Below are 57,671 nucleotides of genomic sequence, written 5' to 3' on the forward strand. Positions count from 1 at the left end.
ACCCTAGTGGTGGCTTTTCATCTTGCGAACACGTTATTGGGTAGACTTGGTGGCAGTACTGAGCATTTGGTGTATTGATTTTTGAAACTAACTCTTACCCCTCTTCGTGCGTCGTAAGGGCGAGCGTACAGATGTGAGTAAAGTTCATATTGTTCGGTTTCAGATTAAACTTTAAAGTGTTGTCATATCTTGTCATAAATCTCTTTGCTCACAGGCTTCCTTAGATACTTATCGAGACAAAAGGTGAGTACAGAACTTATTCCATTGAGATGCGTGGCTTAAAATTCATCCTCACTCAAATATTATGTTTTGCTGTTCCATTACTTGGTTGTGTGGGTCTAGGCTTCAAGAGCTCCTATTTTCTTAGACATATTAAAACCAGTAATAGAGAAGCCCACTGCTTGGTAGAGCTTCAGTGCTCTTTCATTATGGTACGCGACTCTCAACTTTATTTGTTCAATACCATGCTCCTTAAGCTGCTGCTCTAATAGGCTCAGAGCTTGCTTTCCATAGCCAGCACCTCGGTACAAGTTAGATACGTAGAAGTCGTAGATGAAGGTAGAATTGTCTTCTGTATTAATGGAGTGCCAAAGGTAGCCAACGAGGCAGAGTTGCCCATTTAACTGAGCTTCAATACAAAGAAGCGAATGCTCGTTTCCTTCAAGACCATTCGGAAAGCAACGATGTAGATCTTTTTTAGCTAGCTCAACGGAACGCTCCATAGAGTGGCCATAGTTTTTCGCTATTTCACGGCTGTAATCGTCAATAAAATAGTCGCAGTAAGCGGGGTATTCTTCATGGCGCATTTCTCTAAGTTTAATCATGTATATCCTTACTATGTACTTAAATAAAATCGAGATTAAAGGTTCAGATGCGATGTCTTAACTATAGGTAAGCTCGAAAGGTAAACATGGTGTGCCTTGGTGGTATTTAAGCTGCCAACCAGCCTCAGTCAAAACCCATATAGAGCAACGTTTGGCATAGCTACTCACATCACCAAGTTCACTCACCAAAGCGGTCTGATATTTGAGTAAGTGTACCGTAGGGCTTAGTAAAAGGCATTCGTAATTTTGCGAGTGAATTTTTGAGGTGGAAGGATCCTCTGCTCTCATCATTTTGACGATAGACATAAAGTCAAAACTATCGCCACTGCGACCGACTTCAGAAAAATCAGGATGGATTAAACGCTTAATATCATTGTTGTTTTGTCGAACTTCATATTGATGAAGCTCAATTTCTTGCTGAATCAGAATGTCCAATTGAGCGCCCTTGCGTAGATTTCAAATTCACAGTGATCATATTATGTATACCCCCTAGAAGCATTGTATAGAGTGCTTAGGGGGGGCGAGGTTTAGTTATAAGCGTTTTGTTATAGAGTGGTACCATTTACTAACGACCAGTGGTGTGGCATTAATTCGCGGACAGTTTTGAACACCAGCTTATTCTCTTTTGTTGAGATAGCAGCTTTAACGTCACCTCCCCAATGAACCAGTCTTTCTTGGCAGATTCCACAAGGAGATAGCACCAAAAACTCAGTACTCTCGTCTTCTCGACAGATACACAGAGAGTGCGTGACTTTTTCGTTCAATTTATGCGCTTCCAGAAAGGCGCCGACCTCTATACAAAGAGAAAGTGCATCATTTTTCGTATCGGGAGCAATACTCGTTAAAATTTTGCCTGTTTCCGTTCTTACAGCCGCAGCACCGCCCCAGCCTCGCGGATACCGTTTTTTAATCAGCTCAACGGCAGCGTGATATAGCTCCTGTTCTTCTTGTTTCATGCTATTCCTTTTAATTTGTCGTCATTTGCCGTAGTGAGAGAGTATTACCAGCGTCAAATAGGTGATTGAAGTATTCAGGGGTAAGTATCTCGATGGCATTCAATCAAGCGCTTTCGAGAACGGCGATGCCTATTAGTAATTTATATTGTGTAAGCACGATTAAACCTTAGTTTTTGCTCTTGGTAATATATCTAAAGCTTTTACTTGTTGGTATTTATTAAACGGATATCAATGTTTGATCGCTTCACAAAACGGTATCTCACTATTGAGTGGTTGCGTTGTTAGATGAGAATTTAAATTATTGACTTGGTTTTACTTAATTTTTTGATGTTGTAGTGAACATGACTTTACGCTGTGACAAGATCGTTCGATTTGAACAGGTGGCTGGTTAATTCATGTCTTTTTATTGTATTGCTGATGGTTGCTCAGACATACCTAATACCCGGTCAGCTCCATATACCCTGTACCTGAGTGTGTTCCTTTAATTGAGATTGGACCCTCCCAATAGGGAACCGATAGTGGCATTTTTGCTTTGGGGTTGAGTGCCGAGACTGTCAGTTCTATTTGCTGGCTTGGAATTGAAACCTGCCACTCTGTTGGATAATCGCGCCCATCAATTACCGTTTGTTTGGTTGCAGTGAGAGTAATGTCTTGCTGCGAAATGGCAGTACCAGAACCATTTTGCTGCATCAGCCTTGCGTGAACATAACTGGCTTCGCCTGTTGCTGAGTTTCGCAGTTGGAATACGACTAGGCTGATTTCATCACTGAGCCTAAGTGCAAACCAATCCCAGCCTTGTTGAGAGTCGAGTAAGAACTGCGAGCTCCATTCTCTGTCTATCCAACCTTTGCCTGAAACCTGATGTGTCACACCATCAATCGTCACGTCGCCAGATACATTGATGAATGGCTGGCTGTAGTAGTAGGAGGCGACCTTGCCGTCGCTGCTTTTGGTGCTGTATCCTTGCTCTCCTTGTTTTTGGTAAGGAGCGTCGCTAGTCAGTGTTAACGAGTAGCCAAACTGCTCTGAGTTAGCATTCAATGTGGCAGGGAATAAGTCATCAGTAGAAGATGTCCATTGCCAATTATCAAGATAGACGCGAAATGGTGATGTGCTTACTCCTGCCAGTTCTGCTTGATCGCGTGACCATTTTTCATCGGCGTAGTGTTTGTCTTCGGTGGTGACGGCACTGTGAGCCATGTAGATCTGTTGGCTTTGCCATGCGGTTTGTTTAGTTTGTTCGGCGATGTTTTCTGGAGCTGCGGCAAAACGAAACTGTGTCCATTGTACGCCTAGCGCATTACCGTCTTCATCGATGAGATTAGCGGTTAGATACCACCACTCATGACGTAAGTTCGGGTGTGCTTGATGGTCTTCGGGGAAGGTGAGTTCAACGCCTCTAATGACTGGACTGAATTGATTACTCTGCTGCTCACTGTTCCCGCCGAGTATCGAACCCATGTTTTGAGCGGAATTCGGATCGGCCTTGTCACAACCCCATAGAGATAGCAGACCCAGTGAGAGAGCAGACAGTCTGATTAACTTACTCTTCAAGCCAATGTTCATCACAACACCTCACTTTGCAAACTGGATACCACAGGCTTACTGACCAAGCGCCATAGAGGACTGAGTGTTGCAATCACAGCCACAATAATTGTTATAAGGGAAATGCTAAGCGCATCGCTCCAATTCCACTGGTAATTTAAGCTCCAACCGAAGGCGCGTAGGGTGACAATGTCTGTTAGTACATAGCCAACTATAGCACCGAGTGGGATGGCGATAACCAGAGTAAAGCTCACAAGCACAACGATTTGCCCGCTCACCATCGCCATCAACTTTTTACGGCTTACGCCAAGCGCATACAACCTTGCGATAGCGGCCTTACGAGCATCGAGCAACATAAAACACGCACAGAACAAGCCAATCACAGCGACCATCAAGGTGACGCCATTTAACGCACGAGTGATGGCGAAGGTTTGCGAAAAGATATCCAAAGCAAGGGATTTGATCTGAGCTTGGTCATAGAGCTGACTTGGGTGCAGGTTCAATTGCTGGCGCAGCTGTTCGTAGACTTGTTGTTGGTCACCAGAGACTTTAATACCTAGGCTAGTTGGTAAGTTAGTAAAACCGCTTTCACGCCATAAATAAGGGGCAAGCAATACCTCGCCATTGGGTGAGCCGTAGTCGTGGAAAATCGCTCCAACGACTAGTAATTTGCTTGGAATAGAGTCGAACCTAAGTTCGCTGTTCAAAGACAAACCGAGCTTCACTGCCGTAGGTTCGCTTATCGCAACCAGTTCACCTTGGTAGAAGCGCTGCCAAAAGTTATCTAGCTGCGATTGGAATACCATGGTTTGCATTAACGTACCTTTGTCCTTGGTGCCGAGTAACGTGGGTAAGCCTTGCAAGTTATCGTCAACATAGTATTGCTTGTAAACGGTTTCAACGTTCTCAAACTGTTCTAACGCACGTTCTACATTAGCGATTTCACCTTGAGCTGGGCTTACGTAAATGTCGGCATGCAGCCGCTGTTCTAACCATTGCTTTAGAGTGGATTCAAAGCTACCTACTAAGGTATTCATTCCCATATTAGCCGTTACAGCAAGAAGCAGCGCCATCATGGCAAGTGAGAGCGGAGAGATGAGTTCTCGCAATTCAGCGAACAGGTACTGCATCACCCCCGATTGAGTGCGCTGTTCAGTCCAACTTGCTAATACGCTGAGCGTTTTAGGCAGATACAAAGGAATAGATACCACCAACACGCCAAGCCACGCCATGGTGAAGCGGTGGTGTTCGCTAAGCCATAAGCCTGCTAATGCGATACCCGTGAGTGTTATTCCGATGATAAACAGTTGGTTTTCGTTTGAAGCCTCTGGCGCTTGATAAAAGCCACCATGAGAAGATAGCGGTTGTTGAATGCGTTGTTTAAAGTGCTGCCAGCAGGCAACAAGTGTGGCGGCTAAGGTGAGCACTAAGGCCTGAACTAACCATGACCACTGCCATGTACCAGGCAGAAGTGTTGCTCCGTATAGTTGTTCCAGCGTTATCGCCACGGTGGGATGGAGCCAGTGGCTTAATTGAATACCCAAAATGAAACCGAGTGAAGCTCCTAGGGTGACTAGAACGGTCAGTTCAATGAGCAAAGCAGAAAAGACGATGCTTTGTGCTATACCGGCTTGCTGAATTTGAACCAATAGTCGATTACGTTTCAGTAAACTGTATTTCACTCCGTTATAAGCGATGAACAAACCAACCAAGAACGCGAGCAAGCTCATGGCCGTCAAGTTGAGGTGAAAGCTGTCGGTAATGGAGCCAAGGTCGGTACTTTGATTATTGGTGATCCATTGTCCTTTTGCTGCGATGAGATTCTGCCAGTTATCTTGTGGTTGGTTCTCGACATTAAAAACGGCGATGTAGCTCAGTTGACCTAGTTTGTTGAGCAGTTGTTGAGCGAATCCTATATCCATCAGCATTCGACTCCCCAGTTGCCACTCATCAGGCAGCACAACCACTTGGGTAACGATGTCATCGAGGATCAGCGTGTCCACTTCGTCTAAGTTTTGATGCTGCGACTGGCTCATCATCACTATGGGCTTGCCTGCTAAGAGCTGAGGTAGGGGAAGTGCACCATCAAAAAGCGATATGTTTTGTTCGTTCTCTTCGGAATAGCGAGATCTTGAGGTGAGTGCGGCGATGAGCTCACTGCCTTGGATTGACCAACGACGTCCTTGCTCGTCTCTCACACGCCCTTCAATTACAGGTAGTGCTGCGCTGAGTCCGTTTTGTCTCAGTTTGAAGTAGAGCGACTCAGGTAAGTAGTTTTGTCCTGCTGGTGGGATGATTAGGTTCTGAGCCTGAGCGCTCAGTTGCTCGGTCGATTCTGCATAGCTGCGTTTGGCATTCAAGTTGATGGCTTGTACCGCGACAAATAAGGTGACGGCCAACACTATGCCAATCAAGATCGCCGCAGCTTGCAAAGGAGAATGGCGATAATGCGCTGCGAATAGGTTTAGCGTCAGTTTGGTGTGCGTGATCGCTAAGCGAGCAGGCGTACTAGTAGAATTAACCTTTGGCATGAGTCATCTCACTGGCTTGCTTTTGGTCTACATGCTTGAGTTTTCCGTTGTCCAAGATCAGCTGTCTGTGCATAAAATCGGCGCATTCAGGGCTGTGTGTCACCAATAATACAGCGGTGTTGCCTTGTGTTGTGATCTCACTTAGTAATCTCATCACCTCCAACCCTGCTTTATGATCTAGATTTCCTGTGGGTTCATCTGCAAGCAAAAGTTTGGGTTTGTGAGCCAATGCTCGAGCGATAGCGACTCGCTGTTGTTGACCGCCTGAGAGGGCAGATACGTGTCTATTAAGTAATCCACTGATACCTAATGCTTCCACTAAGTAATCACACCAAGCTCCCCATTTCAGTTGGTTTAAATGCAATGGAAAGGCGATGTTTTGTTTTACATTGAGTGGGGTGAGCAGGTTGAACTGCTGAAAGATAACGCTGAGCTTTTGATGGCGGAAATGGCTCCAATGTTGGTCTTTCCAAGCTGATGTATTTTCACCATCGAGCCATAACTCGCCTTCTGATAGTGGTTCAAAGCCCGCAATTAAATTGAGTAGAGTACTCTTCCCACTGCCACTTGATCCAGTCAAAGCAACGCTGACACCAGTCCCTAGATTGAAGTCGATATTGTCCAGTACTTGATGGCTCTCTTTGCCATCAATAAAGCTTTTACTGGCCTGTTGCAGTGTGACAACTGGGCTATCCATTTCCTCTCCTTGTAATCAAAAAGCGCTCACCAAAGGTGTTATGTGTTGGCGATTACTTTCACGATAGGCTCTCTCAAACTGTAGACGACAATTTGAGGATTTAGATCGATTTATATCGAATTATTAGTAACTTGTACTTTAAGAGAGGAGTAATAGATCAGTGGCAGGCGGAAGTTGTTGATAGAGAGGAACAACTTCCGAGTGCATCTTGTGTGTTAAGAGGGCAGCAGGATGATCTTGCCATCCAATCGTGTGGTTTTAGATTCGATATGGTCAATCGCTGTCTGAACTTGTTCTAAAGGAAAGCAACGGTCGACATCGAGTTGAATCTCATTCTTGATGAAGTGAGCGAGCATAGACTCGAATTGGTGACGGCGTGCTTTTTTCCTTCAGCTTCTTCCCAATTCTTCAAGAAGAAGGTGCTGAGCTCGATAGCTTGGCTTTTGGCATACTCGAAGAAACGCGGCTCATAAAAAATTCATAGAAAGCGTACAGACATTACGCTTCCGTGTGTGAGGTAATTTAATGATTATGTTAACAAAAAATTACCCATTTAGAAGTGGAAGCGGTCTTTTTATGAGCAGAGCTTCACCTTTGCCCCAATTTGGCATGGCACTGAAATTTAAAAGATGGGTGTCTTTTTGTTTTTGAAGTAGAACCATCCGCTGATTAATACGAACAGAAAGGCGAAGTAATAGTAGAACGAAGATAGCGACGCCAAGAACGCGAGGTTTTGCTCTATCTCTTGCTCGGTGTAATTATTAGAAACCAATTTGTAGTAGTAAGCATACAAAACACCGATGAGCCCATATCCGAGGTTAAACATCAAACCTTTGAAGCTAAGAACCGTGGCTCGGTTATGCGACTCGGTCTTTTTGTTCAGGTGGTAGCTGATAAAAATGTTCATCGTCATGATGATAAAGATCAGTACCAATGCAGGAATTACCCCATAGATTGACCAGCCCAAACTGATCCAATAATAGGTGACGATACTTGCTAAGCCCATGACGAAGATAAAGGTTTTCGGCTCGATACTTTCTGCCAGTCTACGGCTTTGGCCGGCCAAAATGATCTTTAATAGACTGATTCCCGCGCCAATAAAACCGAAGTAAATAATTGGAATATCGATGGCAAGATAGTATTGGCTGTTCATGGTCAGGAACATACGTGATGTGTGTTCGAACAGGCTGTAGTAGAGCAGTACGAAAAGCACGTAGGGTGTAGCGAGTACCCACTTACCTGTGTCAGCCGTAAGCTTAAGGCTAGTCATGGTTGTGGCTAACTTCGTTTGACCATTTGGCATTACTTTCTTTTCTTCACGCATGTTTACCGCAGCATAAATCGCGAGTAGCGCAACCAATAAAGTGGCGAATACCGGGATACGCATCAGGTCTTTGGTGCTTTCCGGCGCGTTTAACCCTAGAACATGGAAAATGTTCGTCATGAAGGTTACATCGTACATTGCAGCACCAATTAAGGTGGCAAAGATGCCGACGCTTGAGGCTATACGAAGCTGGATTTGCAACACACGAGGCCACAGCTCCTCATTATCTTGCTCTTTTAAAGTGTCATACGCCAGTGCTTCATCAGCACCGCTTGCCAATGCCATGGCTAACCCGCTGAGTATCCGGTTGACCAAAAAGACCATGAACACCAAGTTCGGGTTTCCGCTCGGCACTAGGGCGATCATGGCGATTTCAACAAACATCACAAGGGAAGAAAGTACTACCAACCTTTTACGACCCAAGGTGTCGGCAAATGCTCCAGATGGGACTTCAGCAAGTACTATGGTCGCCGCCCACACAACGTTAAGCATGGCAAATTGTGAAAGGGTTAGGCCGTAATCTAAGTAGAGTAGAGTGAATACTGGGTAATAAAAACGCGCAAAGTAGCTGCTTCGAAACATTAGGAAGTAGCGAACATTAGGAATTTTTAGGATTTCTTTGAGCGTCATGATTAATTAGTCGATTAAATAACACTTTATTATGTATAACTCTTTTCTCCTTTTAAATCATGAGATTGTTCAAAAATGATCGATGTCTGACCTAGTTAGAGAGCATTGAAATAGCGTGGGCTCTTATATTTTCCTTTTTGAAGTATAGCGACTAGGGGACCTGCATTGTTCCGACTTGTTGTCGTGTCATCGATGAGATTTGTCGTAAGATATAAATTATTCCGCGTTTATCTGAGGTAGTGTCAGAGAAGTAGACTCGATTCATCGATGACTTGAGAATATGAAGGGAATGCCGATTCAAAATAGGAGTGATACTTGGATGCATCTTAATGAAAGGCTGTGGGAGATAATTAATTTGGATGATCATCAGGTGATGGTTAAACATTATGAATCTCATTATTCGAGTGAGATTCACAGCCATGATTACTCGCACTTAGTTTTTATACATCAAGGTTGTCAAATTATCTCTACTGACAAGGATAGTTTGCTCTCTATGCCCGGCTCTTTAATTTACATTCCAGCTGGCGTACCACATCGTGCCGATGCCTTAAAGCAGTCACAGGTCTCCTTACTTCGCCTACCACTAGGTTCAATCCCTGAACTCACCGAAACATGTATCTTGGATATTTCTCCCATCGTTACTCAACTTTTCAGCTTATGGGAAAGTGGCGGGCCGGAGCCAAAGCTTGAGCCTAATTACATTCAGGTGCTCATGGATCAATGCACCCTCTGTAAGGCAGTCGACAATCCACTAATTGCAAAGGAAGGTATGGACAGAAGGCTGCTACCAGTCATTGATGCATTATCAAATAATCCCAGCATTAAGTTATCTATCTCAGACTTGTCTAAACAAACAGGGGCTTCTGTACGAACTTTAAACCGATTTTTTTTGGCTAGTTTCAAAGCATCTTTCAGGGAGATTCGCCAAAAAGTAGTGATGGAGCGTGCTGAGAAAATGATGGCAAAGGGGGTTAGTGCTACTGAAATTGCATTCGAACTTGAGTACTCAAGCCTATCTGCTTTCTCTACTGCATTTAAAGAACATCAGAAAAAAGCACCCCAGAATTAAACCTGGCGTAAATTGTAAACATCCTGGCGCTTTACCCAAAAACTTATTTTGAGGATCTTTTTAACATGATGCTCTGTTCTTAACGTTTATGGGAAATCGAGTGTCTAAAATAACTATTATATTTATCAGTATCTTAATGGCATCGAGCTATTTTTTTGCGTCGAGTATGTATACGCCAAGCTTTCCAGATATACAAAGTGAACTGGACACATCAGAGGCGTTAGTACAGCAGACTTTGAGCCTGTTTTTTATCGCTTTAGCATGCAGCCAGCTAATTTGCGGACCGTTATCCGAGCGGTATGGACGAAAGCCCGTCGCTGTTCTTTCATCTGTGATTTTTGTTATTGGTTCGATGACATCTCTGATGGCTGACAGCATAAATATTCTATTGCTGGGCAGGGTAATCCAAGGCTTAGGTGTTGGTGGCCTTTATCTACTTTGCCGCACCATACTTCAAGACGCATTTAGCAAGTCTGAACTCATGGGGATACTTGCTTGGTATGGGATTCTATTTATGAGCCTACCTGATCTAACGCTCGTTTTGGGAGGGTATCTGACTCAGCACTTTGGTTGGCAAGGTAATTTTGTCTTCATGGCATGTTTATCGACTGCAACGCTATTGATTATTGAAGTCATGAAACGTGAAACGATCAATCACAAGAACCGAGATGCCATTAAGCCTAAACAGATACTAAAAGACTATGCTTTCATCACATCGAACGTCACGTTTCTGTGTTACTTGGCAATGATGTTTAGCGGGACAAGTTGTCTATTACTTTTCCAAGTCACGGGTTCTTTTGTTGCTCAGAATCAGTTTGATTTGACGGCCGCGGATTATGGCGTTGGGTCAATGGTTTTGATAGTGAGTAGTGCGGTATCTAGATTGATTTGGAACCAGTTTCTGAAGCATCGTATCAGCGAAAATATGACTCTAGTCTATGGCGGTCTGATTCAGGTTATGGGTTGCGTTGTCATAACATTAAGCCTTTTCCTACAAAGCTACTCAATAATGTTATTCGGGTTTGCGGTGATGGCTTTTGGTTCTGCATTCTTACTTACAATAGCAGGTGTTTCGGCATTGTATTTGTTTCCTAATCATAAGGGGCAGGTTGGTGCTATCTATGGTGCTCTTCAGATGATTGGAGCATTTGGTTTTACGTCTTGTTTATCCCTCGTTCCAGCAACTCACGAGGTGATGGTTTTGAGCTGCTGGTTATTGTCTCTGATTAGCTGCGTTGCAATTATTATTATGTACATGTGCCAGCGAAAAACGTATGGAGTGTCGGTCGCTAAAGCAAGTTCGAGTTAGATAACTGATTGAAGTGACTATTTGACTACCTAATTTGTGTCTACAGAAAATCCCCTCAAAATAAACTCTTGAGGGGATTTTGGATTAACTATTGATGCGCTTATCAGCCATCAACAATGGGTAACCAACTATTCGCTCTCCACTTCTTTGGAAGCCTCTGTTACAGTATTTTTGTACAGCCATTTGTCGAGCACAACCTGAAGTGCGTCTAGTGATGTTGGTTTCTCTAACCGACCATCCATCAATTGGTTAATCATGTCTAACTCACGTTGCCCCGACTCACCAGAAAGCGCAATGATTGGTGTGTTAGGTGAACGAGCCTTGATGATCTGGCTGGCGTCAAAACCGTTCATGACTGGCATTTGTACGTCCATGAGAATCAAATCGACTTGGTTTGTTCTGAACAGCTCGACGGCATTTTCCCCATTTTTAGCTTGCAGGATGTTTACGCCCAGTCTGCTTAGATACATTTGAACAAGGGTACGTTGTACTTCTTTATCATCAACGATGAGCACGGTTGGAGCTATCCCGTTGGTTGTTACTTGTGTTGCCACTGAGTCCGTACTGTACTCTTCTGTTTGAGTGCTCTGAGCTTTCGGTCTGGCTTCGCTGTTCTCTTTGCTAGCCTCTTCGACATCGACTTGGCCTTGTTTCCAGTCGTTGAAATAGGGCGTGCGTAGGGCATCTGCTTTTGGCGCATTAGGTACCACAGGGAAATACAGGTGGAAGTCAGTAAATTCCCCAAGCTTCGATTTGCACTCAACTCTGCCACCAAATGAACGCATCACCCGTTGGCAATAGCCCAACCCTAAGCCACTACCGCCGCTTTTCTGATAAGAGAAGAAGTCGTCGAAGATCTTTTGTGCAATGGTTTCGTCAATACCTGGTCCTGTATCTCGGAAGGTTAGAACATTTTCGTAAGAACCGATTTGGGTGCTGATTTCAATTTGGCTATCCGGGTACGAATCAAAGTAATAAATCGCATTGCGGATCAGATTGAAAATCACGAAATTGAATAAGGTTTCGTTTAGCTTCGCAACAAAGTCATCATGTTGCGGCAAGCGAATTCGCTCGATGATCTTCTCGTTTTCAAACCCGTAATGGCTGACGGCTTGGTCCACTGCTTTGTGAATAGAAGTCATCAGGGTAGGACCTTGCTCAGACGAGCTGTCGCTAACCTCCCTTAGGATTATATCAATCAACTGTCGTCCACGCTGAATAGCAGCTTGCCCATTCTCAATATCTAGATGGATCTGTTTTGTTGGTGCTTGGTTTTCGATGTGCTGCTTTAATACTTCAAAATGAAGCTGAACTTGGGCAAGCGGGTTACGCATTTCATGAGCGATGGAGTTGGCGAGCGCTCGACTTTGACGTATGCGTCTATCAGCTTCGATAGTACTTTGAACGCGGGTAAGCAGGGTTTGTAGCGCCGAGATCTCTTCGTTAGAGAACATTTGATCGTTGCTCTTATGTGACGATACCAGTAAATGAGTGACCGATTTCCCTTGCCCGAACAGCGGCATAACCAATGCGGTATTATTCGAGCTCATCTTGTCATACAGCGCTTTGAGCGAAAGTTTGGAGGGCGCTGTGTAATCAAGTTCTTGCGATAACTCGTCGAACACTAGAACTGACTTATTTGTTGATAGATAGTCTTCGTAGAAGGTTTCGTTGTAATTGCTGTTAACAAGGCGAAGTTTGTCTTCAGGGATTTGCAACAGCTGACCTAAACGGCGCATCGCATCATCAATCGATAGCTTAAAGTCTTCTTCTAAGGCCAGTATTTGCTGTACTGGAGTTTTCTTGTTTCCGTAAACAAAGAAAGAGGCATAGCGGCTGACACGCTTGTAGAGTAAGTGCCATGCGATGCCAATCATCGCGCAGATCGGGACTGCGATTAACCACTGATTATCGTCGGTTAGAGGGATGAATATCGCGCCGAACGGTATTACCAGTATCGCGCAGACTAACAATGCATTAAGGCTCATGTAAGCAAGATATTTCACACTGTAGAAGCGAGAGGTTAAAAGCGCATAGCCTACAAACAGCATTTCACTGATTGATAGTGCTGGTGGTAACCAAGTCAGTGAGAAGTCTCTCAAGAAGTACGTCATGCCGAGGTGGATGGTTGCAGTAGACAGCATGAATACCAAGATACCTGCGATCATATAGCTGGTTTTGGCGAGTACCAGTTTGCTGCTGTTGGCGCGCATCGCTACCAGATTGCAAAGGGTTAAAACCACTAAGCTGATCATTCCTGTGAAGAAGTAAGGCGTATGCGGGCCAAACTCGATGACAAACAGACTTGGACCAAAAGTGGTGACGCCTTCAACTGTTAAGCTAGGGCTAAGGTTGATAAAAAAGGAATAGACGCTAAAGCTGACGAAGATGGCTTGTTGCCATAGGTATACTTTGCCATTACGTTGTTCAGCTGCAAGCTGGCACGAGAAGTAGTATGCAAAAGCAAAGGCAAAGCATGAGGCTAGGTTGGCAAACTTAGCAGCGAATACCGCTACTGAAGAACCAAGCTCTGGTAGCAAGTCGGTATGGAAGTAGGCATTGCTGCTAATCCAAGCAACAATGCAGACTGAATAAGCGATGTAGGGAGAGTGGTGTGTCCCTACAATATTTTTCCCTTTTTGCTTGAGGCAGTAGCAATAGTAGAGTAACCACATCACTACGACCGCAACGGTCGCGAGAAGCGTTATCGCTTTGGCATAAACAATCGCCTCTAAACCGAAATCAAACATGTTCATCCTTTTTTACAGAACTTGGTGCCTTTGTTGATCTCAGCTTTCGGCTGCTACGCACTGCCTCTTTGTAGCGACGAAAATCGGTGTCATTGAATACGTTGACCATCCTTTCGAAATTCCAAAAACCACGATAGATGGTAGTGCCGTCTGCATTCAACTCGCAAAACCCAGAGTGGAAATAGGCTCTTGGGTCGATAGATTGATAAAACTGAAGCATGAAAGGTTGCTCGATAATGGTGAAGCCAACTTTATAGCCTACTTGATGTAGAACGCTCATCAGCTCTTTTTGAGCAAGGTAGAGGAAATAGAGTTTTTGTTGAGTATTACCACTGACGGTAAGTCGCAACACTTCACATATAGCCTGTGCATCGGACAATTGTAACTGGAATGTACTATCAAATTCTGGCAGAGAGTAACACTTTAACAGTGTCGATGGAGTGAAAAGCTGCAATTCTGATAGTTGCTGGTAACCATGTTCTGGTAAGCAGTATTGCCAGTGTTCATTACTGAACGGTGGCGCGTAGCTTAACCAGGTTTCATTCTTCGACCAATCTTGAATGAGGGCGGAAGAGACCAGTGTAGGGAAGGGCTCATCGACAGGGTGTTTGAGTAAGACAAAGTGTTTACCTGATTGCGAAAGGTGCAATAAAGGCAGCATCTCATACCATTTTTCACCCTTTATGAAGATCTCTAGGTTACTTAAAGCAATCGCATCATTGATGGGCATAGCTTGTGGATGGCACGGTGTTCGTACCATAAGTGAATCGGACTCGATGTGCTCAATGAGCGCGCCATAATATGCGCAATCTTGGGTGGGTAGATCTATCGGTGAAGTCGGGCTATCGCCAAGCGGAGATCTGGTTTTTATTGCGGCAATCTCAGATTCACACCAAAAGTCTAACCATGACATATAACATTGGCTTGCGGCCTTCTCTAACAAAACCAATTCAGGGGGCAAGGTGCTTGGGTATCGCTGAATGAGATCACGATAGTCCATCAACTCAAACAACACTGACAAGCTTTTGTTTTGATGCTCCGGGAACAAAGATTCAAGGAGGTTTCGTCGATAGTCAGTAACGGTTTGGAAAAGAGTTGTGCGTTGTTGTGGCTGATAAGTATTGATTACAAGATCTATCAATATATGTTGCTTTATTTCGATAGACTTATCGCTAGCCAACAGCGAGTCTAAAGACGAAAGTAATTTCATGTTGTGAACCTAGCCTTATATAATTATTTTTATTCGATCTGCACTTATTTCCTGACACTTATATTATGTAAGCCTTGAACTAACGTTATTTTTGCTGTGTATGAATAACGTTTCTTGTGCTTATGAAATGAATACAAGTGGCATGATCGAGCGCGAGTCTACTACTTACGTATTTTCTTAACAACCGAACTTTTTCAAGTTTATAAAGTGCTAAATTAGTTTTTTCTCAAGAACTTAGGTGCTATTCATACGCCTAGCCTAATATGTAGCTAGTGAGCATAAACCTTTGGTTCTATAAACTGATACCAAATATCTATGTTTTTAAGCAATCTCATAACCAATGCGCAACAAAACTTACACCTATAATTGCAGGGAATGTAACGTCGAGCTAAATGTACAATTAACAAATGTAATTATGCTTCATACTCGTTTATTTCCACGCCATCACTGGGCGCTCGTTTGCTTACTTTCTAGTGCATCTACTTTCTCTTTTGCTCAAAGCCAATGTGAGGTGTCTGAACTTCAGTTATCACTTGATCTCGCTCATGCGGTTTCACTGGCCGACAACAGTTGTTATAGCTCTTGGTTCTCTGCATCCAAAAGTTCGTTAACCAATACTACTGAACTTAGAGATAGGCCGTTACCGAGGTGAAGCTGAGTAAGCACGCAAACTTGAAAACTTAGGTGAATTTGTACGTGCAGCTTATTACGTTCGTTATAACGCGCGAGAAGAAGACTTCTCCAAGGCGTTGAGCGAGCGCTTTGCAGACTCAACTTACAAATACCAGTGACTGAGGAAGGGTAATTACATTTCTTGTTAAGTGCAGAACAGCAAGGTGATGATGTCGAGATGTTGGTCTATTTTCATTAAGGCACAAATCTCGAAGATATGGAAAACAAGCTGAGTATGAATGCCCGGCTTTGTTTTTCTGACATTTTTCTGTGTTTATAGAGTAGTTACACCATAATCTCTGATGAAGTGATGACATTGGCGGTTTAAGCTTGTAAGCATATGAAACACCTAGATAGCGGTGTGGTCACTTGTTAAAACTGAATGATTTATTTAGTGAGGATTTATGAAGAAAGCACGATTAACATCACTACTTGGAGTAGCGACTTTAGTTGGCGTGGTTGCTCTGGCTGGATGCAGTCAGAGTAGTGAAGTGATGAGCCAATCACAAGAGAATACGAATCCGATCTGTAGTACTAAAAATCTAACAGGTGGTTGGTCGAAAAGTGAAGTTACACCACAAGCTGAGCAAGCGTTAGACGCCGTGCTTAGTCAAATGAACACGTCTGCAAAGCTTAAACAGATTTTGAGTGTTCGAACTCAAGTTGTGGCTGGTTTGAACTACGCGATTGAGTTTGAAATGGATAATGGTGAAGTGTGGAATACGATCGTATACCGCTCTCTACAAGGCGATATCGAAATGGTTCAGGCCGCGCAGCAAGGCCGTTTGTGCCAATAGCCTCAGTTAGATATCAAACATAGCGTATAACACAAAAATGGCTCCAAATTAGGAGCCATTTTTACTCTGGTAAGTGCTATATCGTAAGTTCGTAATGGTTTATTACGCCTCGGATAATTCAGGTTTTGATAGTTCGCTTTCGGATAACTCCACAACGCAAGCTCGGCTGATGTCTTCATCGATGTACGCCATACCCAGTTTGTTCAGGTAATCCATGCGGTCTGCAGTACGAAGATCGATATCTGGGCCTGCAATGTCGTTCTCTTGGTAAACCTTAGCGAGGTGAGCCATGAACTTTTCGCCCACACTCATCATTAGCAAACTCATTGCGCCAACGTCTGGTCTTACTTTAGCGCGTTGCTTTTCAGATAAATTCACCTCTAAGACAACAGGCAGTTCCTCTCCTTCGAAACGAACGCTGCGCTCTCTCACCGTTTGTTGTGCCCAGTAGTATGCAAGCTCTTTACTTTGGGTTAAGAAGACTGGCTCAACCGATTCTGTGTAGTTATTGCCGATGGTGGCCATGGTTTTTACGGCGGCTTGGTTGAGTGCTTTATCGCCCGAGCGTTTTAGCCCTTGGCCTTTAATGGAAGCGATGAGCGCTGAAGAGGTTCCGTGATACCAAGTATCACCTGTTGCGAAACCATTCTCTGATAGCAGTGTTTTTGCATCTTGTAGGTGTTTAGGTATTGAAGTCATAGCCGTTCTCAATCAAAAGAAATTTCAATAAACAGGAATCTCATAAAACATGAATACATTTAGCTTAAACCGAAGTTGCTTAATTGGCCGTGGGTTGGGGCACAAATCTGAGACTTTGAGATAAAGCCGGCAGTACAAGCTTTATCTAAAAGCCTTCCCCCGGATCTTACCGAAGTAAGAGAGAAGGGCGGGGGAGGCTTTAGCTTTAGTGACTAATCAAAAAGTGCTAGCGATTAATCAAATTGGTTCGATGTATTTAGTTCACCCGCTGCTTTTAGTGCGTTTTCACCCGCAAAGTACTCTTTGTGGTCATCACCCATATCTGAACCAGACATGTTTTGGTGTTTAACACATGCGATACCTTGGCGGATCTCTTTACGTTGAACGTTAGCAACGTAGCCCAGCATGCCTTGGTCACCAAAGTACTCTTTTGCAAGGTTGTCAGTAGACAGCGCTGCAGTGTGGTACGTAGGCAGAGTAATCAAGTGGTGGAAGATACCCGCTTCACGAGAAGCATCTGCTTGGAACGTACGGATTTTGTCGTCAGCACGCTGTGATAGTTCAGATTCATCGTACTCAGCGCTCATTAGGTTAGAACGGTCGTATGCAGAAACGTCTTCACCAGCTTCAACCATCGCATCGTATGCTTGTTGACGGAAGTTTAGCGTCCAGTTGAACGATGGTGAGTTGTTGTATACCAGTTTCGCATTAGGGTGTACTTCACGAACGCCATCCATCATCTCTTTGATTTGGCCGATGTGAGGCTTCTCTGTTTCAATCCAAAGTAGGTCAGCACCAGCGTTGATTGCTTCAATACAGTCAAATACACAGCGGTCTTCACCAGTACCTTGACGGAATTGGTACAAGCCAGATGGTAGACGATTAGGACGTACCAGCTTGCCTTCACGGTTGAAGCAAACGTCGCCTTGTTTCATGTCAGCTACATCGATCTCTTCAACATCTAGGTAAGAGTTGTAGATGTCACCTTGGTCGCCCGGCTCTTTCACTACTGCGATTTCTTTTGTTAGACCTGCACCTTGTGAATCGGTACGAGCCACGATGATGCCGTTGTCGATGCCTAGCTCAAGGAAAGCGTAACGAAGTGCACGAAGTTTCGCGTGGAAATCAGCGTGAGGTACGGTTACTTTGCCGTCTTGGTGACCACATTGCTTCTCATCGGCAACTTGGTTCTCGATTTGTAGACAACAAGCACCAGCTTCAATCATCTGCTTAGCCATTAGGTAAGTCGCTTCTGCGTTACCGAAACCAGCATCGATATCCGCGATGATTGGCACTACGTGTGTTACGTGGTTGTCAATTTGGTCTTGGATGCGATCTTGTAGGTCAACATCACCCGCTTCACGAGCTGCGTCTAGTTCACGGAATAAGCCGCCTAGTTCACGTGCATCTGCTTGACGAAGGAAGGTGTATAGCTCTTCAACTAGTGCTGCAACCGATGTTTTCTCGTGCATTGATTGGTCTGGTAGTGGACCGAACTCTGAACGAAGTGCTGCAACCATCCAACCAGAAAGGTATAGGTAGCGGCGATCTGTTTTGCCATCAAAGTGCTTCTTAATAGAAATCAGCTTTTGTTGGCCGATAAAACCGTGCCAGCAACCTAGAGACTGAGTGTATTGAGAGCTGTCTTTATCGTAAGCCTCCATGTCCGCACGCATGATATCTGCCGTGTATTGTGCGATATCTAGACCTGTTTTGAATTTGTTTTGAGCTCGCATACGAGCAGCAGATTCAGCATCGATTGCATCCCATGGAGCACCTGCAGCGCTTTTTGCAACTTCTATCATTTCGATATCTTGTGTAATTTGCGACATAACTATTCCTTAGTTTCACGTGGGTATGGTTGCCAACTTGGCTTGGATTAAAACTTTGCTATGGACAAAGAATAATCATGCATGTGATAATTTTGTTAATTTATAGTTATTATATTCGGTATTTTTTATATGAATATTGCTCGTATAGACCTTAATTTACTTGTGTATTTAGACATGTTGCTACGTGAAAGAAACGTTACGCGAGCAGCGAATCAGTTGGGGATTACTCAGCCTGCAATGAGTAATGGACTGCGCCGATTACGCGATTTACTTGAGGATCCGTTGTTAGTTAGGACAAGTGAAGGAATGGTGCCAACCGAGCGCGCGCAGAAGTTGCAACCTTTGATTCGCAACATCTTGGCTAATGTAGAAAAGACCTTGCAACCGACGACGGAATTTAACGCAGAAGACAGTGAACGCGTATTTCGTATCATGGCGAGTGACTATGCTGAGTCCACCATTATCCAGCCTTTATTAAAAAGGTTGAGTGAGATAGCGCCGAAAATACGCCTCGATATTATGACGCCAAGTGACGTGAGTTATCAGGATGTAGAACAGGGGACCGTTGATATCATCATTAACCGCTTCGACGATATTCCACAGTCCTTCCACCAGATGAGCCTTTGGCACGACGGCTTCTCTTGCTTATTTAGTTGCGACAATCCGATAGCTGACAATTTCGATATTCTTTCTTACTTAAAAGCGCAACACATTTGGGTGAGCAAAACAGGTATGGGTACAGGGGTTGGGATTAACCCAAGTGAAGCTCAGAAATTAGGTTGGATCGATGAAGCGCTAATGCGTATTGGTAAAACCCGAAACATTACCGTGTTTACTCGACATTACCTGTCAGCGATTCTATTCGCCCAACAGAAAAACTTGATCCTTACCATCCCAACCAAAGCAGCACAGCTGCAACGCAACAACCCTAAGTTATTGATCAAACCCGCTCCTTTTGCCATTGAACCTTTTGAGGTGAAGATGGCGTGGAGCCCGTTGTTACAAACCAATCCAGACCACCAGTGGATGCGCCGTTTGATCAAAAGTGTCGCCAATGAAATAGAAAGTGGTGTGACGGAATAGCCCTAGTTTCAGGGTATTTCTTTTGTGAATGTCCACTATAAGTGGCATAAATTAGCTAAATTTTCGTCATTTTCGTAAATTTAAGTGAGTAGTCAGTGATTAACTTGAGAGAGATTTTATGAGCAGTCGTATTCAACAGGGAAGCTTGAACATAGATAGCACCCTCTACCAACTAGTTAATGAACAGATCATCCCTGGCACGGGTATTCTTGCAGAAGACTTCTGGCAGTCATTTGCAACCATCCTCAAAGATCTGGCACCAAAGAATCGTGCATTGCTTATCAAGCGTGAAGATCTCCAATATCAAATCGATGTATGGCACCAAGAGCGTGCTGGTCAAACTCTGGATGCTGCAGAATATAAACAGTTCTTACAGCAGATCGGCTACCTAGTACCTGAAGGCGATGATTTCCAAGTAACGACTGCCAATGTTGAACCTGAAATCGCAACGCAAGCTGGGCCGCAGCTTGTAGTGCCTATTATGAACGCGCGATTTGCACTTAACGCAGCAAACGCGCGCTGGGGCAGTCTATATGATGCGCTCTACGGCACAGACGTGATCAGCGAGAGTGATGGCGCAGAGAAAGGCGGTAGCTTTAACCCAGTACGTGGTGCCAAAGTGGTGAGCTATGCTCGTGGTTTCCTTGATGATGCCGCACCGCTCAATGGCGTTTCTCATAAAGACGTGACTAAATACAGCATCAGCAATGTGAGCATCGGCAACACGCTTACGGCGACTCTAGATAACGGCGAAGAAGTCACGCTAATCGACCGTAATCAATTTATTGGGTATCAAGGTGACGCTAGTGCACCGTCTTGTATCCTGCTTAAACACAATAACCTTCATATCGAAATTCAAATCGATCCTAGTGCGCCAATCGGTAGCGTTGATGCAGCCGGTATTAAAGATGTGCTGGTGGAAGCTGCACTAACGACCATTATGGATTGCGAAGACTCAGTGGCCGCCGTAGATGGTGAAGATAAGGCACTGGCTTACCGCAACTGGTTAGGCTTGATGAAAGGTGACCTACAAGAGTCACTAGAAAAAAATGGTAAGACCATTGTTCGTAGCCTGAATCCAGATCGCCAATACACCAGCGTAACGGGTGGCGAGATCTCGCTTAAAGGTCGAAGCATGTTGTTTGTTCGCAATGTTGGTCATTTAATGACGAATCCAGCGATCATTGATGATGAAGGGAATGAAGTACCTGAAGGCATCATGGATGGCATGATTACTTCACTGATTGCTATGCACGATTTGAAAGGTAACAGTGCTTACCAAAACTCGACCGCTAACAGCATCAATATCGTAAAACCTAAGATGCATGGCCCTGAAGAAGTGGCATTTACCAATGAGCTGTTTGGTCGCATTGAAGACGCATTAGGTTTAGAACGCTTTACTATCAAAGTTGGCATTATGGACGAAGAGCGCCGTACCTCTGTGAACTTGAAAGAGTGTATCCGCGCCGCTAAAGATCGTGTTGTGTTCATCAACACAGGTTTCTTAGACCGAACGGGGGATGAGATTCATACGAGTATGGAAGCGGGTCCTTTTGCTCCTAAACCGCAACTGAAAACCATGACATGGATTGGCGCTTACGAAGACCAAAACGTTGATCTGGGCTTAGCTTGCGGCCTGCAAGGTAAAGCCCAAATTGGTAAAGGTATGTGGCCAGAACCTGATAACATGGCCAAGATGATGGATGCCAAAATTGGTCACCCACAAGCGGGTGCTAATACCGCTTGGGTTCCTTCGCCAACCGCTGCTACTTTGCACGCATTGCACTACCACAAGGTGAGTGTTCCGAGTCGCCAAAAAGAGCTGCGCGAGCGTGTAAGAGCAAACGTTGACGATATCCTTACTATTCCTCTATTGGGTAATCAAAAGCTGACTGCACAAGATATTCAAAATGAATTGGATAACAACACGCAAGGCATTCTAGGATACGTAGTGCGTTGGATTGACCAAGGTGTAGGTTGTTCGAAAGTTCCTGATATTAATAACGTAGGACTTATGGAAGACCGTGCCACACTACGTATTTCGAGCCAGCACATTGCAAACTGGTTACGCCATGGAGTTTGCGATGAAACCCAAGTTATGAAAACGATGAAGCGTATGGCTGCTGTTGTTGATGAGCAAAACGCTGGGGATCCAAGCTACCAAAATATGGCGCCAAACTTTGAAAGCAGCATTGCGTTTTCTGCAGCGTGTCAGTTGGTGTTTGAAGGCTGTGCTCAGCCAAGCGGTTATACCGAGCCAGTACTCCACACTATGCGCTTGAAACTGAAATCACTTAAATAGCAAAACAACCGGATAATAAGAAAGAAAAGAATAACAACGATAAAAGTAACCCCCCTTAACCGAGCCCAAGGTGCCGCGCAATATAGCGCGGCTTTTTTTGCTTTCGTTTCAGAGGGGTTGAGGAGAAAAGCTTAGTTACCGCTAAAACCTAGTTTTCGCCGAGACCTGAGTTCTCACCGAAGCCTTAATTTCCACCAAAACATAGATACTTAATATCCATGTATTCATCGATGCCTTCTTTTGCCCCTTCACGACCAATGCCCGACTGTTTCACCCCACCAAACGGTGCTACTTCAGTAGAGATCAAGCCGTCATTGATGCCAACCATACCGTATTCAAGCGCTTCTGCTACCTTCCACACACGGTGAATATTCTGGCTGTAGAAGTAAGACGCTAAACCATAAATCGTATCGTTCGCCATCTCGATGAGTTTTTCATCGCTGTCGAACTTCATAACTGAAGCGACAGGACCAAAGATCTCTTGTTGAACGATGTCCATGTCATGTTTCACGTCTTTTAGAATGACGGGTTGAATAAACAGGCCATCGAGTAATTGAGTTGGTGTCACTGGTTGTGCACCTTGTTCAATTGCTCGATCAATTAAGCCTTGGATATTTTGTTTCGCTCTTTCACTGATGACTGGGCCAATGTTGACGCCTTCATCTAAGCCACTTCCGACCTTAAGCTGTTGTACTGCTTGGTCGAACTTAGCCACAAATTCGTCGTGTACTTTACTGTGGATATAGAATCGATTAGCACAAACACAAGTTTGCCCTGCATTGCGGAATTTAGATGCCATTGCACCTTGCACGGCAGCGTCGATGTCTGCGTCGTCAAACACAATAAAGGGTGCGTTGCCGCCAAGCTCCATTGAAGTGCGTTTGATGCCTTTGGCGGCTTGCGCCATTAAGATGCTGCCAACACGGGTAGAGCCGGTAAATGAGATCTTTTTGATTAATGGGTGTGAGGTAAACAGTTCACCGATTTGTTCCGGACTATTACCTAAAACCACTTGAATAAGGTCTTCAGGGATTCCAGCTTGGTAAGCCAGTTTAACGATCGCAAATGCTGAAAGTGGTGTCTCGTCAGAAGGTTTCACAATGAAGCTACAGCCAGCCGCTAATGCAGGCGCTGCTTTACGGGTGATCATCGCAACGGGAAAGTTCCATGGCGTGATGGCACAGGCTACCCCAATCGGTTGTTTGATAGTAACTAAACGCTTATCTGCCGCAGTACTAGGGATCGAATTGCCGTAGGTGCGTTTGGCTTCTTCGGCGAACCATTCAATGAAGCTTGCTCCGTAAACCACTTCGCTGGTGGCTTCAGCCAACGGTTTGCCTTGTTCCATTGTCATCAAGCGAGCAAGATCATCTTTGTTTTCAAGGATCAACTTATACCAATTATTCAACAGCGCGGCGCGAGTTTTAGCTGGAACTTTTGCCCACTCTTTCTGTGCGATATGTGCACGCTTGATGGCGTTATCTAATTCTACTTCGGTAGAGATTGGCGCATAGCCAATAACATCCCCGGTTGCTGGATTGGTGACCGCAACCGCGCTATCTGCTTCTGTCACCATAAAAGAGAGTAATTGCTTGTTGTTGATTTTGAGCATTGTGGTTCCTTATTGATGAATAACTAGAATGTACTTTTTCTGTCAATGGAGCACTAAACTGTTATTCATTATTTTCACGAAGAAGTTAGTACACGGATCAAACAAGACCTGAAATGAGAATATTATGCTCCATAAATCTTTAAAAATTAAATGCTTATTATCCATATTACCCCCCAAAATAAGACAGTGTAAAAAAGCAATTTAGTAAAATTCACAGTGTGTAATTTTTGTTATGAAATCGTTTCAAAAATAGCAGTAGTATGAAAAACATGGAAACCAAGCAGTAAAGAACAAACCTGAAAAGGGTCAATTAGGATGTTTGATCCGAATGAAATTTAAAGCCGTACGAGGGATAGACTATGAATATGCTGACACTAGACAAAACAGAACTTCACAGAAACCATTCAACTTTTATTGCTGAAGCTGTCTTTGCCGTCGAAATGGTGAAAGCAGACAAGCAACTCGAAAAGCAGAAGATGGCAAAACAGTTGCTAGACACTCTATTTCCTCTTGAGTCGGGCACTCATGAAGATGTTGTGAGCTATGAAATTGACTATCGACATGTTCAGGTTTACTTCAAAAATGGCGAACATACAGGGCTGAAATGTGCGAAGTATTTTGTGGCATATACAGGTGATAAATCTAAGCCATCATCAATCCTGTTCCGCGATGAAAGTGGTACACATGTGGAAGTGACGATTGGTGCTCGAAAAGGTACAGGTAATCTTGAGCTTGTAGACATCGAAGACATCCAACTAGAGACATGCACCACGTTTGGTCAAACAGACGCAAGTATTTCTTCTGGAATCCGACATTGGGTTAGCTTAGTGAAGGGTGATGAAAGCGGCCGACCAAATGCATCAAGTGAAGATAAAGAGTTCACTGCGAAAAATGGCGATGACTACAATCTTGGTTTTTGTTTCGCATTCTAATATCAAGCGCTGCAGTGCGCAGTGCTAACATCCATTTCTCTTTTACCTTTGGTAATTTCCCCGCCCCTATAGCGGGGCTTTTTTATTAGAGCTATAAGTAAATATCGTGTTTATTAAAATTATCTGACGAAAGTTTAAAAACTATTTTATGATGCAGCGTTCTTATTTAACTTGTTGTAATTTATTGTTTTTTATTGATGCTTTGCGCTGTCTTTTATTGGGTTGATTATCATTATAAAGGTGGTTGTGAGTAACTGTTGAGCTAAAAATCAGTCAAAATGCTTCGTGTTGTGCTATATTACGCGGCTTGGGATTGAGCTAGTAAGTCCATTCATTATCTCAGATAGTGACTTTCACCATGCTTTGTTTAGGTGATTTGGCGAGCCAATCAAGTAGTAGTTGGATATGGAGCGAGTCCTTATATTCGTTGAATCGGATATACGAACATCATAATTTATGAGTTTTAAATCAAAAAAGTACAGTATTGATTCTACTGACTATCAAGTTGGTCAAGATAACGTCAGTAAATGGGGCATGGATGTCCATAACACAGTTTTCGTAGCCTCTGTTGGCTTATCTCTTCTCTTCATCATCACCCTTCTTGCTCTGCCTCCTGTAGATGCCAAAGCGGCAATTGACTCCATCAAGGGTGCGGTTCTATCAAAGTTTGACTTCCTGTTCATGTGGGGAGCCAACATCATGTTAATTTTTGCCGTTATTCTTGCATTGTCACCGTTAGGTAAAGTTCGCTTAGGTGGTGAAGACGCAACGGCAGACTATTCAATGGCCTCTTGGATTGCGATGTTATTCGCAGCAGGCATGGGTATTGGACTTATTTTCTGGGGTGTTGCTGAGCCAACTGCGTTCTTTACCAACTGGTTTGGTACTCCGTTGAACGCAGACCCTTTTACAGAAGCTGGTCGTGAGTTAGCGCTGGGTGCAACGGTATTCCACTGGGGTTTCCATGCTTGGGCTATCTACGGCATGACAGCACTTTGCTTAGCGTATTTTGTTTATAACAAAGGTCTACCGCTATCTATGCGCTCAGTGTTTTACCCAATCTTGGGTGAGCGAGTGTGGGGTAAAACGGGTGATGTGATCGACGTGCTAACGGTACTCGTTACTTTGTTTGGTTTAGCAACTTCGTTAGGCTTAGGTGGTACACAAGCAGCAAGTGGTATTAGCCACGTGTTTGGCTTGGAAAATAATATCCTACTCCAGCAATCTATTATTGTTTTGATCATGGGCCTAGCGATCATATCTGTACTTCGTGGTATGGATGGTGGTGTTAAGTTCCTAAGTAACCTAAACATGGTTATTGCTTTTGTATTTCTTGGCCTTATTGCAGTGCTTAACTTCACAACTGTACTTGATTCTGTGGCAACAGCGGCAGCGGGCTATGTGAAAAATATCTTGGCATTGAGTCAAAGCACTGGTCGTGAAGACACGACATGGCTGCATGGTTGGACGGTGTTCTACTGGGCATGGTGGGTCGCTTATGCACCATTCTTCGGTATGTTTGTAGCGCGTATTTCTAAAGGTCGTACGGTTCGTGAGTTCTTGTTCTGCGTACTGATTATCCCGACGCTAGTAACTTCGGCTTGGATGTCTGTGTTTGGTGGTGTGGCTATTGAACAGGTCATTAATCATGTTGGTCAACTTGGTCTTGATCAAGGCATCACAGATGTATCACTAAGCCTGTTCCACATGTTAGATGCGTACTCTTTTGGTAGCATTCTATCGGTTATCGCAGTAGCACTAATCATTGTGTTCTTCGTTACGACACTAGACTCAGGTTCGATTGTTATCGATGGTATGACGGCTGGTGGTAAGCTTGAAGTACCAGTGAAACAGAAAGTAGTGTGGGCGGTTATCTCAGGCGCGATTGCGATGGTGATGTTGTGGATTGGTGGTACTCAATCTATCCAAGCACTGCAATCTATCACGATTATTGCAGCGCTGCCGTTCACTGTCATTCTTCTGATTGGCTGCGTGAGCCTGCTGAAAGGTCTATTTACGGAAGTAGATAAAGGCCAAGCAAACGTAAGCGAAACAGCGAAGTAGGGCGATTTTCTTAGAGGTAAATTACTCGCTAATAGCGCCCTGAGTATTACTGAAACTCTCTTGTACTTTTTGCGAGGGAGTTTGTTTATGTGCGCTATCAATAAACAAAAAAGCCACAAATGATTCGTCACTTGTGGCTTTCTCAACTTTATTCTAGTTCTCTAGAGATAAATTACTCGCTTATGCCTTCAGCTCGTGTTTAATCACGTAATCTAGAGCACCAACGACAGCTGCCACTTGCGCGTCGTTACACTCTTCGTCGGTTACTTTATCGCTGTCTGGGTAAACTTCTGTCGTTGTACCGTACTTGCAGTTCGTGACGCCGCCACACAGGCCTAGCTCTTTCATTGGGTAGTTAATCACACCGTGCTGTGTCACCTCTGAGCCAATGATCTTACCGTCTGCATCTGCTGGTGCAATGTGCGTTACTTTTTCAACTGAAGCAATGACAGCCGCTTGGAATTCTGGCTGAGGGTTTTCAGTGTCACCGACTGTGTAGAAACCATCTGGAATCATACCTTCGATGTACTCAATGCCGTCACGAGCTGCAAGTGCTGGACGGAATTCTGTTTCATCAGAATCTGTGGTTTCGTGTAGATCAACGTGAACCAGCACCTCTGGTAGAGATGCCACTAATGCACGTAAGTTTGCTGACTCTTCAGCAGGGGTTCCTTCATAGAAAGAACGGTTTGGATCGACGGCATTTGGGTTCCAGCGGTTGATAACTTCGTAGCCCCAAGGGCTAACACAAGGTGCAACTACTACATTGAAATACGCTGCGTATTTCTCTGCTTGAGTATCTGCGAATTTGATCGCACCGTGCACACCACTTGTCTCATAACCGTGAACACCGCCCGTTACCAGGATGGTTGGTTTTGATGCATCCCAGTTTTTGCTTTTGATTGCAAGCAGAGGGAAACGAGCCTCATCGTAGCTCAGTGCGCCGTATTGCTCGATGTCAAAGCGGCCTGCTAATGCTTGGATTTTAGGAACCACTTCTTGCTGGTATTCGCGCTTAACGGTTCTTTGAGCAAACCATGCTTGACGTTCTGCTTCTTGCCATTTTTTTCCAGGCTCACCGATAGGGTAGCTGTATTCACTTTTCATCTATACTTTTTCTTTTATGTTCGTGAAAGATGCAGACAGACTAGTCCTGTCTCGCTGAGACGGCAATAGAAAATACAGTTTGTGACTTTATTTTTTACAGACTCATAACTTTGATGAGTGAATTGATAGTGTTACATTTTAGCTGTTGTTCAATCCTTTAAAAGAGACAATAAAATGGCTGGAGCAAGTTTACTCACACTGTTAGACGACATAGCCACAGTGCTAGACGATGTCGCTCTGATGTCTAAAGTGGCGGCGAAGAAAACCGCTGGTGTATTGGGCGATGATTTAGCACTTAACGCACAGCAGGTTTCGGGTGTGTCTGCTGAACGAGAAATCCCTGTGGTGTGGGCGGTTGCAAAAGGCTCATTCAAGAACAAGTTGATTCTTGTGCCTGCCGCTTTATTGATTAGTGCATTTATTCCTTGGTTGATCATGCCAATGCTGTTAGTTGGTGGCTTATTTCTTTGTTTCGAAGGGGCTGAGAAGGTCTTAGAAAAGTTCTTCCCGCATGCCCACCAAGATGACGACAAAGGAGATGAAGATAAAACAGGTGAATCCATTGAGGACTATGAGAAGAGAAAGGTTAAAGGCGCAATTCGTACCGACTTCATATTATCCGCAGAAATCATTGTGATTGCTCTGGGTACCGTGACGGGGACCAGCATCTTGACCCAGATTATTGTCGTGAGCTTGATTGCTGTCGTGATGACGATTGGTGTCTATGGGTTGGTTGCAGGGATCGTTAAGTTGGATGACTTAGGTTTTTATCTTCAACGTACATATGACGGTAGCGCAGTAAAAGCAACTCTGGGTAATGGGCTTGTTTCCTTTGCGCCAAAGCTCATGAAGATGCTTGCTGTTGTCGGTACGGCTGCCATGTTCTTGGTTGGTGGTGGTATCGTTGTTCATAACGTTCCCGCAATTCATCACTTGATTGAGCCTATCATCATGGACTTCAGCAGACATACGATTGCGACTGCAGTCGTTCCCACATTGTTGAATGGCGTGATTGGTTTGGTGGCAGGGGTACTTGTAGTCGCGATTTGGAGTGTGATAGAGAAGGTTCGCGACAAGTAGGGCTTAAACAACGTCTTAGAGCGTTTCTTTCATACATATTAAAAAGGGTCACCATAATCTGGTGACCCTTTTTAGTTAAAATGAAGTATTTACTTTGCCTTGCGAGTGCTTATTTTACTGACCAAGCGATCGTCTCGCCGCCACGAATTGGCACAACGATGTCTGAACCAAATGGCATGGTTTCAGCAACGTTCCACTCTTCTTTTACTAGAGTGATGGTGTCTGTGTTACGAGGGATGCCGTAGAAGTCTGGGCCGTTGTGGCTTGCGAACGCTTCTAGGTTCTCAATCTTGCCTTCTAATTCGAACACTTCCGCGTACAGTTCAACTGCTGCGTGCGCAGTGTAAGAACCCGCACAGCCACATGCCGACTCTTTTGCGCCTTTTGCATGTGGTGCTGAGTCTGTACCTAAGAAGAACTTCTTGCTGCCGCTTGTCGCTGCCTCAATTAGCGCTTTTTGGTGAGTGTTGCGCTTAAGGATTGGTAGGCAGTAGAAGTGTGGCTTAATGCCGCCAACCAGCATGTGGTTGCGGTTGTAAAGCAAGTGGTGAGCTGTGATTGTCGCGGCAACGTTGTCGTTCGCGTTCTTTACGAAATTCGCAGCATCTGCAGTCGTGATGTGCTCGAGAACGATTTTTAGGTTAGGGAAATCATTCACGATTGGCGCAAGAACTGTGTCTAGGAACTCTTTCTCACGGTCAAAGATATCAACATCGTGCGTGGTTACTTCACCGTGTACCAAAAGTAGCATGCCAACTTCTTGCATAGCTTCTAGTACGTGGTAGATGTTCTTCGCAGAGGTTACTCCTGAGTCGGAGTTGGTTGTTGCGCCAGCTGGGTACAGCTTCGCAGCTACAACAGCGCCAGATTCTTTCGCTTTGCGGATTTCATCAGGTGTGGTGTTGTCTGTCAGGTAAAGTGCCATTAGAGGCTGGAACTGTTCGCTTGGCTGCTCTGCCATGATGCGTTGACGGTAAGCTAGAGCCATTTCGGTATCTGTTACCGGTGGGATGGTATTTGGCATGATTAACGCTCGACCATTGTAGCGGCTGATATCGCGCACTGTATCTTTTAATACTTCGCCATCGCGTAGATGAACGTGCCAGTCGTCAGGACGAGTAATCGTAAGTTGTGTCATTGAAGGCTCCCACCATTTGAAGTGTAATATAGTTGGAGCCTAAACTCGGCGAAATCTGTGAAAGCAATCGCTTACGTTTAGGCGACAGGATGATAGTGGAAAAGCACTTTCATTTCATCCTATTTTTAACTCTTCAGGGTTAGGAGCTTGTATTTCCGCGTATTTTATTCGGTATTTATTTTTGAAATATGGATTATCGAGTCGCTACCCACAACCCGTGGGTCATTCCCGGAACCCAGAAGAAGAGAGTGAGGACTAGGTTGATTAAAAGGTCTTTGCCTGCGCCTCGTGCGAAAGACATACCCAAAAGGGGAAGCAGTACACATAAGATGATAATATCGAGTTTGCTCATGATAAATCCTTTTATTCAATGAAAGTTCAATGCACTAACAATATTCACTCAGTATAAAGCGTTTAATGGCTGGCAGTTTATCTATTTATAACCATTTGTTAGCATTGGGACAAACTACAAAACATTGGAATCGTTATGTCGCAGTCACCTTTAGATCGAAAGGCTTCAGAGCAAGCTCCTTCCTTATCTCAAATCAATGTGTTTCCGGTTAAATCAGTGGGCGGCATTGCGCTTTCTTCTGCTTGGGTTGAAAAACAAGGTCTCACTTTTGACAGACGTTTCATGCTGGCATTGGCTGATGGCTCAATGGTTACGGCGCGTAAATATCCGAAAATGGTCAAAGTGTCTTCCAGTTTGCTGCCAGATGGTTTGATCTTTACTTATGAAGATAAAGAGCCACTGCGCCTTAAGTATGAGAACTTCAAGATGCAAGAAGCGCCAGCAACAGTGTGGAAAGACAGCTTCATGGCCTACACAACGAGTGACAAAGCTGATGACTGGTTTAGTGATGTATTGGGTGTACGTGTTGAGCTACTTTTCTCTGGTGAACAATCTAATCGTGTTCGTGAAAAGTTGGGCCATAACGTGAGTTTTGCCGACGGTTACCCGATGTTGATCATCAGCCAAGCTTCGCTTGATGAGTTGAATCGTCGCAGCCCTGAAATGCATTCCATGGATCAGTTCCGTACCAATTTTGTCGTCTCAAACACTGAAGCGTTTGCTGAAGATGGTTGGAAGCGGATTCGAATTGGTGAGGTTGAATTCGAGGCGGTGAAACCTTGTGAACGTTGTATTCTAACTACGGTAGATGTTAACAGTGGAGAGTTCAGAGCGACAAAAGAGCCACTGAATACCTTCTCTAAATTCAGAGCCAATGATCGTGGTGGCGTATTCTTTGGTCAAAATCTAGTCGCGAAAAATGAAGGCTTAGTAAGAGCTGGTGATGTGGTTGAAGTACTCGAGACCAAAGAAAAAGAACATTACGAAGACACATGGGTAGAGTCACTGCATTTAACTTGTGTTGAGCGTGAAGAGATCGCAAGAGACTTTACGACATTTTGGTTAGAGCCTGCGAAAGGGAACCACTCTTTACCAAGTTACCACCCAGGTCAGCATCTGCCGATTGAAATTATTATTGATGGTGAAAAAGTGTCTCGTCGTTATACGCTTTCTTCAAGCCCATCTCGCGCGGGTCGTTTAGCGATTTCAGTGAAGCGCGTCAATGGTGGCCAGATCTCCAACTGGTTGAACGACCACTTCCAAGTTGGCGATACCTTAGTGGCGCAAAATCCTGATGGTGCTTTCTACTTAGAAGATAACCCAACGCACCCATTATTATTGCTTTCTGCAGGCAGCGGTATCACGCCTATGCTGTCGATGCTCCGTTATTTGGCAGACCATGATCAGATTAATGATGTGGTTTTCTATCATCAATGCAGCAGCGAAGAAGATATTCCTTATCAAGCTGAGATTGACCAAATCGCCAAAGAACACGAAGGCTTAAGTGTGATTTATTCATTGAGCCAACCAACGAAAGAGTGGGATGGTTTGTCTGGTCGTTTGAGCGTGTCGCATATCGCGAAAATTGACGCGCTTCATAAACGCCAAGCTTTTGTGTGTGGTCCTGATGGCTTTATGGATAATGCAAAGAAACTACTGATTCAAATGGGCTTGAATCCTCAGCACTATCATCAAGAAGCATTTGCTGTCGCACAATCAACGGACGAGACAGTTAAGCAGCTAAAGCTAAGTGTTAATGGTTATCTATTCGAAGGTAACAACCAGTCTACCTTACTAGAGCAAGCTGAGTCGGCGGGTGTATCCATTGCATCAAGCTGCCGTGCGGGCTTTTGTGGTGCTTGTAAAGTGACCCTTGAGTCTGGGCAAGTTCACCAACCGGATGTACCAGCGCTGCAGGAGCACGAACGTAACATGGGCCAGATTTTAGCATGTTGCAGTGTGCCTCAAACCGATATCGAAGTTGTGGATTAATGGCTAATTAAGTCACTCCCTTCATAAAATATAAAAGGCCGGAAGTTGAACTGCCGGCCTTTTTAATTTGAGACTAACTTAAAGTACTAATCGTAGATTGTTGGGATTGGTTGACGCTTGTGTTGTGTTGCTTTGTAGATGCTGATCAAGCGGTCTGATACGTCTTGAGGCACTTCTTTACCTTCAAGGAAATCATCGATTTGATCGTAAGTTAGGTTCAGCGCTGCTTCGTCAGCTTTTTGTGGATCAAGCTCTTCGAGATCGGCAGTTGGCACTTTCTTAACTAGCTGCTCTGGTGCACCTAGTGTTGCCGCTAGTTCACGAACTTGACGCTTGTTTAGGCCAAATAGAGGCGCTAAGTCACAGGCACCGTCGCCGTGTTTAGTGTAAAAGCCAGTGATGTTTTCTGCTGAGTGATCGGTACCAATCACAAGGCCACCAACGTAACCTGCGATTTCGTATTGTGCGATCATTCGAGCTCGAGCTTTTACGTTACCTTTTACAAAGTCGATTTTCGCTGAGTCTGTTGGTAGTAGCCCGGTTCCTTCAAGTGCAGCGTGAGAAGCCGCGTGAAGCCCATCAACACCTTCTTTAATGTTTACAGAAACTGATTGAGAAGGTTGGATAAAAGAGAGAGCCAGTTGTGCTTCATCTTCATCTTTTTGTTCACCATAAGGAAGGCGAACTGCGATGAATTGGTAGTCGTTGCTACCTGTGCTTTCATTCAAGCTGTCAACAGCCAGTTGTGCTAGTCGACCACAGGTAGTCGAGTCTACGCCACCACTGATACCAAGGATCAGGGACTTGCAACCAGACTGCTGAAGTTTCGTTTTGATAAAGTCCACACGACGAGTCACTTCGAAGTGAGGGTCAATTGAAGGTAGTACGCGCATTTCGTCACGAATTAACTGTTCCATTCGTATTCCTTTCCTGCAAGCAAATTAAAAATCTAGTGTTATCATACCTAAATCATTCGATTTAAAAACCTCTTTGCACAAGCTTAGAAACAGAAGGCAGTAATTAATAATGGAAAAAATAGCCATTTTCGGCAGTGCGTTTAATCCGCCGAGCTTAGGGCATAAAAGTGTGATTGATTCACTAGCTCATTTCGACAAGATTCTTCTGGTACCAAGTATTGCCCATGCTTGGGGAAAAGAGATGCTAGACTTTGATACGAGATGTCAGTTAGTTACCGCATTTATTAGTGATCTTTCATTGGATCAAGTTGAACTATCATTGATCGAAAAGAGTTTGTTTACGCCCGGTGAAAGTGTGACAACTTATGCTGTACTCAGTGAATTGCAAAAGTTACATGGTGACGCTGAACTTACGTTTGTGATTGGGCCGGACAACTTCTTTAAGTTCTCATCTTTCTATAAGTCAGATGAGATTACCGAGCGATGGTCTGTAATGGCTTGCCCAGAGAAAGTGAAGATCCGAAGCACAGACATTCGTAATGCATTGATAAGTGCAAGTGATGTATCAAAACTGAGTACAAAGTCAGTTACAAAGATGTTGCAAGGTAGTGGACTGTATACAATAATATAGATTCACCAATTAAAGAGGTCGTATGACTATGCTTAAACGCGCGATACCAGCGACGATGATCATTGCAGCATGCAGTTTACCTGCACAGGCTGAATGTGACTTTTTTAGCTTAGACTCAATCATGCTGGCTTCTGATGATGAAAATAGCTGCCTAGATTTTTCTTCGAGCATCGAGTCTTTCGGTCAGCGCATGCTAGAAATCACTGGTGTGAGTGAAGAAGAAGCCGAGAGCACACCTGACTACTGGTCTGACTGGGTACTTCAAACCAAGGATACGCCACTGTTAACGCAAAGCCTCGAGTCTAACTATGTTGGTTTAGGAATGTGGTTCCCTGAAGACTTAGAAGACGAGCAGTATGATATGTCTACTGAAGAGTGGCTACTGAATCATGGTTTGCAATTAAGCATTGGCTTCGGTGAGAAAGTAGAAGGGCAACCTCGTATGCGTTTTGATTATCGTTGGCACGATTCAAGAGATGCCGATTTGATGATGCAAGTCGAGTTACCGTTTTAGACCAACACGCTCCTTCTATAAGATTGTTAATCTAGCTTCTGTTTATCCTGAATTTGTACTAAGAATTAAAAAATCCGCAGAAACTCAGTTTTTGCGGCTTTTTAATATCTAAATTTTGGCTTTTCTCAGCGACATTAGGCCTTACTAGCGACTATAGGTCGTCACCAAACACCAGCATACACAGTTGTTCAAACTCTTCTTCTTTACCTGAGAATAGGTCATCGATCACAGCTGCACGCTTCTGACCTGATTGCATGCGCTTCTTCGCTTCGCGCATTACCATCACTAAGGTGTACTCTTGTGGTAGGTTTGAGTCATCAATGTTCCATTGATTGAATCGTTGAGACAACGCACTTTCACAAAGCAGTGGTTTGAATGCCAACACTTCTTGCTTAAGTACAGAAAGCATGTTTTGACAGGCTTGGTCGGTATTGTTAGCGCCTGAAGCTCGGCCGTGAGTCAGCTCTAGTTTCTCTAGTAACGCCAAAGAGAGGTTAGTTTGTGTGATGTAACCTGCTTGGCGTGGGAAAGCATCTGTCAGTCGAACAGAGAAATCGACACGGCTAACTTGAGTATTAGGGAAGTAGGTCAACGAAGTTAAGCAGTCAAATGGAATCCAAACGCTTTGGCCAGGTTCAACGGCGTACTCTTGCTTACCCAGCTTGATCAAAACTAAGCCACTTTGAACCGATACAAGGCTATGTTTTAGTACTTTCTTGCGTGGTGTGATCACCAAGTGTGAAAAGTAAGCCGATGTATATTCAATAGCGAAGTTCATAGATAGTACCTTAATTTTGGGGCGACAAGATTACCGTTAATCTTAAAGAATGCCAACAATAACAGGCTATTTTAACTGTTTCTGGTCTGACCTTGTCAAAAGTATGGGCTCTGTAGCTGCGAGAAGTCAAAACAACGCGTAGAATGAGCCAGCTTTTTATTACATGAATGAAAAAATGACCTCTCCAACCGATCCATATGTTGATATTCGTCCTTACGGCGATGATGAAATTCCAGCGGCACTAAACCGTCTTATTAATGATGAAGAATTCATCAGTGCGATTCTGAACTACCGTTTTTCGAATCACGCAGCTTGGTTCCAAGCATTAATGAGCCCAATTCTGCGTGTTTACTTAAAAATGAAGTGGAGCAAGCTGACTAGCGTTGAATCCATACAAATTGAAGTGAAAAAGTACTTACGTGACACGCTTGCGAACACCACAAATGGTGTGACGTACACAGGCTTAGAGTCATTGGATGTGAATCAAGCATACTTGTTTGTATCAAACCATCGTGACATTGCTATGGATCCGGCGTTGGTGAACTACGCATTGCATCAACAAAATCACCAAACTTGTCGCATTGCGATTGGTGATAACCTTTTGAAGAAGCCGTGTGCGACAGAATTGATGCGCTTGAATAAGAGCTTTATCGTTAAGCGCTCTCTTAAAGGGCCACGTGAGATGATGAAAGCGTTAGGCCAGCTCTCTTCTTACATTAAGCACTCTTTAGATACTGGGAACTCTATCTGGATCGCTCAGAAAGAAGGCCGTGCAAAAGACGGTAATGACTTCACTGATCCTGCCATCCTTAAAATGTTTCATGTTGAAGGACGTAAGCAGAAGGTTGCATTTCCTGAATACGTGAAGTCACTGAAGATTGTTCCTGTTGCTATCTCATATGAAAATGATCCTTGTGATACGGCGAAAGCGATCGAGCTGTTTGAAAAAGATGTAAACGGCAGCTATGAGAAAGGCGAATTTGAAGATATCGAAAGCATTATTCAAGGTATTGTGGGCAATAAAGGCCGCATTCACGTTGGGTTTGGGCAGGTTATCGATCGAGACTTTGAGACTCCAGAAGCATTGGCTGAAGAGATTGATCGCCAGATCCATGACAACTATAAGCTGTTTCCAGTAAATCTACTGGCGGCAGAGAAAGAAGATGACTCAATTACAGCTGCGGTTAAGAAAGAGTTCGAAGATAAGTTAGCGACGTTGCCAAAAGGTGCGCGTCAGTACTTGATCGACAGCTATGCGAACCCCGTGAAGAACATTGGTTAGTGAATATTTTGCTTAATTGATTGAATTGAAAAGGAGCCTTGAGCTCCTTTTTGGGTTTTTTTCTGCTTATGCTTTTGATGGAAAGAGGCAAAGCTACAGGGAAGGTTAGCGCGCCACTGCACCGCCAAGGTCCAAATTTGTTGGCCAAGTCGTGACGGTGTTGCCACCTAAATAGATATTGCCTTTTACCGTCATCGTCTCTGGGAATGCAGTAATTGCTGAACCGCCGATATATAGATCACCGTCAATCACAATGCCATTTGGCAGTTCGGTTAAAGGGGTACGAATCACACTGAGGTCGCCTCTCACTCGCAGGCCGTTGGGTAGTCTTTGCAATGGAGTGTCAGTGAAATTAATGAACCCGCCGACTTTGACGCCTTTTGGCCAACTGGTGATTTTGCTACCCATGAAGTCGGCGTAGCCTTTGATTTTAACACCACTTGCTACTCTGGTTAGCTGACTATTAGCAGCCTTGAGGCTGCCGTTAATATCAAGTCCTTTAGGTAAACGTGTGATCGGGGTGTTTTCGATATTAAGATTACCATCGACCACTAAACCGGTTGGAAGTGCTGTGTAAGGCTTATTTCGGAGATATAAGTTTCCATAATTGTCCAGATGGTTCAATATTTGATAGTGATCGATTGGTTCTGCACTGACATTTGTTATGGTTAAAGAACCAATGATAAGTGCAATTATTCTCAGCATAAAAGGCTTCTTATTACGATAGACGCTAACACTATAATGGAAAAATTATTCTCGCACAGTGTTTTAGCCATTTGGCGGTAGATAAAATAGAAATCGTTTGGCTAATCAGGAATTCAGCGACAATGGCAGGTAAATGGATGACTAGAGTAAATATACAAATAATTAAGAGCGTCTTGGTAGCAAGTGCAATGTTATGCCCAATGCCTGCCAGTACGAATAACGTAATTTCAACACCGGGGAAGGCTGCGGTGGTCGTTACTCAAAGCGGTCAACAGCAACGAGTTTGTTATTACGATGACAAGGTATACAGTATTGGAGCGGTACTCGAAGTCTCTGGTGTTGTGATTCAGTGTGCTGCGGAAAACGATTTTGAAACGAATGGAGCACTTGCTTGGATACGAATAAAAGCAGACGAGTAATTTTACTCGTCTTTATATAAGAGCATAAATGCTTATATTAACGCGCTAGAGAGCGAGTCTTAAGTTCGAAAATAATTTTTTCTGCGCTTACTTCGAACTTGAAGCGTGCATGCAATTCAGTACTTTCTTCGGTCATTTCTGACGCTTCAAATTTAACATTGCTAGATACTTGCTTTGCCAGCTCAACGTAATTTGCAAATTCAGCTTCAATGAGTGCTTTCGAGTTGCCGTATACAGTTACTTCAGCAACATCGTCACCTTCTTTAATGATGAACCCGATTTCACCTGCACAGCCGCAAGCTTCACATACATCGTTGTTACCCATATCTTGGCTCATAAATAATCCTCTTACAAAATCTGAGGTTATTCTAACGAGCAATTTGAACTGTATCTACAAAAATTAAAATCTTTGAACTAATTCGTACTGGTATGCTATGTTGTTTGCTGTGAGATTAAATGAATATGTACATTCGCGCCGACAAATGTGTATGTGATCTATCTCATGTTTTGTTGAAAAGCAGGGTTATTAATTTGTTAGAATATCATTCAGTTAGTTGCGTCGTGGCTAATTTTATAAGACTATCTATTGCTTGATAGGTGTTTATATAATGAATTTATTGTTAGGTATTTGATATTCTAAGTAGTTATTTTAGATTGATCACTTAGAGCGGTAAGGTTACTTTCGAAGAATAATTAGACAAAGTGCCCAAAGAGGCAGCACTGTAAAGTTGTTTATGCGAAGTACTGGCGGGTATTTTAAGGGAAATACTTGCGAAAAAATGCCTTGCTCACATAATGCTGATAACAATTTTCATTCTGACTTCATTTTATTGAGTTAGATGGATTTACAAAGAGAAGAGCCTGAATATGCCAAAGCGTAGTAAAGAAGATACAGAAATCACAATCCAGAAGATCATGGATGCCGTTGTAGACCAGCTACTAAGGTTGGGTTACGACAAGATGTCATACACGACGTTAAGTCAGCAAACGGGCGTTTCTCGTACAGGTATAAGCCACCATTTTCCAAAGAAAACAGATTTCACAGCTGCTCTAGACGGTAGAATCTTCAAGATGTTCATGGAGCACATTGATTTCGAAAATGGTCTTGATGCATTTTCAGCTAGCTGGGTTAAAGCGCTTGAAGACGCTGAGTTCTTAGCAATCTTACGATTACTTTTCCACCATATCGTTACAGCTGAAAACGCACACGAATTTGCGGCGAACGGTATTGATCGTCTTTACAAGCTGACTGAGACTCAGTTTGGTGATACAAGTGTTAAAGAACTTGAGTGGTTGATTGGTAAATCACTGGTTCGTATGAGCCAATAATCAATACATATTAAAAGAAGCTCTTTAGGGAGCTTTTTTTGTGCCTATCGTCTGGTATCTCTTACTTCTTTTCTTTTGTCACTTTTTACAGCAGCCATTTACTCGCGTCTCAAATAGCGATATTTCTATTATTTTTATAGGCTTACATTTTCCTTGTACTCCTCTTTTTGAATCAAGTTTGGTGATTGTCTACTGATAACATTCATTTCTAGCGCCTCTAAGGCTCGAGGTGAGACGTTTCGGGAGCATTGCTATCGTTACGAGTAAAATTAAATTTAAGGCGAGAGAGAGGTTATGAGCCAATAAAAAAGCCTCGACAAAATCGAGGCTTATAATGATTTAATTATCATTAGTGGCGAGTGCTAAAAATGAGCAGGATCTAAATTGAGTTTATTGTGCCGGATGTACCTGAGGAAAGCTCATCGTCGGGTGCTTTTCTACGATGCTTTTATATCCATAAACATCCTCAATCATTGACGGCCTGAGAGCTTCCCAAGGGCTGCCATCACACACTAAACTGCCATCTTTCAATACCACCAATCGGTCGGAATACTGAGCCGCTAAGTTTAGATCGTGCAACACCACGATAACGGCTGCATTATGATTGTCTGCAAGTTCTCTCGCGATCTTTAACGTGTTGTGCTGGTGGGCGAGATCCAATGCAGAGGTCGGTTCATCAAGCATTAAGATGCATTGATCGCCAGAGTGATGGAGTTGAGTGAGTACTCGAGCCAAGTGAACTCTTTGTTTTTCACCGCCAGACAGAGAAGGGTAAAGTCTCTCTCCTAGGTGGGATACATCAGCGGTGTCCATCTTTTGGCTCGCGATGTTGGTCAGCATCTTGTTTGATTCTTGCAGTGGAATACCACCAAGCTCGACAACTTCGTGCACCAGAAATGGGAAGGTCAACGTGCTATGTTGAGGAAGCATAGCCAGATGTTTCGCCAGCTTGTGTGAAGGCCATTTGTCTTTAGCATGGCCAAAGTACTGAATGTCGCCAGTACTGGATATTTCTTGGCACATGGCTTTGAGTAGAGTGCTTTTGCCTGCTCCATTTGGGCCAAGCAGCGTGGTTACTTTTCCTGCTTCAATCTCTATGGATACGCTATCTAATATCTTTTTTTTGCCGAACTTTACTTCAATATCGGTCGCTTTTAACGCTGCAGGAAACATTAAAGGATTCTCCCTTTCTGTTGGAATAGTAGGTACAAGAAGAAGGGCGCGCCAATAATCGCAGTGACAATCCCTACTGGTAGCTCTGCTGGGGCAAGAGCAACACGTGAGAACATGTCTGCTGCTGTTAACAGTAGAGCGCCTAGTACCGCTGATAAAGGTAACAGGACTCGGTGATCAGGACCTGCCAGCATGCGACCTAAATGTGGGATAATCAGTCCGATAAAACCAATCATGCCAGATAGGCTTACTGTGATACCAACACCCGCTGCCGTAAGTAAAATCAGCTGTCGTTTCAGTTTTTGAACTGGAATACCTAAGTGTTGAGCTTCTGGTTCACCTAGGAGTAGGGCGTTCAGAGACATCGCTTGTCGGTAGAAAACGACGAACAATCCAACAAGCGTAATTGCAGCAAGTATGATCCCCGACCATTTAGCGCCAGCTAATGAGCCCATCGACCATAGCGAAAGGTCACGCAGCATTTGATCGTCAGCGATGAAGTTTAAGAAGCCTATCCCTGCTCCTGAAAGTGCGCTGATCGCGACACCTGCCAGTAGCATGATAGTTACTGAAGTTCCGAATTTGCTAGTACCAAGTTTGTAAACCAACAATGTGGTTAGAGCGCCGCCCAAGAAAGCAAAGACAGGTACTGCGGCAAAGTTCATGAATGCCGGGTATTGAAGCGAAAACTCAGAGAACAGAACGATAGCTAGCGCAGCCCCTAAGGCCGCACCGGCAGACACGCCAATGATGCCAGGCTCAGCGAGTGGGTTACGGAATAGCCCCTGCATAACAGCACCGCATAGTGCGAGAATGGCACCAATTAGTATGCATAGTATGGTTCTAGGTAGTCGAATTTCTTGAATGATTAAATTGATGTGAGGCGCTAAGTCATTGTTTGGAATAACTAAGCTCGTTGCGCTGTCCATTAAGCTAATATTCATTGGCCCAACAGTGATTGAGTACAGCGCGACAAAGGCTAGGGTTGCACCTAGGCCTAACATCGTTGTTTTTAGGGGGACGGATCGTAGCAACATAAAGGGCCTCAATGTCTATTGCTATCCAGAAGGCTCATCACCAACATGGTTCTAAGGATTGGTGATGGAGCCAGACTACAGCAATAGTTGGAATAGGTAGTCGAGTTATAGCGGGTAGATAAGTGCGTTTAGTCGTTTCGCTTCTGAAAGGCTTTCCAGACCAAGTCCGCCTACTAAAGCGCTGCCATTTACAGTGATGATTTGCTTGTTCATACCTGCAGGGGTTGCCTCTAACATAGGTAACGACTTAAGAATCGCATCAGCGCCGCCCATTTTTTGGTAACTACGACCACTCACTAAAATGACATCAGGTTGCATCTCGACAAGCGATTCCATTGATAATGGTTTGTAAGATGTAAGGCTTTGAGCTGCTGGGTTGATACCGCCAGCCAATTCAATGATCGCATTTGGTGATGTTTCACCACCCGCTACGTTGGCAGGGCGACCTTCGTGCAGCAATAGGAACAATACTTTCTTGGCTTGGTTACTTGGTACTTGATTCGCTTTAAGTGCCGCAATCTTTTGATTCACTTCGGCTTTGACTTGCTGTGAGTGAGCTTCGGTGTGGGTGATCTTTGCGATTTGGTCGATACGTTTTAGTAGCCCTTCTACATTAGCTTCAGTGTTCACGATTTCGACATCGACGCCCGCAGATTTTAGTTGAGAGATCGCGTTGTCCGGTCCCATCTCATCAGAGCCAATCAGTATGGTTGGCTCTAGAGCAAGCAAACCTTCAGCAGATAGGTTTCTGTGGTAGCCGATCTTTGGCAGTTTTTCAGATTGAGGGAAACGACTGGTCACATCAATGCCAACCAATTGTTCTTCTGCGCCAAGCGCTAAAACCAATTCTGTAACGGCGCTGCCAGCACTGATGATTCGCGGTTGTTCAATGTCGTTAGCCATCGCGGTTGGTGCGCTAAGAGCCAAGCTCATTACTGCCAATGAAAAGAGAGAAGTCTGGGTCTTTAATTTATTGAGCACGTTTAAGTTGTTCATAATAATGTCTTTATACTGTCTTTTGTATCGCGAAGGTTCTCAGTTAGCAGTCCGTTCGCATTATGAGTTTCTAATCAATAGGGAGTCTCGGTTCCGGCTGTTTGGTCTTAGTAACTAAGGACTAAGCCCTCTGAATATTGTGTTGTTCTAACTATCGTGTTTGTTTCTAGTTATCGAGTAGCTCTAGCTATCGTCAGTGAGTAATTGAGTCGCAGGAATTCCGTTTTCTTGAAGGAACGACAGCAGCTTCACTAAGTTCTCAACGTTGGCAGCTTTATCGGCCCCAATAATGATTGGCTTTTTATCCGTTGAGCCTGTCTCTTCGAGCAACGCTTTCTTGAAATCTTCCCAATCAATGTACTCTTTTCTGTTAATAGCCCAGTGAGGTTCATGGTCTAAGATATTGACGCTAATCGAATCTTTATGTACCTCTGAAACGTTTTTGACGTCCGAACTTGGTAGGTCAATCTCAAGCGACTCAAGCTTTACTGAAGCTGTAAGCAGTAGAAAAACCATTACGATAAAAATGATGTCGAGCAGTGGCGTTAAGTCGGGCGTTAGGCTTTGCGTATGGGATGAGTTTGGCGTTTTAATCATGCTTGGCTCACATTACCCACAGAGGCTTGGCTTGCAGAGGAATGATTTACATCACCAGGCTGGTTCGTTTGAATCGACATGCCTTCTAGCCACACATTTACGTAATTCAGAGTATGTTCAAGTTGCGCTAGTACTCGATCCGCCCACAGCCCGAGCAGTTGCGCACCTGAGATAGCGGGTAGAGCAATCATCAAGCCAGCAGCGGTCGTTCTCATTGCTAAACCAAGCCCATCTGCCAAATCATTGGGTGTGATGCTGCCTGTTGTCGCTGCAACACCTTTAAACATCTCGATAAGGCCTAGTACCGTGCCGAGTAGGCCGATAAGTGGGCTAATAACACCGATCAACCCCAACAATCTTAATCCTGCGTGTAGTTGGTGGCGTTTTTCTTGAAGCCAAATACCAGCGGCATCTTCACGTAACCCTTTTGCAAATGAGTGGTGAGCGAGCAGCATAGATACACCTTTGTATAGCAAAGGTCTTTTGCCTGAAATTGAATGAGCAAGTGCTTCGATTTCTTGGCTATTAGTTGGTGAAATTTGGTTTAGCTGGCGGCGAATCGCACGTTTGCCAACACCAATGCTGAGCATGACTTGGAAGATTCGCTCAGCGATGATCATTGCCGTTAGTGCTGAACAGATGAGAAGCGGCCAAGTCATTAAGCCAAGTTGATCTTGTAAGTAACTGATTTGTTGCATGATTAATCCAACTTAAAACGAACAGGTATTTGTACACGGTGAGCGATTGCTCGACCGTTGACAGTGTGAGGTGAGAACTTCCATTGTTTAATGGCTTCCAATGCGGCGTTGTCTAGCATCAGTGCGCCTGATGAATTTACTAATGCTTGTTTAACTTGTTTACCTTCAGCGTCTAGCCAGATCTCGTAAGTTGCTACACCCTCGATACCGCGACGCCGTGCTTGGCGAGGGTAGTTCGGTGGTGTAGGGCGAGAAGAAAAGGATGGCTTCGTGATTAATACGGGCTCTTTGTTTGATAGGCCTTGGTTTACTTCCTGAGGCTGGTTGGCAGACTCGCCCATATTGTTATCGACTTTCTTGTCGGCTAACTTTTCTAGTTGTGGCATAGGTTTTGACTTTGCTTTTGGCTCAGAGGGGCCTTTCTTAGCGACCTTCTTTTCAGCAACTGACTTTTTTTGAACCGGCTTCTTTTCAACAATCTTCTTTTCGACTTTTTTTGGCTGTGGCTTATTGGTGATCGCCTTTTTCTTCGGTGTTGGTTTAGCCTGTTTTGGCTCAACAGCTTTTGGCTCGACTGGTTTAGGTTCTGCCTTTGAAACAGGTTCTTTGATTGGTTCTGGTTCGACGGACTCAGTGACCGTTTTTTGTTGAGCTTGAGAAGGTGTGCTCTTCGGAGTGAAGTTGATCGATACGGTGTTCGATTGGCTCCCTGCAGGCATCGCAAATACTTTGGATTCTTGAGCGACAAACAATAGCGCCGCATGAATCACTAACGATGCACCGCCTGCAACAACATACCTAGGAACGTTCACTTTCAATCCTTTACCAAATCTAAATTCTGTACCGGATTATTGCTTAGAATCTAAATAAGATCAATTATCAATTGCATTATCATTTGCGGCTATTTATGATTCTCTCAGTTTTTTGCGAATAGTCTTCCAGGCTTTGCTATGTAAGTGTTTAGATAGGTTATATGAGTCTTGATATTTATAAGCTTGACGAATTGATCTTTGGCGTTTCTAGCCCTGAACTGCTTCGTTTTGCGTTTGCCAAAAAGCACTCTGCACACGCCGGAGGAAGCTTAATTCCGGTTGATCCGAGCAAGAAGTTGGATCTCTTTGATGAACTGATGCTGAGTGAAGGGAAAAAACAGGATAAACGTTGCTTGTATATCCATATTCCTTTTTGTCGTGTGCGTTGTACTTTCTGTAATTTTTTCCAAAATGCGGCAAGTCGCAAATTGGTAGACGAGTATCTCGATGAATTGATGGTCGAGCTCAAGCAAAAAGCCAAAACACCATGGGCACAGTCTGGGTTGTTTCATGCCGTTTATATCGGTGGGGGAACTCCAACCGATTTGTCGCTTAAACAAGTCGAGCTACTAGGCAAGGCTGTTCGCCAATACTTCCCACTCGCCAATGATGTTGAAATTACTCTAGAAGGGCGCATCAACCGATTCGGTGATGACATGTTCGATAGTGCACTTGAAGGCGGCTTCAACCGTTTCTCATTTGGTATTCAGAGTTTCAACACCAAAGTACGACGCAGCGCGAAACGTTTAGATGACCGTGAAGTGGTTCTTGAACGTATCAGCTTTTTGAGTCGCACTGAGCAAGCACCGGTCGTTCTCGATTTACTATATGGAGTGTCGTATCAATCGATGGATGTGTTCCAACAAGATCTAGAAGACTACATGGCGACGGGGACACACGGTATTGACCTTTATCAACTGATTGTTGGAGGCAGTGCTCCTATGCTTAATCTGGTTGAGAAAGGGAGGATCCCACCGCCGGCTAATACGCCAGATAAGGCAAACATGTATTTAGCAGGCGTTCAGTTTATGGCTAAGCACAAAGTTAAGTAGCTGAGCGTCAATCACTGGACTCGCGACAACCGTGAACGCAGCATTTACAACAGTTTAACGAAAACCTATGCCGAGGTTTTGCCTATTGATTGATGTGCCGGTGGCAATATCGGTGGGCATGGTGTGATGCAACATCGAACTTTAGACAGCTACATGGAGTCTATTAAGCAAGGTCAATTACCAATTGCCATGATGACTAAACAGAGTGCCTTGGAACCGATGTTTTTCACATTAAAGGCCGGCTCTGACTCTGGTGTGGTTAGAAGAAGCACACTTCTAAGTTTTATGGGACAAGATACCTTTGATTACTTGAAACTTCTATTCGAACATTGGGAACAGAATGGTTTGGTTGAGCTTTCAGAAGATTATCTGAGTCTTACTATCGCTGGCAGCTTTTGGGCAGTAAGCCTAGCTCAGAGTGTTATTCAAGTGCTTAACGGCGAGTATCAGGCTACAAACACAGCTCCGAATGCAGCCGCAGCGGGTGTTCATCCACACGCGAGTTTGAAGCACGCTTAATATAGAATTTTCATTTTTTAACATACGTAATTACTTTTTTATAGGGAATATATCCAATGACAGATACAACATTAGAAGTAACAGAAACTCTAGAGCAACGTGTCGCACACATCCTAGAAGAAGAACCAAAACTGCTGCCAACCGCTATTGCAGAGAAGCTTGGCGTTTCAGAGGTTGAAGTCGTCGCTGCTTTTCCAAATGACATGGCAGTGATGCTAGATGGCAGCCGTGCTCAAGAAATTTTGGAAGGCTTAGTGGGTTGGGGACCAGTTACCACGATCGTGCACTCATTTGGCTCTATCTTTGAAGTAAAGGCGTCGTTCCCTAAAGGTAAAGTAGCGCGTGGTTACTACAATTTGATGGGTAAAGATGGCGAGCTTCACGGTCACCTTAAGTTAGACAATATCAAACACATCGGTTTGGTGAGCAAAGCGTTCATGGGGCGTGAAAGCCATTACTTTGGTTTCTTCAGTGAAACAGGTGAGAACATTTTCAAGATTTACCTAGGCCGAAATGAAAAGCGTGAGCTTATCGCCGACCAAGTAGAACGCTTCAAAGCACTAAAAGAACAAGATTAAGAAAAGCCAGCAGCAGTTAATAAAACATTCATGCTCGAGGACCATATAGATTAATGGTCGTTGTGAAACGCCACTAGGGTCGCTCAGCCTCGAGCAAACATAATAAATCAGAGAAAGCGAAGTAAGGAATTACCCATGGAACAACAAGTAAAACAAGAACGTCTACAAGGTCGCCTAGGTCCAGAAATTAAAGAGTTTCGCCAAGAGCGCCGTACCCTTCAACTGGCAACGGTTGATGAAGAGGGCCGCCCGAACGTGAGCTACGCGCCTTTCGTTCAAAACCAAGAAGGTTACTTTGTTCTAATTTCTGATATTGCTCGTCACGCTCGTAATTTGAAAGCGAACCCTCAAGTTTCTTTGATGATGATTGAAGATGAAGAGAGCTCAAAGCAGCTGTACGCGCGTAAGCGTTTAACGTTTGATGCGCAAGCAAGTGTTGTTGAGCGTGAAACTGAGCTTTGGACTCAAGTGATTGGCCAGATGCAAGAGCGCTTTGGCGAGATCATTGATGGCTTGAGCCAACTTCAAGATTTCTCTTTATTCAACTTGAAAGCAGAGAACGGCCTGTTCGTTAAAGGTTTTGGTCAAGCATACCAAGTATCTGGTGATGACCTAGTTGACTTTGTTCACCTGCAAGAAGGTCACAAAAAAGTATCGAACGAGTAATCCCATTTAAAGGATTACTAAGAGGCCTTCCATTTCGGAGGGCTTTTTTCGTTTGATTGCCTCTGTTATTTCATCTGTAAACCAAGAAATTGAGTGCCATTGAGATGATAAAAGCAGACTCAACTAAAGGTTTTGCTATATTGGCGTCTGATTAATAGTGATGTGTAAGGGTCGCTACGTGAAACCAGTGAGTCGAGATTGGGACGAGTTCTGTTATCCATTTATTTATGAAGACAGTCCTATCTGTGATTTTGAGATTCTATCGGATGAACTCTGTTGTCAAATTAGATTGGTGATGTCTCTAGAGTTAGAACCACAATTTCGTGAGTAAGAGCTATTCTATGCCAAAAAGCTCTATGCCGAAAAAGAAAGACGAACGTTTATTCCTTTTCTGATTAATCGATGAAAGCCTTAGAAGCTAAACTATCAAGCATGATGCTTTAGCTCCTAAGATAGAGTTTAAGCGTTCGTGGAGGCGTCGTCTAATGCTTTTGCGCCACGCAGCATGGCTTCGATTAATTCACCTGCATTGAATTTCTCAAGCGCTTCGTGGGCACCAACTTGATTAGCACGATCCACACAGATCTCGCTTGATAGTGAAGTGTGCAAAATACAGTAAGCATGGCTCAGTGCGCTGTCATTTTGTACTTCAAACGCAAGCTCATAGCCATCGAGTCCTGGCATCTCAATATCACTCACCAACAGGTCGACCGCATTACCAACGCTAGCTTGGCGTCTCATCAGGTCGATCGCATCTAATCCGTTGTTACAAATACTGTAAGGAATGTTGATACTGTCCAGAGCATCAGACAGCTGCTTACGCGCAATCAAAGAGTCATCCACTAATAAGATATTCAGTGCTTTTAGACGCTCTCGTTCAACGTCCGTCAGCATAGGGATTTGTGAGTTCTCGTAATCAGGGTAGATTTTGGAAAGCAGTAACTCTACGTCGAGCATTTGTACGATACGATCTTCAAAGCGCGTAATGCCTGTCACAAACACATTTCGTCCTACGCTTGCTGGTGGCGATTCAATGCTCTTCCAATCACATTCGATGATTTTATCTATTGAGCGAACCAAAAATGCGACTACGGTTCTCAAGCAATCCGTCACGATGAGTACACAATCTTGGTACTCAGCTGGAGTGATCGGACGAAAGCCTATCGCGGCAGACATATCAATGACAGGAACCGTGAGCTCGCGGATGGTCACTGTACCAATCACATGGTGATGGGAATAGGGGATTTGGGTCATTGGCTGAAAAGGAACAATTTCCCTGACCTTAAGCGTGCCAATAGCAAAACTTTGAGTGAGGGACAGTTTGAACATCAACATTCCCTGTGACTGACTCGCTTTACTTATCGGTTTGGCCATAAGTGGCTCCTGTTTACTATACGCTTAATTTGTAAAGAATAATTTAAAGGTAAATAACAGTCGCGGCAAGTAACTATACGGTTTTTAGGGGATTTAAGGTGGTTGTTTTCGGTTATTGAGTGAAGAATGGTAGCGCTTGGGTTAAAATCACGCTAAATACTCGCTGTCGAGGAAATAAGTCGGCAAGCAGACTGCAATAAATTGAGAGTTATCATGGCAAGAACAGCAGCAGCGCTTCATATTTTGGTGAAGCACAAAGAACAAGCAGAAGACATCATTAAGCAGCTTAAAAAAGGCGCTAAGTTTCAGACGCTAGCGAAGAAGTACTCAACCTGCCCATCTGGTAAAAAGGGCGGCGATTTAGGTGAGTTTCGTCAGGGGCAGATGGTGCCTCAGTTTGATAAGGTTTGTTTCTCTGGCGAGACGCTGGTCCCACATCTTGTTAAAACGAAATTTGGTTGGCACGTGGTTAAGGTTCTTTATAGAACCTAGTGTAAGATAATTATTAGATGGAATAAAAGGAGCGTATATACGCTCCTTTTTTGTGACTTTTTGATGAATTTAATTGGATTATGGCTGAGTGTTCATCCCGGGTACTATGCGATAATTAATGCTACGCCCTTCATCATCCACCGTTAGTAATTGGTAAGAGGAGGAGGGGTTTTAATGAGTAACTCATATAATAAATGCCATTCTTGAGGACATTTAAACAGCTTTGCCTTTAGCCTATCTAGAAAGCTGTAAACGAGTTTGGTAGGAGAACGACATGGAGAGTTCAGCTATGTTAAGCAATCCAGCGACAGATGTTATCTTGCACGCTTTTGACTGGTGCTATGCTGACGTAATGAAGAACGCCCCACTGATTCAGGAGTTGGGATATAAATCGGTTTTAGTTTCACCTGCGATGAAATCACTACGCGCGTCCAAAGATAGCGATCGAGCGTCTCGAACTCAGTGGTGGCAACGTTATCAACCACAAGACTATCGTATGATTGATAACCAGCTCGGTGATACGATCGATTTTATTGCGATGGTGAAGACACTAAAGCAGCACGGTCTTCGTACTTATGTCGATGTGGTATTCAACCACATGGCGAATGAATCTAGTATCCGCAGCGATTTAACGTATCCAAACGCACAGGATCTGACGTCTTATCAAAATGATCCTGAATACTATGAATCAATTCGTTTGTTTGGTGATCTGTCTAAGCCACTTTTTGATGAAAATGACTTTGTAGAAGCGTTCGGCATCAAGAACTGGAAAGATACGTGGGAAGTTCAAAACGGGCGGATCACAGGAGGAGCCTGTGATCCGGGCCTGCCAACTCTGCTCGACAACGACAATGTGGTCGCGCAGCAGCGAGCGTATTTAAAAGCTCTAAAAGCGATGGGTGTGAAAGGTTTTCGTATCGATGCTGCAAAACACATGACACTGTCACACCTAAGAAAAGTGTGGACGGATGATATCTGTGAAGCAATGCATATCTTTGGTGAAATCATCACTGATGGTGGTGCGACGGAGGAAGAGTACCAACTATTTCTCGAGCCCTACCTAAAGCACACTCGTTTAGGTGCTTACGACTTTCCACTGTTTAATACTATCTATAAAGCGTTTGAAGAGCAGGGCAGTTTTAAGTCTTTGATCAACCCTTACTGCTTTGGCCAAGCTCTATCGAACATGAGAGCCATTACCTTTGCTGTGACCCATGACATCCCAAACAATGATGTGTTCTTGGAACATATCATGGATGAAGTTGATGAGCGTCTTGCTCACGCTTTCATTCTTGGTCGTGATGGTGGTGTGCCACTTATATACAGTGAGCTGAGCACCAGTGGTATTCTGGATAAAAAAGGCCAGCCTCGTTGGCTCAATGATTGGCAAGCGCCATACATGAAAAGCATGATTCAATTCCACAATCATGTTCATGGTGAAGCGATGCGTGTGGTTGAAGCCAATGATGACTTAATGGTGTTTGTTCGTGGAGATAAAGGCATTGTAGTGATCAATAAGTCTAAGCGAAGCAAAACGGCATCGCTCTCTTGGACTGGACCAGTAACGGACTTGCTGTCAGGCAAAGTGATTGATTGCATTGATAGCAAAGTAACGCTCAAGGTTGAATCCAACCAATGCATGATGCTGACAACCAATGGCCCCGAAACTGCGAACCGTTAATCGGCCCATTTAAGAAAAGACTAAAAGAAAGGCCCGCTTACTGGCGTGAGTAAGCGGGCCTTTTCGAATTGAAGCTAAGAATCTAGCTGCTAAGAGAAAAAGATGACTAAACCGTGAACTTGTTCAGTAGTTCGTCTTGTTGGCGAACGTTGTCGGTTTGCACCTGCATCGCCGCATTTGCTTCTTGAGCAGCAGTAGACACTTGTGTTGAAAGGTCTTTGATCTTAACAGTGTTGTTGTTGATCTCTTCCGCCACTAAGCTCTGTTCTTCTGCCGCTGATGCAATCTGAATGTTCATATCAGAAATGCGTTGAATGGCATCACGGATGCGGTCTAGTGAAGAGTTGGCTTGCTGAGCTCGTTCAACGGCGTCAGTCGCTGTGTCTTTACTTTGGTTCATCGCGTTCGATACTGAATTTGCACCGGCTTGAAGCTGTTCAATCATGTTACGGATTTCAGTTGTCGATTCTTGAGTACGCTGTGCCAGAGTACGAACTTCATCTGCTACGACAGCAAAACCACGACCAGATTCACCTGCACGCGCTGCCTCGATCGCTGCGTTTAGTGCCAATAGGTTGGTTTGGTCCGCGATATCGTTAATTACCTTAAGAATCGTTTCGATGTTCGCTGTTGCTGATTCTAGGACTTGTACTTCAGCAACGGCTTGGTCGATACGCTCTGATAGGTGATCAATCGCTTGTGTGGTTTCACTTACGACCGATGTGCCATCTAATGTAGCCTCGTCCGCTTCACGAGCCGCAGCTGCTGCACCTTGAGCATTATTTGCTACTTCGGTTGCCGTTACTGCCATCTCGTTCATTGCGGTCGCAAGCTGCTCCAACTCTTGCAGTTGCGTGTTCATAGCGCTTGCTGATTCGCCCGCACCTCTTACTGTGATTTCAGTGCCACGCTTAATCTCCACCCCAATCGCCTTTGATTGGATGATTTGATTTTGTAGGTTTTCAGTAAAGGTATTGAAGCCTTTTGCTAAGTCAGAGAACTCTTCGTCTGTGTTGGTATCTAGACGCTTAGTCAGGTCACCTTGACCACTCGCTACGTCTTGAATCGCTTCGTTGAGAGCATCCAGTGGACGCATTAGCACACGAATCAGAACCGTTAGTGCAACGATACTCAGAACCACAGCGATCAAAGAATAGATCATTGAGCTGTGTTTCAAGTCTTCGACCGTTTGGTAAGCGATCTCTTCATCAAGGATGGCACCAATGTACCAATCTTCACTTGGAATATGTGTGAAGTTAACTAGGAACATCTTACCATCGACTTCGATCTCTTGAGAGCCCTCACGAATGATTGCTTGTGGCATGTAGCTTGAAAGCACTTCACCGTTGTTTTTCGCGTTCGGGTGAGCGATCGTTGTACCATCAGCAGTCACAAGGAATAGGTAGCCTGCATCAAATAGGTTTACTTGGTTGATCAATGTCGCCAGGTTAGTTAGTTCCATATCGTAGAACATACCTGCTGTGAAGCGGCCGTTGTCTTTAACTGGAGTACCAACTGAGATGATCACCTTCTTGCTTGATGCGTCCACATAAGGAGCGGTGACTATTAAACTGTTTTTGGATTTAGCATCAATATACCAAGGGCGAATTCGAGGGTCGTAATCTGGACCCGCTTCCCAAGCGTCATCATTCTCAATAACGAAACCGTTAGTTTCATAACCAAAACCAACGGCTAGGAAGCTGTTTTTAAGCTTTGGCTTTTCGAGAATGGATTTAACGTAGGTGCGATCATGAGGTTTAATTTCGATGACTTCAGTCGTCGATTGCGCCAATGCTTTTTTAGCGTTCATTTCTGATACTACGGTGTTCTTAACACCAGATACCATCTCTTCTAGGCTCGCATTTACGTTGTTCTGTACAGCACTTCTCACAGTGTAAAGTTGTTGTATTGAAAGCAATGATACTGTCACTAGCAGCAAGGCTGATGATGCAGCAACCACCTTATGGCTAAATTTCATTGAATTTTCCCCTTCTCACAGGCTTTGCGAAGACTAAAGTTAATTGTATTTTTGTACTTATATATATCGACAGGATGGGAATTTACTTGAATGTAAATTCACAAAATAGACTACAAAAATACAACAACCTAAACAATACAAAATTCACTAAATCACATGTTTGTTAATTTTATTAATTGCTTCAATGAGTTGAGGAGTTAGAAGTTTCGGACTTTAAGGTGAAGTTAAAAATGTATCAATCTCACTATTATGCACTTTGTTTTCTATGTGAAAAAAGGGGTGGATAAAAGATATAAAATTAACTGATATATCTATTAACTAAGAATCTGAATATAAGGTGAACTTGTGTCTATATTTTGTACAAATAAAAAGTCCCACAAAGTGAAGTGGGACTTTTTAATTTAAACGGCTTACTTAATTACATATGCAATATCTAAATTAGAATATTAGATGAGCAACGCCAGCAATAACAGGAAGTGTAATTAATGTACGCAGAATAAAGATAATAAATAGTTCTGCGATATTTACAGGGATCTTACTGCCTAGAAGTAAAGCACCTACTTCAGACATGTAAATCAACTGAGTTACCGACATTGCTGAAATCACAAAGCGAGTCATTTCGTTATCAATAGACGCTGCAAGAATTGCTGGGATGAACATGTCTGCAAAACCAACCACGATGGTTTCTGATGCCGCAATCGCTTCAGGAACGCCTAATAGCTCGAGGAACGGAATGAAAGGTTGACCTAGGAATGAGAACACAGAAGTGTACTCTGCAATGACCAACGCCATCGTACCAAGACCCATAACTACAGGTAGCACACCAAATACCATGTCTACTGCGTTACGAACGCCTTCGCCAAATACAGACTTAACTGATTTAACCTGTGATGCTTTTTTTACTGCTAGCTCAAGGCCCCAAGAAAACGTTGAGTGACCTGCAGGGATTGCATCTGCATCTTTCTCTGGCTTGCTGCCATCAATGAAAGTGTCTTTTTTCATGCTCAAAGGTGGCAGGCGAGGAATGATTACCGCTGCAACAATACCCGCTAGACAGATTGCTGCGTAGAAAGGTAAGAACAGGTGCTCTAGCTCTACTTGCGCAATAACCACAAGGCTGAACGTGATAGATACTGCTGAGAAAGTGGTACCCACAACTGCAGCTTCACGCTGAGTGTAGAATTTCTTCTCGTACTGTTTGCTTGTCAGTAGGATACCAACGCTGCCATCACCCAACCAAGAAGCCATACAGTCGATAGCACTTCGACCAGGTAGGTTGAAGATAGGGCGCATAACTTTACTTAATAGCGTGCCAAACAGCTCTAACAAACCAAAGTTAAGTAGAAGAGGGAGTAAAAGACCAGCAAAAATGAACACTGAGAACAGTGTCGGGAGCAGACCTTCTAGTACTAAGCCGCCGGTGTTCTCTTCCCAGATAAACTCAGGGCCAACTTGGAAGAACGCCATGAATGCAGCTGCACCACCGATTAGACGAACCGCCAACCATAGTGGAGAAGGGTTGAAAAGGCCTTTTAAAAATGAATTCGATGTAATGAATGAAGGCTTGAAAATGGTGCTTAAAACTGAAGCTACAGACATGAAAGCGACGATCGCAGTGATGATAGAGACTAGGTATTCACCGAAAATCGCTTGAATTGACTTGGCTAGGATAGCAACAGGGATGGTGAGATCGCCTTGATAGCTAATTGGAGCCATGAAAAGGAATAAACCAATCAATGATGGGATTAGGAAAACCCAGAAGCTGCCTTTAGATTTCTCTGGTTGAGCAGTATTCGTGTTGTTAGACATGGTATTGTTCTCGAATTTCTACACGTAAAAAAGCCATTTCCTTGGCATTTTTATTCACTAAACGTCCGTGTTTTCTTAGTAGATGCAAGATTACCCAGTATTAATATTGCTTGCAATACTATTCATCAAATATCGCTAAATATTCATGTGGGTTATTCTGCTATGCATTAAGAGTTTAGAATAAAGTGTTGCAGATGTTACGTAATTTGAGGATATATTGCCAGTTCTTTATGAGCTTGCTCAGGTGTCTGTTCTATGCGTCAAATAGAGCCGGTAGCTAAACGCAATAATAAAGGCGAAAGAGGCAGGGAAAGCGAGCGCCAAAATTTCAAAACGTTGGAACAAGCATGCGCCCGTTAAGCCACTAAATAGAAAGCCTACGACAATGAACATGAGCAACTTTGCTTTTCGGCGATCAAAGGGGGTACCTTTTAGGCGTGCACCAGTCATGATCCCTAGATCCGTGATAATACCACTCATGTGAGTAGTACGGATAATGGCACCGCTGTATGTGGTGATCATTGCGTACTGCAAGCCACAAGCTGCGGAAGCAAAATATTGGCCGAAGGTGTAACCCTGTAGGAGTGCCCAAAGTACCAGGAACAGCACCCCACCTTCTATACAAAGAGCAACCCCGTAACGGCGCCCTAGCTTCAGTGCTTGGTTTTCGACGAAAAAACTACTAAAAGCCGCGCCCAGCATAAAACTCATGATAACGAGTAATAGATGCAAAGAAGCTGAGGTGGGCGTAAGTAAGCTACTCCCTAGTAGAGAGACTGTGCCTGAAATATGTAAGATCGCCTGGTGTTGGAAACCAAGTAGACCGATAGCATTTACGCTGCCAGCAAGGCCAACTAACAAGAGAGCGCCGTACTCACCCAGCGAGTCAGCTTAGAAATCATGGGGTTCACTCTGGGTTAAAACGAGAAGCAGATTATAACGCTGCCCGAAGGGTTCGAGCTGGGCGCCCCCGCAAAAAGCGTTTTACTCTTAGTTGAGTGAGATTTGCTTAGAATGACTAGGCAAATCTCATTCGCCGCGATTAAAACGCTTTTGCATCAAACAAAATTTAACCGCGAAAGGTCAACACGCCCTAATTATAGTGACTCATTTGATGGTCAAATTTGACCCAACCATGTTTGCGCTCTTCGTAGACGGAAAAGCTCGGTAGCGGGAAATCTTGTTCTTTAAATAATCCAAGCGGGACGATGTAAAAGTCCGAGGCGGCAACGGATTGTAGCAACATGGTGGTGCCACATTTGGGGCAGAATTGATAAGTCACTTCATTGCCAGTATCGCTAATGCGCGAAAATGAGGTTACCTCTCCACTCAGAGAAATTTGTTCCGTTAGGAATCGAGCTTGTACACCAAAAACACTGCCGGTTCGTTTTTGGCACTCATAGCAGTGGCAGACAGAGGTTCGCTGAGGTTCCCCTCTACACACGAGATTGACTGCACCGCAGCGACATTCGCAACTTCTGATATTTTTATCTTTACTATGATTGATATCCATCCGTGCTCCAGTTCTGATTATCCCTGTATTGATAATTATACTAAAGCCCTTTATGGTCTGCACAACAGGATGAAAACAAAAGAATAAAATGGCTCATGAAAAATAAAATCTTACCGATTCCGCTGATTTTACTCATTCCCATTGTGATGTTGGTGGTTGTCATCGTAGCGGGGGTTTACCGCTTCAGTCTGAGTGATGAAGAAATCTTGGCGAAGTTCCCTTCTTCTCAGGTCAGTTACGACTCGGTGGTGGAAACTGTGTTTGACTTGAAGACAACCAACCCATGGACAATCAAAGTACCTGAAACGAATGCTTATGCTTTTATTAGTGAAGTAGATGAGCCGCTATTGCTAGCCTCTGGACGTTACGACTCGGGCGTGGAGCGCGGAGTGGTAACCGTTGATACTCAAAAACTGTTCGTTTCCAAATTGGGAGAAACTCACTTTTATGTCGCGCCAATGTCGGTGTCTAACCAAGGTAGCGGTGTCTTTTATTATCTAGGTTTGTTTAAGCATGACCAACAGCGCAGTCGTGTGGTGCTGGTGGATCAACTCTTCCTCGGCGATCGTGTTCAGATCCAAACCCTAGAGGTCGCTAAACAGGAGGGCACTCAAACAAAAGGTAAACAAAGCGGGGAAGGTTTTATCGGCTTTACTCAGTATTCTGTGGAACAATCATTTGGAGAAGCGCCTTCTGAAAAGGTGTTAATGAGCTTTTCTTTTGATACGCAATCAATTGGTAAGAAATAACGTTTTTGTTAGTGTAAGGATCTGTTGTTTATGTGAGCTAATTTACATACTATCTTATGTAGATGAATGAAATTTAGACACTCATAGCCTTGTGTCTGCTTACTTTACAAATGGAGCTTGCTAATGATTAATAAACGTTTTTTTAAAACGAAAGATGAAGTTGAAGTGACTTTTGAGCTAGAAGCTCAGGAAGCGAATTCTGTGTCTATCGTTGCAGATTTCCTTGATTGGAAAGCGACGCCAATGAAAAAGTTGGCGAAAGGGAAAGTATTTAAGTTTAAAACTCGCTTGCCTAAAGGTGGCGAGTTTCAATTCCGTTACCTTGTTGACGATCAGCAATGGGTAAACGATGCTAATGCCGACCGCTACATCCCTAATGAGTTTGGTGAGGATAACTGCTTGGTATCAACGGTAATCGCTTAATCGCAGCCCCCCAGAAACTAAGCACTTTTTACCAAACGAGAGTTGGTTGAGTTACTCGAAGTCTATTCCGTGGCTTGATGAAATTACTCACTAATTCGCCTCGGTTGTTAATTAATCGAAACAGAATAACGTAAATCAATATAAGGCAGGGACTAGCCGTTTCTGCTTTTTTATTTTCAAATTTAGCGGTTAATTTTATTTAATGGGATGACTTGTTCCTGTCTCGACAACTCAATGACTTAGGTATATCCAGTAAGGTTCGCGTCATATTATGACAATGCGTTGATGATTTATGCGTTTGAAAAGCATATCCTATGCCTTTATGTCGCAGAAAGACCTGTTTACCGTGTATTCAAAAATATTTTCCTCTCCGTTTGCTGAGCTTTCACCTGTAAAAAAAGTAGCGATTTTAGGACTGCCACTTGTTGCCGCAATCGGCCTT

General features: G+C 43.9%; 54 protein-coding genes and 1 pseudogene (1 of these 55 running past the window's edge). 24 read left to right on the forward strand and 31 right to left on the reverse strand.

Annotated elements, in window-relative coordinates; genetic code table 11:
* Window positions 1–338 precede the first annotated feature (338 nt).
* The 8 genes from ACTRWI_RS02525 to ACTRWI_RS02560 form a co-directional block, all read right to left on the reverse strand.
* On the reverse strand, window positions 339–824 hold the full coding sequence (locus ACTRWI_RS02525; protein ID WP_499129091.1) for a GNAT family N-acetyltransferase: 486 nt from the start codon (window positions 822–824) through the stop codon (window positions 339–341).
* Window positions 825–881: 57 nt separating this feature from the next.
* Entirely contained in the window at window positions 882–1,259 is a 378-nt protein-coding gene (locus ACTRWI_RS02530; RefSeq protein WP_499129093.1) for a nuclear transport factor 2 family protein, read from the reverse strand.
* A gap of 110 nt (window positions 1,260–1,369) precedes the next feature.
* Window positions 1,370–1,780, reverse strand: a complete 411-nt coding sequence (locus ACTRWI_RS02535; protein WP_499129095.1) for a cytidine deaminase — start codon at window positions 1,778–1,780, stop codon at window positions 1,370–1,372.
* Window positions 1,781–2,215: 435 nt separating this feature from the next.
* Window positions 2,216–3,346 (reverse strand): lipocalin-like domain-containing protein, encoded by a 1,131-nt coding sequence (locus ACTRWI_RS02540; RefSeq protein ID WP_499129097.1) that lies wholly within the window; start codon window positions 3,344–3,346, stop codon window positions 2,216–2,218.
* Window positions 3,346–5,856: an ABC transporter permease gene (locus ACTRWI_RS02545; RefSeq protein WP_499129099.1), complete on the reverse strand. Its 2,511-nt coding sequence runs from the start codon at window positions 5,854–5,856 to the stop codon at window positions 3,346–3,348. The genes ACTRWI_RS02540 and ACTRWI_RS02545 overlap by 1 nt, the downstream gene beginning before the upstream one ends.
* Complete coding sequence (locus ACTRWI_RS02550; RefSeq protein ID WP_499129101.1) at window positions 5,843–6,553, reverse strand: ABC transporter ATP-binding protein; 711 nt, start codon at window positions 6,551–6,553, stop codon at window positions 5,843–5,845. The genes ACTRWI_RS02545 and ACTRWI_RS02550 overlap by 14 nt, the downstream gene beginning before the upstream one ends.
* Before the next feature lie 215 nt (window positions 6,554–6,768).
* Window positions 6,769–6,909 carry a hypothetical protein gene (locus tag ACTRWI_RS02555; protein ID WP_499129103.1) on the reverse strand — a complete coding sequence of 47 codons (141 nt, stop codon included), beginning with the start codon at window positions 6,907–6,909 and terminating at the stop codon, window positions 6,769–6,771.
* 266 nt (window positions 6,910–7,175) lie between these two features.
* Complete coding sequence (locus ACTRWI_RS02560; RefSeq protein WP_499129105.1) at window positions 7,176–8,507, reverse strand: MFS transporter; 1,332 nt, start codon at window positions 8,505–8,507, stop codon at window positions 7,176–7,178.
* Between the two features lie 319 nt (window positions 8,508–8,826).
* Between ACTRWI_RS02560 and ACTRWI_RS02565 the strand changes: the two genes are divergently transcribed.
* Window positions 8,827–9,576, forward strand: coding sequence for a helix-turn-helix domain-containing protein (locus ACTRWI_RS02565; RefSeq protein ID WP_499129107.1), 750 nt, complete (start codon window positions 8,827–8,829; stop codon window positions 9,574–9,576).
* A 100-nt stretch (window positions 9,577–9,676) separates the two neighbouring features.
* The gene (locus tag ACTRWI_RS02570) at window positions 9,677–10,885 is read left to right on the forward strand and encodes an MFS transporter (RefSeq protein ID WP_499129109.1); all 1,209 of its coding nucleotides are present in this window, start codon (window positions 9,677–9,679) and stop codon (window positions 10,883–10,885) included.
* A gap of 128 nt (window positions 10,886–11,013) precedes the next feature.
* On the opposite strand, the gene luxN is transcribed toward ACTRWI_RS02570, so the two are convergent.
* Together luxN and ACTRWI_RS02580 are read right to left on the reverse strand one after the other, a co-directional pair.
* The gene (luxN, locus tag ACTRWI_RS02575; protein WP_499129111.1) at window positions 11,014–13,635 is read right to left on the reverse strand and encodes a quorum-sensing autoinducer 1 sensor kinase/phosphatase LuxN; all 2,622 of its coding nucleotides are present in this window, start codon (window positions 13,633–13,635) and stop codon (window positions 11,014–11,016) included.
* Entirely contained in the window at window positions 13,628–14,845 is a 1,218-nt protein-coding gene (locus ACTRWI_RS02580) for an acyl-homoserine-lactone synthase (RefSeq protein WP_499129113.1), read from the reverse strand. The genes luxN and ACTRWI_RS02580 overlap by 8 nt, the downstream gene beginning before the upstream one ends.
* A gap of 716 nt (window positions 14,846–15,561) precedes the next feature.
* Between ACTRWI_RS02580 and ACTRWI_RS02585 the strand changes: the two are divergent.
* Both ACTRWI_RS02585 and ACTRWI_RS02590 read left to right on the forward strand, forming a co-directional pair.
* A pseudogene (locus ACTRWI_RS02585) lies at window positions 15,562–15,636 on the forward strand (hypothetical protein); the annotation flags it as partial.
* A 285-nt stretch (window positions 15,637–15,921) separates the two neighbouring features.
* Window positions 15,922–16,314, forward strand: coding sequence for a cystatin domain-containing protein (locus ACTRWI_RS02590; RefSeq protein WP_499129115.1), 393 nt, complete (start codon window positions 15,922–15,924; stop codon window positions 16,312–16,314).
* Between the two features lie 102 nt (window positions 16,315–16,416).
* Here ACTRWI_RS02590 and ACTRWI_RS02595 read toward each other — a convergent pair whose 3' ends face one another.
* Together ACTRWI_RS02595 and ACTRWI_RS02600 are read right to left on the reverse strand one after the other, a co-directional pair.
* Complete coding sequence (locus ACTRWI_RS02595) at window positions 16,417–17,013, reverse strand: hypothetical protein (RefSeq protein WP_499129117.1); 597 nt, start codon at window positions 17,011–17,013, stop codon at window positions 16,417–16,419.
* A gap of 233 nt (window positions 17,014–17,246) precedes the next feature.
* The gene (locus tag ACTRWI_RS02600; RefSeq protein ID WP_499129119.1) at window positions 17,247–18,845 is read right to left on the reverse strand and encodes an isocitrate lyase; all 1,599 of its coding nucleotides are present in this window, start codon (window positions 18,843–18,845) and stop codon (window positions 17,247–17,249) included.
* A gap of 129 nt (window positions 18,846–18,974) precedes the next feature.
* On the opposite strand from ACTRWI_RS02600, the gene ACTRWI_RS02605 reads away from it, so the two are divergent.
* Window positions 18,975–19,928, forward strand: a complete 954-nt coding sequence (locus tag ACTRWI_RS02605; protein WP_008215742.1) for a LysR family transcriptional regulator — start codon at window positions 18,975–18,977, stop codon at window positions 19,926–19,928.
* A 118-nt stretch (window positions 19,929–20,046) separates the two neighbouring features.
* Window positions 20,047–22,230 carry a malate synthase G gene (locus ACTRWI_RS02610; RefSeq protein WP_499129120.1) on the forward strand — a complete coding sequence of 728 codons (2,184 nt, stop codon included), beginning with the start codon at window positions 20,047–20,049 and terminating at the stop codon, window positions 22,228–22,230.
* 184 nt (window positions 22,231–22,414) lie between these two features.
* Here ACTRWI_RS02610 and ACTRWI_RS02615 read toward each other — a convergent pair whose 3' ends face one another.
* Window positions 22,415–23,842, reverse strand: a complete 1,428-nt coding sequence (locus tag ACTRWI_RS02615) for an NAD-dependent succinate-semialdehyde dehydrogenase (protein WP_499129121.1) — start codon at window positions 23,840–23,842, stop codon at window positions 22,415–22,417.
* 359 nt (window positions 23,843–24,201) lie between these two features.
* Between ACTRWI_RS02615 and ACTRWI_RS02620 the strand changes: the two genes are divergently transcribed.
* A complete protein-coding gene (locus ACTRWI_RS02620) occupies window positions 24,202–24,774 on the forward strand; it encodes an aldolase/citrate lyase/malate synthase family protein (protein WP_499129122.1) in 573 nt (190 codons plus the stop codon).
* 456 nt (window positions 24,775–25,230) lie between these two features.
* Window positions 25,231–26,838, forward strand: coding sequence for a BCCT family transporter (locus ACTRWI_RS02625; RefSeq protein ID WP_499129124.1), 1,608 nt, complete (start codon window positions 25,231–25,233; stop codon window positions 26,836–26,838).
* A gap of 180 nt (window positions 26,839–27,018) precedes the next feature.
* Here ACTRWI_RS02625 and ACTRWI_RS02630 read toward each other — a convergent pair whose 3' ends face one another.
* Window positions 27,019–27,945 carry a M14 family metallopeptidase gene (locus tag ACTRWI_RS02630; RefSeq protein WP_499129125.1) on the reverse strand — a complete coding sequence of 309 codons (927 nt, stop codon included), beginning with the start codon at window positions 27,943–27,945 and terminating at the stop codon, window positions 27,019–27,021.
* Window positions 27,946–28,119: 174 nt separating this feature from the next.
* On the opposite strand from ACTRWI_RS02630, the gene ACTRWI_RS02635 reads away from it, so the two are divergent.
* Complete coding sequence (locus tag ACTRWI_RS02635; RefSeq protein ID WP_499129126.1) at window positions 28,120–29,025, forward strand: DUF808 domain-containing protein; 906 nt, start codon at window positions 28,120–28,122, stop codon at window positions 29,023–29,025.
* 109 nt (window positions 29,026–29,134) lie between these two features.
* On the opposite strand, the gene pyrC is transcribed toward ACTRWI_RS02635, so the two are convergent.
* Window positions 29,135–30,163, reverse strand: a complete 1,029-nt coding sequence (gene pyrC / locus ACTRWI_RS02640; protein WP_499129127.1) for a dihydroorotase — start codon at window positions 30,161–30,163, stop codon at window positions 29,135–29,137.
* Between the two features lie 193 nt (window positions 30,164–30,356).
* On the reverse strand, window positions 30,357–30,515 hold the full coding sequence (locus tag ACTRWI_RS02645; RefSeq protein ID WP_499129129.1) for a YqaE/Pmp3 family membrane protein: 159 nt from the start codon (window positions 30,513–30,515) through the stop codon (window positions 30,357–30,359).
* 135 nt (window positions 30,516–30,650) lie between these two features.
* Between ACTRWI_RS02645 and ACTRWI_RS02650 the strand changes: the two genes are divergently transcribed.
* Window positions 30,651–32,507, forward strand: a complete 1,857-nt coding sequence (locus tag ACTRWI_RS02650) for an MOSC N-terminal beta barrel domain-containing protein (protein WP_499129131.1) — start codon at window positions 30,651–30,653, stop codon at window positions 32,505–32,507.
* 86 nt (window positions 32,508–32,593) lie between these two features.
* Here ACTRWI_RS02650 and nadE read toward each other — a convergent pair whose 3' ends face one another.
* Window positions 32,594–33,424, reverse strand: coding sequence for an NAD(+) synthase (nadE, locus tag ACTRWI_RS02655; RefSeq protein WP_499129133.1), 831 nt, complete (start codon window positions 33,422–33,424; stop codon window positions 32,594–32,596).
* Between the two features lie 109 nt (window positions 33,425–33,533).
* Between nadE and ACTRWI_RS02660 the strand changes: the two genes are divergently transcribed.
* Window positions 33,534–34,055, forward strand: a complete 522-nt coding sequence (locus ACTRWI_RS02660; RefSeq protein ID WP_499129135.1) for a nicotinate-nicotinamide nucleotide adenylyltransferase — start codon at window positions 33,534–33,536, stop codon at window positions 34,053–34,055.
* Window positions 34,056–34,077: 22 nt separating this feature from the next.
* Window positions 34,078–34,569, forward strand: a complete 492-nt coding sequence (locus ACTRWI_RS02665; protein ID WP_499129136.1) for a hypothetical protein — start codon at window positions 34,078–34,080, stop codon at window positions 34,567–34,569.
* A 151-nt stretch (window positions 34,570–34,720) separates the two neighbouring features.
* Here the strand turns inward: ACTRWI_RS02665 and ACTRWI_RS02670 are convergent, their stop codons facing one another.
* A complete protein-coding gene (locus ACTRWI_RS02670) occupies window positions 34,721–35,347 on the reverse strand; it encodes a hypothetical protein (protein WP_499129138.1) in 627 nt (208 codons plus the stop codon).
* Window positions 35,348–35,522: 175 nt separating this feature from the next.
* Here ACTRWI_RS02670 and ACTRWI_RS02675 point away from each other — a divergent pair, with 175 nt between their 5' ends.
* Complete coding sequence (locus ACTRWI_RS02675; protein WP_499129140.1) at window positions 35,523–36,629, forward strand: 1-acyl-sn-glycerol-3-phosphate acyltransferase; 1,107 nt, start codon at window positions 35,523–35,525, stop codon at window positions 36,627–36,629.
* A gap of 105 nt (window positions 36,630–36,734) precedes the next feature.
* Here the strand turns inward: ACTRWI_RS02675 and ACTRWI_RS02680 are convergent, their stop codons facing one another.
* Complete coding sequence (locus ACTRWI_RS02680; RefSeq protein WP_499129142.1) at window positions 36,735–37,334, reverse strand: hypothetical protein; 600 nt, start codon at window positions 37,332–37,334, stop codon at window positions 36,735–36,737.
* A gap of 137 nt (window positions 37,335–37,471) precedes the next feature.
* On the opposite strand from ACTRWI_RS02680, the gene ACTRWI_RS02685 reads away from it, so the two are divergent.
* Window positions 37,472–37,753 (forward strand): YnjH family protein, encoded by a 282-nt coding sequence (locus ACTRWI_RS02685; RefSeq protein WP_499129143.1) that lies wholly within the window; start codon window positions 37,472–37,474, stop codon window positions 37,751–37,753.
* A 37-nt stretch (window positions 37,754–37,790) separates the two neighbouring features.
* On the opposite strand, the gene ACTRWI_RS02690 is transcribed toward ACTRWI_RS02685, so the two are convergent.
* Window positions 37,791–38,090, reverse strand: coding sequence for a YfcZ/YiiS family protein (locus tag ACTRWI_RS02690; RefSeq protein WP_499129145.1), 300 nt, complete (start codon window positions 38,088–38,090; stop codon window positions 37,791–37,793).
* A gap of 530 nt (window positions 38,091–38,620) precedes the next feature.
* Here ACTRWI_RS02690 and ACTRWI_RS02695 point away from each other — a divergent pair.
* Window positions 38,621–39,082: a TetR/AcrR family transcriptional regulator gene (locus tag ACTRWI_RS02695; RefSeq protein WP_499129147.1), complete on the forward strand. Its 462-nt coding sequence runs from the start codon at window positions 38,621–38,623 to the stop codon at window positions 39,080–39,082.
* A gap of 390 nt (window positions 39,083–39,472) precedes the next feature.
* Here ACTRWI_RS02695 and ACTRWI_RS02700 read toward each other — a convergent pair whose 3' ends face one another.
* The 6 genes from ACTRWI_RS02700 to ACTRWI_RS02725 all read right to left on the reverse strand — a co-directional run bounded on the left by ACTRWI_RS02700 (window position 39,473) and on the right by ACTRWI_RS02725 (window position 44,395).
* Window positions 39,473–40,255, reverse strand: coding sequence for a heme ABC transporter ATP-binding protein (locus ACTRWI_RS02700; protein ID WP_499129148.1), 783 nt, complete (start codon window positions 40,253–40,255; stop codon window positions 39,473–39,475).
* Window positions 40,255–41,292 carry a FecCD family ABC transporter permease gene (locus ACTRWI_RS02705; RefSeq protein ID WP_499129149.1) on the reverse strand — a complete coding sequence of 346 codons (1,038 nt, stop codon included), beginning with the start codon at window positions 41,290–41,292 and terminating at the stop codon, window positions 40,255–40,257. Before ACTRWI_RS02705 ends, ACTRWI_RS02700 begins: the two co-directional genes overlap by 1 nt.
* 105 nt (window positions 41,293–41,397) lie before the next feature.
* Window positions 41,398–42,288, reverse strand: coding sequence for a heme/hemin ABC transporter substrate-binding protein (locus ACTRWI_RS02710; protein ID WP_499129151.1), 891 nt, complete (start codon window positions 42,286–42,288; stop codon window positions 41,398–41,400).
* 183 nt (window positions 42,289–42,471) lie between these two features.
* Complete coding sequence (locus tag ACTRWI_RS02715) at window positions 42,472–42,885, reverse strand: ExbD/TolR family protein (RefSeq protein WP_499129152.1); 414 nt, start codon at window positions 42,883–42,885, stop codon at window positions 42,472–42,474.
* Window positions 42,882–43,583: a MotA/TolQ/ExbB proton channel family protein gene (locus tag ACTRWI_RS02720; RefSeq protein ID WP_499129153.1), complete on the reverse strand. Its 702-nt coding sequence runs from the start codon at window positions 43,581–43,583 to the stop codon at window positions 42,882–42,884. The genes ACTRWI_RS02715 and ACTRWI_RS02720 overlap by 4 nt, the downstream gene beginning before the upstream one ends.
* Window positions 43,584–43,585: 2 nt before the next feature.
* Window positions 43,586–44,395, reverse strand: coding sequence for an energy transducer TonB (locus ACTRWI_RS02725; protein ID WP_499129155.1), 810 nt, complete (start codon window positions 44,393–44,395; stop codon window positions 43,586–43,588).
* 161 nt (window positions 44,396–44,556) lie between these two features.
* Between ACTRWI_RS02725 and ACTRWI_RS02730 the strand changes: the two genes are divergently transcribed.
* The 4 genes from ACTRWI_RS02730 (at window position 44,557) to hutZ (ending at window position 47,210) form a co-directional block, all read left to right on the forward strand.
* Entirely contained in the window at window positions 44,557–45,447 is an 891-nt protein-coding gene (locus ACTRWI_RS02730) for a radical SAM protein (RefSeq protein WP_499129157.1), read from the forward strand.
* Between the two features lie 126 nt (window positions 45,448–45,573).
* Window positions 45,574–45,966 (forward strand): hypothetical protein, encoded by a 393-nt coding sequence (locus ACTRWI_RS02735; RefSeq protein ID WP_499129159.1) that lies wholly within the window; start codon window positions 45,574–45,576, stop codon window positions 45,964–45,966.
* Between the two features lie 56 nt (window positions 45,967–46,022).
* Window positions 46,023–46,544 carry a heme utilization cystosolic carrier protein HutX gene (hutX, locus tag ACTRWI_RS02740; protein WP_499129160.1) on the forward strand — a complete coding sequence of 174 codons (522 nt, stop codon included), beginning with the start codon at window positions 46,023–46,025 and terminating at the stop codon, window positions 46,542–46,544.
* A 135-nt stretch (window positions 46,545–46,679) separates the two neighbouring features.
* Window positions 46,680–47,210, forward strand: a complete 531-nt coding sequence (gene hutZ, locus ACTRWI_RS02745) for a heme utilization protein HutZ (RefSeq protein ID WP_004731858.1) — start codon at window positions 46,680–46,682, stop codon at window positions 47,208–47,210.
* A 459-nt stretch (window positions 47,211–47,669) separates the two neighbouring features.
* On the opposite strand, the gene ACTRWI_RS02750 is transcribed toward hutZ, so the two are convergent.
* The gene (locus ACTRWI_RS02750) at window positions 47,670–48,584 is read right to left on the reverse strand and encodes a chemotaxis protein (protein ID WP_499129163.1); all 915 of its coding nucleotides are present in this window, start codon (window positions 48,582–48,584) and stop codon (window positions 47,670–47,672) included.
* Between the two features lie 213 nt (window positions 48,585–48,797).
* Here ACTRWI_RS02750 and ppiC point away from each other — a divergent pair, with 213 nt between their 5' ends.
* Together ppiC and ACTRWI_RS02760 are read left to right on the forward strand one after the other, a co-directional pair.
* Window positions 48,798–49,076, forward strand: a complete 279-nt coding sequence (ppiC, locus tag ACTRWI_RS02755; RefSeq protein WP_103878670.1) for a peptidylprolyl isomerase PpiC — start codon at window positions 48,798–48,800, stop codon at window positions 49,074–49,076.
* A gap of 274 nt (window positions 49,077–49,350) precedes the next feature.
* A complete protein-coding gene (locus ACTRWI_RS02760; protein ID WP_499129165.1) occupies window positions 49,351–50,757 on the forward strand; it encodes an alpha-amylase family glycosyl hydrolase in 1,407 nt (468 codons plus the stop codon).
* A 106-nt stretch (window positions 50,758–50,863) separates the two neighbouring features.
* Here the strand turns inward: ACTRWI_RS02760 and ACTRWI_RS02765 are convergent, their stop codons facing one another.
* The 4 genes from ACTRWI_RS02765 to ACTRWI_RS02780 form a co-directional block, all read right to left on the reverse strand.
* Window positions 50,864–52,735, reverse strand: coding sequence for a methyl-accepting chemotaxis protein (locus ACTRWI_RS02765; RefSeq protein WP_499129166.1), 1,872 nt, complete (start codon window positions 52,733–52,735; stop codon window positions 50,864–50,866).
* A 438-nt stretch (window positions 52,736–53,173) separates the two neighbouring features.
* Window positions 53,174–54,544, reverse strand: coding sequence for a YjiH family protein (locus ACTRWI_RS02770; RefSeq protein WP_499129168.1), 1,371 nt, complete (start codon window positions 54,542–54,544; stop codon window positions 53,174–53,176).
* 240 nt (window positions 54,545–54,784) lie between these two features.
* Window positions 54,785–55,405: a YoaK family protein gene (locus ACTRWI_RS02775; RefSeq protein ID WP_499129170.1), complete on the reverse strand. Its 621-nt coding sequence runs from the start codon at window positions 55,403–55,405 to the stop codon at window positions 54,785–54,787.
* A gap of 232 nt (window positions 55,406–55,637) precedes the next feature.
* Window positions 55,638–56,057, reverse strand: coding sequence for a GFA family protein (locus tag ACTRWI_RS02780; RefSeq protein ID WP_063525281.1), 420 nt, complete (start codon window positions 56,055–56,057; stop codon window positions 55,638–55,640).
* A gap of 95 nt (window positions 56,058–56,152) precedes the next feature.
* Between ACTRWI_RS02780 and ACTRWI_RS02785 the strand changes: the two genes are divergently transcribed.
* The 3 genes from ACTRWI_RS02785 to shyA all read left to right on the forward strand — a co-directional run.
* A complete protein-coding gene (locus ACTRWI_RS02785) occupies window positions 56,153–56,806 on the forward strand; it encodes a hypothetical protein (RefSeq protein WP_499129172.1) in 654 nt (217 codons plus the stop codon).
* A gap of 123 nt (window positions 56,807–56,929) precedes the next feature.
* Window positions 56,930–57,229: an isoamylase early set domain-containing protein gene (locus ACTRWI_RS02790; protein WP_499129174.1), complete on the forward strand. Its 300-nt coding sequence runs from the start codon at window positions 56,930–56,932 to the stop codon at window positions 57,227–57,229.
* A gap of 322 nt (window positions 57,230–57,551) precedes the next feature.
* A protein-coding gene (gene shyA / locus ACTRWI_RS02795) for a peptidoglycan DD-endopeptidase ShyA (RefSeq protein WP_499129176.1) crosses the window boundary here: on the forward strand, window positions 57,552–57,671 show its 5' end (the start). The gene runs 1,197 nt beyond the window's last position; 120 of the gene's 1,317 nt are visible here — the first part of the coding sequence; the start codon lies at window positions 57,552–57,554; its stop codon lies off the right edge, out of view.

The sequence above is a fragment of the Pseudoalteromonas sp. G5_S1_14_S5 genome, from assembly GCF_054968605.1.

Coding starts and splice junctions, on each gene's coding strand:
- ACTRWI_RS02525 (WP_499129091.1), bottom strand. CDS start 824: ATGATTAAACTTAGAGAAATGCGCCATGAAGAATACCCCGCTTACTGC.
- ACTRWI_RS02535 (WP_499129095.1), bottom strand. CDS start 1,780: ATGAAACAAGAAGAACAGGAGCTATATCACGCTGCCGTTGAGCTGATT.
- ACTRWI_RS02540 (WP_499129097.1), bottom strand. CDS start 3,346: ATGAACATTGGCTTGAAGAGTAAGTTAATCAGACTGTCTGCTCTCTCA.
- ACTRWI_RS02545 (WP_499129099.1), bottom strand. CDS start 5,856: ATGCCAAAGGTTAATTCTACTAGTACGCCTGCTCGCTTAGCGATCACG.
- ACTRWI_RS02550 (WP_499129101.1), bottom strand. CDS start 6,553: ATGGATAGCCCAGTTGTCACACTGCAACAGGCCAGTAAAAGCTTTATT.
- ACTRWI_RS02555 (WP_499129103.1), bottom strand. CDS start 6,909: ATGCTCGCTCACTTCATCAAGAATGAGATTCAACTCGATGTCGACCGT.
- ACTRWI_RS02560 (WP_499129105.1), bottom strand. CDS start 8,507: ATGACGCTCAAAGAAATCCTAAAAATTCCTAATGTTCGCTACTTCCTA.
- ACTRWI_RS02565 (WP_499129107.1), top strand. CDS start 8,827: ATGCATCTTAATGAAAGGCTGTGGGAGATAATTAATTTGGATGATCAT.
- luxN (WP_499129111.1), bottom strand. CDS start 13,635: ATGTTTGATTTCGGTTTAGAGGCGATTGTTTATGCCAAAGCGATAACG.
- ACTRWI_RS02580 (WP_499129113.1), bottom strand. CDS start 14,845: ATGAAATTACTTTCGTCTTTAGACTCGCTGTTGGCTAGCGATAAGTCT.
- ACTRWI_RS02590 (WP_499129115.1), top strand. CDS start 15,922: ATGAAGAAAGCACGATTAACATCACTACTTGGAGTAGCGACTTTAGTT.
- ACTRWI_RS02595 (WP_499129117.1), bottom strand. CDS start 17,013: ATGACTTCAATACCTAAACACCTACAAGATGCAAAAACACTGCTATCA.
- ACTRWI_RS02600 (WP_499129119.1), bottom strand. CDS start 18,845: ATGTCGCAAATTACACAAGATATCGAAATGATAGAAGTTGCAAAAAGC.
- ACTRWI_RS02605 (WP_008215742.1), top strand. CDS start 18,975: ATGAATATTGCTCGTATAGACCTTAATTTACTTGTGTATTTAGACATG.
- ACTRWI_RS02610 (WP_499129120.1), top strand. CDS start 20,047: ATGAGCAGTCGTATTCAACAGGGAAGCTTGAACATAGATAGCACCCTC.
- ACTRWI_RS02615 (WP_499129121.1), bottom strand. CDS start 23,842: ATGCTCAAAATCAACAACAAGCAATTACTCTCTTTTATGGTGACAGAA.
- ACTRWI_RS02620 (WP_499129122.1), top strand. CDS start 24,202: ATGAATATGCTGACACTAGACAAAACAGAACTTCACAGAAACCATTCA.
- ACTRWI_RS02625 (WP_499129124.1), top strand. CDS start 25,231: ATGAGTTTTAAATCAAAAAAGTACAGTATTGATTCTACTGACTATCAA.
- ACTRWI_RS02630 (WP_499129125.1), bottom strand. CDS start 27,945: ATGAAAAGTGAATACAGCTACCCTATCGGTGAGCCTGGAAAAAAATGG.
- ACTRWI_RS02635 (WP_499129126.1), top strand. CDS start 28,120: ATGGCTGGAGCAAGTTTACTCACACTGTTAGACGACATAGCCACAGTG.
- pyrC (WP_499129127.1), bottom strand. CDS start 30,163: ATGACACAACTTACGATTACTCGTCCTGACGACTGGCACGTTCATCTA.
- ACTRWI_RS02645 (WP_499129129.1), bottom strand. CDS start 30,515: ATGAGCAAACTCGATATTATCATCTTATGTGTACTGCTTCCCCTTTTG.
- ACTRWI_RS02650 (WP_499129131.1), top strand. CDS start 30,651: ATGTCGCAGTCACCTTTAGATCGAAAGGCTTCAGAGCAAGCTCCTTCC.
- nadE (WP_499129133.1), bottom strand. CDS start 33,424: ATGGAACAGTTAATTCGTGACGAAATGCGCGTACTACCTTCAATTGAC.
- ACTRWI_RS02660 (WP_499129135.1), top strand. CDS start 33,534: ATGGAAAAAATAGCCATTTTCGGCAGTGCGTTTAATCCGCCGAGCTTA.
- ACTRWI_RS02665 (WP_499129136.1), top strand. CDS start 34,078: ATGACTATGCTTAAACGCGCGATACCAGCGACGATGATCATTGCAGCA.
- ACTRWI_RS02670 (WP_499129138.1), bottom strand. CDS start 35,347: ATGAACTTCGCTATTGAATATACATCGGCTTACTTTTCACACTTGGTG.
- ACTRWI_RS02675 (WP_499129140.1), top strand. CDS start 35,523: ATGACCTCTCCAACCGATCCATATGTTGATATTCGTCCTTACGGCGAT.
- ACTRWI_RS02680 (WP_499129142.1), bottom strand. CDS start 37,334: ATGCTGAGAATAATTGCACTTATCATTGGTTCTTTAACCATAACAAAT.
- ACTRWI_RS02685 (WP_499129143.1), top strand. CDS start 37,472: ATGACTAGAGTAAATATACAAATAATTAAGAGCGTCTTGGTAGCAAGT.
- ACTRWI_RS02690 (WP_499129145.1), bottom strand. CDS start 38,090: ATGAGCCAAGATATGGGTAACAACGATGTATGTGAAGCTTGCGGCTGT.
- ACTRWI_RS02695 (WP_499129147.1), top strand. CDS start 38,621: ATGCCAAAGCGTAGTAAAGAAGATACAGAAATCACAATCCAGAAGATC.
- ACTRWI_RS02700 (WP_499129148.1), bottom strand. CDS start 40,255: ATGTTTCCTGCAGCGTTAAAAGCGACCGATATTGAAGTAAAGTTCGGC.
- ACTRWI_RS02705 (WP_499129149.1), bottom strand. CDS start 41,292: ATGTTGCTACGATCCGTCCCCCTAAAAACAACGATGTTAGGCCTAGGT.
- ACTRWI_RS02710 (WP_499129151.1), bottom strand. CDS start 42,288: ATGAACAACTTAAACGTGCTCAATAAATTAAAGACCCAGACTTCTCTC.
- ACTRWI_RS02715 (WP_499129152.1), bottom strand. CDS start 42,885: ATGATTAAAACGCCAAACTCATCCCATACGCAAAGCCTAACGCCCGAC.
- ACTRWI_RS02720 (WP_499129153.1), bottom strand. CDS start 43,583: ATGCAACAAATCAGTTACTTACAAGATCAACTTGGCTTAATGACTTGG.
- ACTRWI_RS02730 (WP_499129157.1), top strand. CDS start 44,557: ATGAGTCTTGATATTTATAAGCTTGACGAATTGATCTTTGGCGTTTCT.
- ACTRWI_RS02735 (WP_499129159.1), top strand. CDS start 45,574: ATGCAACATCGAACTTTAGACAGCTACATGGAGTCTATTAAGCAAGGT.
- hutX (WP_499129160.1), top strand. CDS start 46,023: ATGACAGATACAACATTAGAAGTAACAGAAACTCTAGAGCAACGTGTC.
- hutZ (WP_004731858.1), top strand. CDS start 46,680: ATGGAACAACAAGTAAAACAAGAACGTCTACAAGGTCGCCTAGGTCCA.
- ACTRWI_RS02750 (WP_499129163.1), bottom strand. CDS start 48,584: ATGGCCAAACCGATAAGTAAAGCGAGTCAGTCACAGGGAATGTTGATG.
- ppiC (WP_103878670.1), top strand. CDS start 48,798: ATGGCAAGAACAGCAGCAGCGCTTCATATTTTGGTGAAGCACAAAGAA.
- ACTRWI_RS02760 (WP_499129165.1), top strand. CDS start 49,351: ATGGAGAGTTCAGCTATGTTAAGCAATCCAGCGACAGATGTTATCTTG.
- ACTRWI_RS02765 (WP_499129166.1), bottom strand. CDS start 52,735: ATGAAATTTAGCCATAAGGTGGTTGCTGCATCATCAGCCTTGCTGCTA.
- ACTRWI_RS02770 (WP_499129168.1), bottom strand. CDS start 54,544: ATGTCTAACAACACGAATACTGCTCAACCAGAGAAATCTAAAGGCAGC.
- ACTRWI_RS02780 (WP_063525281.1), bottom strand. CDS start 56,057: ATGGATATCAATCATAGTAAAGATAAAAATATCAGAAGTTGCGAATGT.
- ACTRWI_RS02785 (WP_499129172.1), top strand. CDS start 56,153: ATGAAAAATAAAATCTTACCGATTCCGCTGATTTTACTCATTCCCATT.
- ACTRWI_RS02790 (WP_499129174.1), top strand. CDS start 56,930: ATGATTAATAAACGTTTTTTTAAAACGAAAGATGAAGTTGAAGTGACT.